This is a genomic window from Candidatus Goldiibacteriota bacterium HGW-Goldbacteria-1 (assembly GCA_002839855.1).
Taxonomy (GTDB): Bacteria; Oederibacteriota; PGYV01; order PGYV01; family PGYV01; genus PGYV01.
The window spans coordinates 1-57,671 of sequence record PGYV01000002.1 but is presented as its reverse complement, the minus strand read 5'-3'; the positions used below and the strand labels follow the sequence as shown (position 1 = coordinate 57,671).

The following is a 57,671-nucleotide window of genomic DNA, read 5'->3' as shown; positions in this document are numbered from 1 at the left end:
AATTAAAACGCGCACCTTTGCGCTTGTACCCGCGGACCCTTCAAGCACCCTTACCTTAAAATCCACAAGGTGCATGTCTTTTATCTTAGGGTAAAACTTTATAAGCGCTTTCCGCAAGGCGCTGTCAAGCGCGCCCACCGGGCCTATCGCGTCCGCAACCGTGTGTTCAATCTGGCCTTTAACCTTTAACTTTACCGTCGCTTCGGATACCATTACCCCGCTTTTATCTTCAACTATCACTTTAAGCCCTTCAAGTTCAAAGAATTTATGATGCTTTAACATACTCTTCTTTAAAAACATTTCAAGCGACGCGTCCGCATCCTTGAATTCATACCCTTCTTCTTCCATCTTTTTTATCTGAACAATAAAGTCTTTTGTACGCGGGTCATCTTTAGGAAGGTCAATACCCCACTGTTTTGCTTTAAACATAAGCGAGCTTGCGCCTGCCTGGTCCGATATCAGTATCTGCCTTGTGTTTCCCACAAGTTCCGGATTCATGTGTTCATACGCGCTTGCCTCTTTTAAAACCGCGTTCGCGTGAACGCCGGCTTTATGCGCAAAAGCGTTCTTGCCTGTAAAAGGCTGCCTGTCATCCGGCGGAATATTTGCCACTTCAAAAAGAAAGTGAGAAGTCTCCGTAAGTTTTTTTAAGTTTCTGGCGGGAATTGTTTCATATCCCATTTTAAGCGACAGAATGGGGATTATGGACATAAGGTTGGCGTTGCCCGCCCTTTCCCCAAATCCGTTCATTGTCCCCTGCACCTGCACCGCGCCGCTTTTTACCGCCATTATGGAATTTGCCGCAGCAAGTTCGCAGTCATTATGCGTGTGAATGCCCACTTTTATTTTTACTGAATCAACAACCGCCTTTGTTATTAATTCTATTTCGTGCGGCAGGGCTCCGCCGTTAGTTTCACACAGGCACAGGCAGTCTGCCCCCGCGTTCTGCGCGGCTAAAAGGCATTTAATCGCGTATTCCGGGTTGTCCTTATACCCGTCAAAAAAGTGTTCCGCGTCAAATATAACTTCTTTCTTTTTTTCCTTAAGGTACGCCACGGATTCATAGATGACTTTAAGGTTTTCTTCAAGCGATATTCCAAGTATTTTTTCCGCATGAAGCGACCATGTTTTTCCAAAAATAGTTATTACCTTTGTGCCGGCTTCAAGAAGCGAATTTAACGTGGCATCATCCTGAACTTTATTTTTAGCGCGCCTTGTGGATCCAAAAGCCGTAAGTTTAGCGTGCTTTAATTCAAGCTTTTTTGCCTTCTTGAAAAACTCAAAATCCTTGTTATTTACGCCCTTCATGGGCCAGCCGCCTTCTATATAATCCACGCCAAGTTCATCAAGTTTTTTTGCAATGGTCAGCTTGTCCTCAAGCGAATAGTTTATCCTTGCGCTCTGAGACCCGTCCCTTAAAGTTGTATCATAAACAGATATCTTTTTTGCCGCCATTGTATTCTCCTGAAAAAATTTAAATGTAAAATCAGTTTTATGTCCGGTGTACTGCGGTCAGTAAATACCGTTATTTCAGTACAATTTTTAAAATAATGTAAAAAACTGCCAGCAGGACATATATTACCGCAAGCACTTTTAAGTGCCAGGCTACAGAAAATTCAGCTTCTTTTTTCTCTTTTTTCGGTTCTACAGGCGCCTGTTTTGGCTCTGCAGGCGCCGGAACTTCCTGCTTTATATTATCTTCCATAATACACCCCTTATTTTTTTGACCCGCTTTTTTTGCCAAGGCCAAAAGCAGCGTGAAGCGCCTTTACCGCTTTTTCCGTATCTTCTTCAGCCACAACACAGGATATCTTTATTTCCGAAGTGGAAATCATGTTTATGTTCACTTTGGCGTCAGCAAGCGCGCCGAACATCTTGGAGGCAATTCCGGTATGTGTCCTCATTCCCACGCCCACCGCGGAAACCTTGCCCACTTTTTCATCAACTGAATATCCGGCCGCGTTGGTTTTTTTGACAATACCTTCCACAACTTTTATTGTTTTTTTGATGTCTTTGCGTATTGTGGTAAAAGAAACGTCGGTTGTCCCTTTATCACTTACGTTCTGAATTATAATATCAACATTTACGCCAGCATCCGCAAGCGTTGAAAATATCTTTGACGCCACACCCGGCCTGTCAGGAACACCCTTTAAAGTCACCTTTGCTTCATTCTTGCTGTATGTTATTCCGCTTACAACTATTTTTTCCATTTTGGATTCCTCCTTTTTAATTATTGTCCCGTTTGTTTCGGTGAATGTCCCCCTTACATGAAGCACCACGTTGTAATTCTTTGCAAATTCAACGGAGCGGTTATAAAGCACCTGGGCGCCGCTGCTTGCAAGTTCAAGCATCTCATCGTATGAAAGAAAATCTATTTTAGAAGCATCCGGGCATACTGCCGGATTTGTGGTTAAAACTCCGGGTACGTCCTTTAAAAATTCCGCCACGTCCGCCTTTAAAGCGTGCGCCAAAGCTACAGCAGTTAAGTCCGATCCGCCGCGGCCAAGAGTGGTGATATTTTCTTCTTCTGTAATTCCCTGAAAACCCGCCACAACCACAACTTTGCCTTCTTTTAAAGCTTTCTTTATTTTATTAATACCCTCAATCGCTTTAATCCTTGCCTGTGTGTGAGACCTGTCAGTTATTATTCCCACCTGCTGTCCTGTAAAAGAAATCGCGGGGCACCCTTTATGATTAAGCGCCATACTCATTAAAGCAATTGACTGCTGTTCGCCCGTGGATAAAAGCATATCCATTTCGCGTTCCGGCGGATTGTCTGATAATTTTTCCGCGAACGTCACAAGGTCATCTGTTGTGTCGCCGGGGGCCGAAACCACAACAACCATGTCGTTGCCCTTTTTTTTCATTTTTATAATCCTGTCGGCAACGTGAAGCATTTTTTCCGGCGTGGCAAGCGATGCGCCGCCGTATTTCTGAACCACTAAAGGCATATGCTCCTCCTGTATATTAAATATAAAACCTTATATTTTTTCCTTTATAAAATCTTCAAACAGTTCCCACGCCTTTTCATAATGGCATCCGCTTTTTTCATTTATCTGCTTTTCGGAATATGCCGGCACCGTATTATTAAAATCGTTTCTTGTGTCATAAATTACAAACGGAACCGCTTCTGCCGTATGTGTGCGTTCCGAAATGGGGGTTGCGTGGTCCGACGTTATCATAAGCCTGCAGTCCCCGATTTCATTTATGCCGTCCATAACCGTCTTTACCACTTCAGAATCAAACTTTTCTATCGCAAGCACTTTGCCTTTATAATCGCCAATATGGCCCATCTCATCGGTTGCTTCCACGTGCACATAAACAAAATCACATTCTTTAAGCGCCATAAGCGCGTACTGCGCTTTGCCTTTGAAATTTGTGTCTATAAAGCCTGTAACGCCGGGCACGTTTATTACTTTAAGCCCCATTGCCATGCCGATGCCGTTTACAAGGTCCACAGCCGAAATTACCGCGCCTGAAATTCCGTATTTTTCCTTAAGCCCCGGAATTTCCATACGCCTGCCCTGCCCCCACAGCCATATCATATCAGCTGTGTTTTTTCCCGCGGCACGCCTTGCGGCGTTTACGGGATGATTTTTTAGTATTTCACGGGAACGTTCCATCAGGGAAATAAGTTCTTTTGCCAATGACCCCTTTGGCATGTTATCGTTTATCTTTTTACCGGTTATATCATGCGGCGGAACACCAATAATATCTTCGCCGCCTTTTGTCACCATTATGTGCCTGTAACTTTTTCCGGTATAAAATTTAAAAGCGCCGCCGCCAAGCTGCGCTTCAACGGATTTAATAAGTTCATCGGCTTCCGCGGTGGTGATATGCCCGGAAGAATAATCTTTCATTAAGCCGTTATCTACGCTTACCAGGTTGCACCTGAAAGCCACATCGTCGGGTTCAAGATTAAGGCCCATGCTTGAAGCTTCCATAGGGGCGCGCCCCGTATAATGCAAAACGGGATTATTTCCAAGAACAGACATATTTCCAATATCAGAACCCAGCGGATAACCATCCACCAGTGTTTTTACCATACCGCATTTTGACCGCCTGAAAACGGAATCCATACTGGGTTTAAAAGCAGCTTCAAGCGGGGTCTTGCCGTTAAGTTCCTTAACCGGCCTGTCTGCCATTCCGTCGGCAAGGAGAATTATATATTTCATATATTTACCATCCATTTAGTAGAGAATCAAAAATTATCCCATAAACTATTAACCAATATCCCATAAATAAAACCTTAAATAAACTTCAACTGCCGCACCCTAAAGGGTGCGCCTACCAAACCGAGCTGCCTAGCTGCCTAGCTGCCTAGCTGCCTAGCTGCCGCCTTACTCTTCCTCTTCCTCATCTTCTTCTGATTTTACTTTTTCCTCTTCAAGCCTTAAATCTTCCACGTCTTCTTCTTCAACAGCTTTTTTCTTTACTGTTTCGCCTTCTTCATCTTCTTCACCTTCAGTTGTTTCTTCCTCTTCTTCTTCGCCCTCTTCGCCTTCAACAGCCTTTTTCTTAAACTCTATATGGCTTATGAAACTTTTTCTTATCTCCCTGACGTCGGCCTTTGCCTGAACCGCCGGTTCGTATTCCTTATTTATCGCAATGGCTTTCTTGTAAGAATCTTCAGCTTCCTTAAACAGGTTGATTTTTTCCTGAGCCTTGCCCATGCCGTAGTAAGCTTCATAAAAATCCGGTTTTAATTCAACAGCCCTCTTAAAATGCGCGATTGCTTTTTTGTAATAACCTTTTATAACAAGGGCGCCCGCGTAATTGTAATGGGCTCCGGCGAAATTCTTATTTATTTTTATCGCCGCTTCAAACTGGTTCAGGGCTTTATCAAGCATTCCCTTTCTAAGATATGCAACGCCAAGGTTGGTGGCGGCTTCCACGTAATGCTGGTCAAATTCAAGCGCTTTTTTAAAAAATTTAACCGCATAGTTGTAAGCTTCATCGTCTTCAACTACATCGCGGCTGTCAAGATAAATAAGGCCCGTGGCGTTATGCAGTTCCGCAAAGTTCGGCTCGTAAATCATGGCCTTTCTTAATAACTGCAGCGCTTCATCGAACTTTTTATCTTCGCGAAGCATTTCCGCAAGGTTCAAGGAAGCCCTTACAAAAATGTGATTGTCATTATCAAGTTCTATTGCTTTGCGGTAAAAACTTTCAGCAGCAGCCCTGTCTTTTTTTATTTCAAACGCGATACCCATGTTGTGATAAGCTTCGGAATAATCTTCATCCGCTTTAATTGCCCTTTTATACATGTGAATAGCGTGATTATTCTGCTTCATTGCCGCGTAAGCAAGCCCGGCAAAATTATAGGATTTGGCGTATTCCGGTTTTAGCTTAATCGCCTTTTTAAAATCCTTAAGCGCGTCCTTATAGTTATGCGCAAGGTACTTTGTATATCCGGCGTTGTAAGCCTTAAACGCCGCGGCTGATTTTTTTTCGCCGCCCTGAAGCTGCGGGCTTTTTCCGCCTGCGGCTTCTGTTCCGCCGCCCTCCGGTGCCTGCGCCGCAAAAACAGAAACACAAAAGGTTAATATAATCCCCGCGATAAACAATACTTTTTTCATCATAATCCTCCTATAAGTGTGCAGTATTTCTTATTTTATTATCTTCATTATCTGCTTTAATTCCGCTTTTACAACTATCGGTTTGAATTCCACATTTTTAATGGCGCAGTCCGGGTCTTTGATTCCGTTGCCCGTAAGCGTGCAGACTATTTTTAATTTTTTCTTTTTAGGAAGGTTTTTCTTTCCAAATTTTAACAACCCCGCAAAAGACGCCGCGGATGCCGGTTCCACAAACACGCCTTCTTTCTGTGCAAGCAGTTTATACGCGTTTATTATTTCGGCATCGGTTACCATGTCTATCATTCCGCCCGACTCGTCGCGCGCCGCAAGCGCCTGTTTCCAGCTTGCGGGATTTCCTATTCTTATTGCGGTTGCAATAGTGTCCGGTTTTTCCACCGGTTTTCCAAGTACAATAGGCGCGGAACCCGCCGCCTGAAAGCCCCACATCTGCGGCAGCTTTTTTGATTTTTTATCGGCTTTATACTCTTTGTAACCCATCCAGTAAGCGGTTATGTTTCCCGCGTTGCCCACAGGTATGCAGTGGTAATCCGGCGCGTCGCCAAGAAAATCCACAACTTCAAACGCGGCCGTCTTCTGCCCCTGTATCCTGAAAGGGTTAAGCGAATTTACAAGTTCTATCGGAAGCTCTTCGCAGACTTCGCAGACAATCCTAAGCGCGTCATCAAAATTGCCTTCAACGGCAATAACTTTTGCGCCATGTATAAGCGCCTGTGAAAGTTTGCCCAGCGCGATGTATCCGTTTGGAATTACAACATAACTTGTAATGCCCGCGCGCGTTGAATAAGCCGCGGCTGAAGCCGAAGTGTTGCCCGTGGACGCGCAGATAGTGGCGCGCGCCCCTTTTTCAACAGCTTTGGAAATGGCCATTGTCATACCGCGGTCTTTAAAAGAACCGGTGGGGTTTAAGCCTTCGTATTTGCCGTATAATTCTATATTTTCGCCAATCATTTTTTCAAGCCTGTAAAAGCGTATAAGCGGCGTGTTGCCTTCGTTTAATGTGATAACCGGTGTCTTCCTTGAAACCGGCAGATATTTTCCGTATTTATTGATAAGTCCCGTGTAGCGCTCCATTTTATTCAGCTCTCCATTTTCGCAGTGTTTTTTTATTACTCTATAACTCTGTACATTACAGTCTTTTCTTTTACTATCGCAAGTTTATCAATTGCTTTTAATGCCTTAATTACATCCGCTTCTTTTGCCGCGTAAGTCATAAACACCACAGGCACTTTAGAGTGCTGGTTCTGTTCTTTCTGAATTACGGAAGCAATGCTTATGTTATGTTTTCCAAGAACGCCTGTGATTTCGCCCATTACTCCGGCTTTGTCCACAACATTAAATCTTATGTAATATCTGTTAACGGTTTCGCCTATGGGCAGAACTTTTATTTTTTCAGTTTTTGCTTTTGAAGCGTATCTTACATGCTTTGCGCCTGACGCCATATTCCTTGCGATATAAATAACGTCTGACAATACCGCGGATGCGGTGGGCAGTTCGCCCGCGCCCTTGCCGTAAAATAAAGTGTCGCCTACCGCGTCGCCGCGGACAAAGATGGCGTTGTATTCGTAATTAACCGAAGCCAAAAGGTTCATCTGCGGCACAAACACCGGATGCACGCGCACGTTAATACCTTCTTTACAGCGCTGCGCGATGGCAAGAAGCTTCATCACATAGCCCATTTCCTGGCCGTATTTGATGTCGGTGTAATCTATGCCTTTAATACCTTCAACGTGAATGTCTTCATGTTTTATGCCTTTTCCAAAACTCATCCTGGAAAGAACTGTAATCTTGTGCATGGTATCAAACCCTTCAATATCAAGGGTGGGGTCAGCTTCCGCAAACCCTTTCTGCTGCGCTTCTTTTAACGCCGCGTCAAATGACATTTTATCAACTGTCATCTTGGTAAGGATATAGTTGCAGGTGCCGTTTAAGATAGCCATTATTTTTTCAATTTTATTTGCCGCAAGGCCTTTATCAAGGCCGCGCAGTATGGGAATGCCGCCGCCTACCGATGCTTCAGCCATAATTTCAGCGTCGCCTTCTTTGGAAGCCGCGCTTATTTCTTCCCAGTATTTGGAGATTAAAGCTTTATTAGCGGTTACAACGCGCTTGCCGTTTTTTAACGCGCGGGTTACAAAATCAAGCGCCGGTTTATATCCGCCCATAAGTTCTATCACAATGTCAATTTCGGGGTTTTCTATTATGTCATTTACGTTTGTGGTAAGCATTCCGGGAGCAAGTTTAACGCCCCTGTCGCGCTTTATGTCAAGGTCGCATACCTTAACAAGTTCAACTTTAATACCTGATTTCGTGTTAATAAGCTCTGCTGAATTCTTAAACAATTTCACAACCCCGGTGCCAATGGTACCAAAACCAATAAGCCCGGCTTTAACCGTGTCTTTTGCCATGTGAACCTCTCCTGTAAATATAAACGCGTAAAACACAGAATTATAACGTTTATAAAAACGCATAATTCCGTTTTTCGCCTTTAAAATATACTTTTTTTAATAGTTAAAATAAGTTATTTGATTATATAACTGCCTATTACAATTGTCAATAAAGAATACTTGGTGCGTTTAGATACAATTATATTGATAAATACGGCTGTTTATAGTAAATTTAACTGTCTTAGCCGTTACGTCACAATATTAAAGGGGCTTTTCGGGATGTTTGAAACAACGTTTTATAGCATACATGCGGATTACAACCTTTGAAAAAACAGGTTAAAATTCTGTTTATCGCCACAGGATATGGCGACAGCCCCGTTATTAGCGGCGGCGAAGTGCGGCTTTTTAATATTGTTAAACACCTTTTTGGAAAAATAACACCCGATTTTCTTACAACCTTAGGCGGCGTTAACGCGGCAGCCGCATATAGAATGAGCGGATATTTTCAGGATATCATAACAGCAAAGAACAGATTTATGGGCATCCGGGAGTCCTTCGGCTTTCAGCGCCTTATGGGTTATTTTATTTCCGCGTTTGACGCTGATAAAAAACTTGAAACTGAAAAATATGATGCCCTATATACAAGTTCCGACTGCTACAGCGACATATATCCCGCCTACAAGTACAAATTTCGTAATCCTGCATCAAAATGGTTCTGCATGCTGCATCACAAATATGACTCCCCTTTCAAAAGGGCGGGTTTTTTCCCGGTGAACGCGGTGTTATATCTTCTTCAGCTTCACAGTTTTAAGATGATTGCAAAACGCGCGGATTGTGTATTTGTACTTGATACAGATGCCGGAGAGCAGATAGCCAAAACACTTTTAAAATACGGATATAAAGGTCAGATTCACAGGGTAAAAAACGGAATAAATAAAATTTCAACTATTAAAATAAAAAAAGATAAATCAATGGCGGTTTTTTTAGGCGGATTAAGGCCGTCTAAAGGATTATATGATATAGTCCCTGTCTGGAAAAAAGTGTCGCAAAAAAATCCAAAACTTAAACTTACCGTTATTGGACGTGGTTCTGACAGGGATATGGCTTTTCTTAAAGATTCTATTGAAAAAAACGGGCTGGCAGGCGTTGTCACAATTGCGGGTTATGTTGACGCTAAAAAGTTAAATGCCCTGCTTGCAAAAGCCGCGGTATTTTTCCTTCCCTCGCGCGAGGAAGGCTGGGGAATTTCCATACTGGAAGCGCTGCAGCACGGATGCATGCCTGTGGTGTATGACCTTCCGGCTTTTAAAGTGTTTAAAAACCAGATAACCAAAATCCCCTGCTTTAACCACGACGTGTACGCGGAAGAATTGTTAAAAACATTCGAATCCGGACGCACACTGAAAACCAACACCAAATTCATTTCGCAGTTTTACTGGTCCGATATCGCACAGCACGAGTTTTTGATTATTAAGAAGATGCTGTCCGCTAAGTAATCTATTGCGCCTTATCCCAAAGAGCAGTTCCAAACAACGCGCCCTAAAGGGACGCGGCTACCGGATCAAAATCAAATACCAAAACCCGCGGGCTAAAGACCCGCGTCTACCAAATCACATAAATACAATACATAAAAATAAAAAAAGAGACGCAACATGTTGCGTCTCTACATTATAAAACCAAGCCTCTAATCTTCTAAGCATCAAAACATCTAAAACTAAACTTCCCTGTAAAACCTTACCGTGTGTGTGCTGGATATCGGGTCAACGATATCGTCCACATCAAGGACTCCAAGCACAATTATAGTACTCTCGGGAAGTTTAATACCTTCAAATTCCCTTTTTGCCATAAGGTTTAACACTTCTGTTTTAACCTTATCCGTAGCCATATGAAATTCACGCAGATAGATTAAAAATTTGCATTTATCACAGTTGTCAAAAACTTCCTTAAGCCAGACAGGAACCTTATTTTCTATTTTTACGCCGCCAAGATCGCTGTCGTCAATTGCAGAAATATCCTTATCAATAAATTTATGGTTATTTTTTTCTGCCGCGTCTTTAAGGACAGAATGAACAGTCCGTCTTTGATTATGGTAAAGTATTATTTCGCCGGGCTGGCAGGTATGAAGCGCACGTTCAAAATATTCCCTTGCTTCTTTTTCTGTTTTTAATGATAAAGCCATAATTTCTACCTCCACGAGTATTCTAACTAACAAGTTACAAGTTACAGCTTACAAGTTAGAACTTACCTGTTACCTGTTACCTGTTACCTGTTACCTGTTACTTGTTACCTGTTACCTGTTACCTGTTACCTGTTACCTGTTACCTGTTACCTGCTACCTGTTACCTGTTACCTGCTACCTGTTACCTGTTACCTGTTACCTGTTACCTGTTACCTGTTACCTGTTACTTGTTACCTGTTACTTGTTACCTGCTACCTGCTACCTGTTACCTGTTACCTGTTACCTGTTACCTGTTACCTGCTACCTGTTACCTGCATTATCTTGGGACTGCTGATATTTCCTTTGAATTAACGCTCTCTTTTCCGTCTTTACCTACAGCCCTTACTATAAAGTAACATCTTAGGCCGCTCTTTAACGGGCCTACCACCATATAATATTTCTGTATTGCTTCTTTGGTAAGTTTGTAATATTTTCCGCCCGGCTTGTAGCTCATATAAACGTTGTAACCTTTAATATCTTTAAGTGATTCAGTGCTCCATGTTACTGTTATCTTTTTTGACTGCGCGGTAAGTTTAACCACTTTTGGCGGTTTTACGGCAACCGGCGTGGGCGTTGGTGTGGGCTGCCCTATCTTTATTGTCATGCCTATCCTGTTTGACATACCAAGTTCGCCGTAAGGCACAAAAGCGTAATCAAGCGCCAGGTCAACACCGTCAAAGTTTCTGCTGTAACCAAAACCCGCTGTTAAACCCGCAAGCGCTCCAAGGTCGGAAATTAAATCCTGCCCGTTTAAGCGGTAGCCAAGCCTGCCTTTTAATATGTGGTGGTCAAGGTCGCCGCCGTATTCCACGCCAAAGTGAAGCCTGAAAGGCATATTTGCCGGCGATATCGGAAGAATGCCGTCAACCGCAACGGTTATAAAATCTTTGGGGTCATTTTCAGCGGAAAAAAGCCTGTTAAGTTTCTGGCTGACACCGAATTTTAAGTTTAAAGGCAATGGCGCGTCAGGCGCGCCATCAACCTGATTCATCTGCATAAAAGAGATATTCTGGAATACAAGGCCCACGTCAAATCCCGGAAAATTTGTATTTGCAATAATACCAATATCAATTGCCGGTATCCACCCTTCTTCAAGGGCTATTTTCTGATTAATAAGTTTTAAAGTTATGCCGGGCGAAAACATCTTTGCGGCCTGCCAGCTGTAAGCAACGCCGATTACCGTGCCGCCGGCGCCGTATGTACGGCCTTTTTCCGCAAACGCTTCATCATAAGTGCCGGTAAGCGTTTCTTTTGTCTGATCTATATCTTCAACCCTTACAAGCAGAGCCATAATACCTATAGAACCCCAGATATCTAAGCCCAGCTGTTCTGCCGGAAAACCCACACCAAGGTATTCATACGCGGTTCCGCCGAATGCCTGATTGTGCATAAATGAAAACTGCGGGTCTTCCACTTTTACAAGCGCGCCGGGGTTCCAGAACACGGCATCCACGTCCGCGACAACAGAGGTATAGGCCTCACCCATACCGCAGGCGCGCGCGCCCACACCAAGATTTAAATATGGCGAAGCTGTAACGCCGCCGTATTCCGCCGCGTAAACAGATGCCGAAACTAATAATGCAACCGCAAGTATTGTCAGTTTTTTCATAGTAGTCTCCCCGCTCATTTTATTCATTATCTATCGGGTCGCATTTATAACATACAATTATGCGCTTTACGTCTGTCTTGCCTTTTTTATCTTTTAGCACAAGGTAATAAAGCCCTGATACAACTAATGTACCGTTTTTATTTCTTCCGTCCCATGTAAACCCGGCTGTCCCTGAAGTAACACCCTCCATTACAAGCGAGCCATCCATGGAAAAAATCTGTATTTTGGTATCAACAGGAACGTTATCAACTTTAAATTTACCTGTTCCTGCGTTGGGGTTGAAAGGATTGGGATAAACGTGCGCTTCTTTAATATCCTCCCCAACCACAGCCGTTGGAGTCATATTGGGGTCAAACGTGGGTGTAACTGTCGGTGAAACCATAGGTGTTCGAGTGGCTGTCGGTGTCGGGAATTCAGGAACAAAAATACACTGAGAATTTGCGTCCGTCAGCAAAGCTTCATTATATGTTGCATTTATTGTATTATATTTTTCATCAGCAGGATTTAACACAGGACCGTTATCGCATGTAAGAATTTTATAACAGAACGTGGCATTACCATAAGGAACAGACGTGTCCACATAAGCGTTAGTTGTGGCTGACTGATATCCGGCTGATATATACGGGCCGGCAGCAGCTGTTGCCCTGTAAATGTGATACGCGGATACGGGGCTTTTTCCCACGCCCGCAGGCGAAATAGTCCATGAAAGGTTAACACCAATAGAACCCGGCAGGTTCGTTGTACTAATACCCGTTGTGACAGGAGGCGGGTTAGTGATATCTTTTGCACTTAGCGAAACATTATCATAATACATCACTATGGATTCAGAGTCCATAATGGAATAATCCGCAATAGGTGCATTTATCGAATAACTTCTAATATTAGAAATATCAAAATACCTTCCTGCGGAAACATCGTAATGATTTGCCAGATATTTTAATGAAACGGATATGTGTTCGACAATAACACCATCTATAGTTGGATGTTTGACCGGAGTTGATACTGCGTTTGATGTTACTGTTATTTGCCCGTCAAATAAAGACACTGTCTGAAAAGCACCTTCCGTTCCAATACCACCGTTTGGAAGGCCGTTTAAATAAAACATTAAATCAACGTAATCATAACAGGACCAGTCTTTTGCCTCGTAGGTCTGGTAAACAGGGCTTGTGCACCCTACATTTTCAAATTTTTCTGCAGGAAGCTCAATATACTGCCTGCTTCCCGTACTATTCCCCTTCCATTCTATTCGCATTATCCCAACACCGGGAGCGCAATCAGGAAATCCACCATCTCCGGGATAAGTCCCGCTTATTAGAAAATACACAGGAGTTGGAACACCTACGGGAGCTGTTCCTTTCCATTCAATGATATCATTTCTTGGTCCAAACGGTGGATAAGGTGGATTACCAGCTATAGAGCCGCCTTCAAATCCATTAACAAGACCGGGGCCGTAGTCAGCAAATCCCGCAGTATATGCATCTACAAAATTAACACCTAAATTTTTGCTTTTAAAATCAACGAAAAAAACTAAAAAGATTATCGCGATAATTGACAGAACGTACAATGATTTTTTTCCCATATTATGCCGCTCCTTTATTATTATTGTATAATTTATTATATATCGGAACGCAGTCTTGTGTCAAGAAACTAAAACATACAAATTTATATCTAAAATCAAAAAACTTACTGCAACTACGCAAGCCTAAAACCGCGGACAGCGCAGGAGCGCTATCCCTACGCAAACAAATACTTATTAATTATAGCTAATCCTTGAATAGTCCGGTTCAAGTTCACCAAAATTAAAACCGCGTTCTTCCCCGCCATTGACTGACAACCGCAGAGATAAGAATGACGCACCAAGCGTATAAACCTCTATTTTGTGCTTTCCGCTTTCAAGCCTGAACGTTGATACTTTTTTCATCCCGGGTTTATAAATGGCTTCTTTTATTATACTACCCGCCATATTGTCCCAATACTGCCTGCCATCTACCACTATTGCCAGAAAACCATTATTTGAAGGGATAAATTTATATTCAGCCCCGTCCGGCACATTTAAATACCCGCTTAATTTTACAGCGTCATTAGCCCTGGCAAAAAGCGCCGCAGGCGTAATAACTTCATTATTTACAGCGCCTTCCCACTTTTCGCCGGCGTAAAAAACAGCTCTTAATCCGTTATCCTTTATAGAGTAAAGGTACCTTTCATTCAGCGTATATATTTCCCTGCCGCCCCTTGAATTTCCAACTACCCTAAAAAGCGACATTACAGGGTATAACGTGTCACTTACAGACTTTCTTGAACCGGTTATTCTGATATTGTGAAAACCTTTCGCAAGCCTTATTTTCTGATTACTGTCATTAACCGATATTCCGTCAATGGTATAAGACACTTTTGCCGTTCCTGTATTGCCAAAATAACAGTCTGCATAATAAGGTATAAGCACCTTACCTTCAAGCGTTATGTTATATGGAACTTTGCCGTTATCTTCAGCGTTGAAAACAGGCAGCGCGTTATTAACACTATTACCTGCCACCCGGCCGCTAAGGCCGCGCATTGCCGCGATATCAGCATTCTGTATCATTAATACATCAAACATCTTTCCAAAACCGGGGTGGCTGAAAGTGTCAAAAGCGGCATTCGGGTACATCTGTTTCCAGATATCTTCGGTCTGCCATACATCGTAATGAAAAAATATCGCGTAATTTTCGCTGTCAACCTTGGCAAGGACAGAATCATTGTCAGCAGGTTCTATAGAAGCATCCACTTTGTAATCCCATCTTTGAATCCTGAACGGCGGGTGCCCCGGATAATAAAGGCCTGTGTATAGAAAAACCCTGTAATCTTTTCCAAGCTTCTGCGCATAGGTGCCGGTTGCGGTTGAAAGTTCGTCCATACCGCCCACCCAGCGTTTAAAATACTGATTATAGTTGGCAATTATAATAGGTACAAGAAAGCACGCAAGCAGAAGCGGAAATACTATTACGTCCCTGAATTTTCCTTTGAATACATTTGAAAAAGCGTACCACACTTTATCAAACACAACAGACGCAAAAAATATCATAGGTATCATTGTCCCTACCGCCCTCATTGCGCTGGGGGCTTCTATGGCAAAGATAGACCCTGCCGCCTGCGAGAAAAACAGCATGACCAGTATAAAGAAAGCGTTAAATTTACTGTAATAAATACAATAAAAGAAACCCAGCCCAAAAAGCATTGCCGTTACAAAATCCACTGCGGGTTCATAAGGATTTCCGCCGCTGTTACGCTGCCTGCTGTCGCCGTGGTGGTTAAACATTAAAAGCACACGCTGGGTATTTTCAATAATACCGATAGCGGGATTTTTAACCGGCGCATTGGGGTCCTGGCTGAATACGGAAACTTCGCTTATACGGCTGAAATAAGTGTTGGTGGAAATAAAATAGTTTTTTATGTGCTGTGATGCAAACAGCCAGAAACCAAGCATAAAAACAAGCAGGCCCACCATATTCCTTTTAAAATAATTCTTTTTGCTGAAACTTTCAAAGACAAAATATAACAAAGGCGCAAGTACAACAAACCACCCTGTTAAGATACCATACCAGCAAAGGCCGCTCATTGCCCCCGCCATAAAATAAGTAAATTTATCCCTTTTCTGAATCGCTTTAAATATAAAGAAAACAGCAAGAGTAATTGCCACTATTGCCATCACAGTCCCGTGGCCGGACCTGCCATAATGCAGATTCCAGCGCAGAAACGCGAACAAAACCGAGGCAAACATCGCGGTCCTAACATTAAATATACTTCTTACCGCAAAATACATTATAGGTATTGATAATGTACCAAGCAGAACGCCATACATCCTTAACCCCACTCTGGTAAGCCCAAAAACGTTATAACATAATTCCCAGATGTACGCGTATATAGGGTGCTGACCCACCCAGAAATTTTTCACCACAGATATCATGCCGCCGGATTCATCATTTTCCAGCCCAAACGGCCTTTTATCAAGTTCATAAACCCTTAAAAACAACGCAAGCAATGTAACGCCAATAACAAAAATATATTCCGTTTTCAGTGAAAAAGGCTGTTTATCGCCTGTTTTAAGTGATACCGGAAAAAATGTTATTAAAACAGCGGCAGCAATAATATAATAAATAACAGCGTCGTTTACTTTTTCCGCAAGAAATTGTTTTTGCCCCAGGTAAGCTAAAAATACTGCCGCAATTACAGCAACAACTTTAAGGTAATTCATAAACTTATTGTCATTTATTACTTCTTTATACGGTATTAAAGGCATCGCAAAAAAGAAAGAAGCTATAGCAGCTGCGTAAAAGACCATTGAATAAAGGCCAAGCGATGTATGAAAAGCAATTTTGTTTCCCACAATAAGCGCCAGAACCATTATTCCAAGCAGCGCCAGTTTTACCCAGATATTGTCAAGAAACCTGTTGCCGGTAAAAAGAATTTCCTGCCCGCCTTCCCTGTCTTCATACGCCATTTTGTTTTCAGGCAGCCCCCAGAACAAAAGGAATATGCCGACCGTAGTGACGCCAACGCCGATGTTCTGAATCATATTGCCCCTGTTTATAAGCAATACCCAGCCGGCAACAAGCAGAATAAACCCTGACAGGGCAAACAGTATTTTTGTTGTATTCTCAAATTCAAGATCAAGCCCTATCACACTGTTTTTATTTATTACAAAATATAATAATATAACAAGGGCTGCCCCAAGAAGCGCGGCAGCGGGAACATACTTCTGCATCATAAGAAAAACCTGAGCCCCCGCAAAACACAATCCCGCAGCGGCCAGCAGCCAGTTTCTGGAAAAAGCTATTTTAAAAACCTGTTTCTGCTGATTATCCTTTGGAACAGGATTCCCCGCCTTAGCAATAATCTCTTTCTTCTGCGGGGTAATATTTACAGAACTTTTCTTCACAGCATTATCACGCGGTAAAACACCGGGATTTAACTGCTGCTGTTTTATGCTTTCACGCAGTTTAACAAACAAACCTACAGAAGATACTTTTAATTTTTCATACACTCCGGAAAAATAGAGTATCGCGACAAGAATAGCAAGGCCCATAAATATCCCGCCCGTAACAAAAGCCGAATTAACTATAAACATTACCTGTCCCACAGCAAACAGAACCGCGGCTATTACTATAAATAAGTACATTTCGGCTTTCTTAGACACGCAATTTCTCCCTGATATTTTTTTTAGTATTAATAAAGTATGGGTTCAAAAACAGCCACGTTAAAGCTGCCCACATACAGATAATTATCCTGCCCGCCGGAAAACGAACCCGGAACACCTATTTTATATGTCATTCCCGCGTCATTTACAAACTTACCAAGCGGTTTTCCGTTATTAGTGAATACCTTAATGGCAGCTTCGCGCATATCATTAATATAAACATTACCATCATCAGTTATAGCAAGTGATTCCAGCCCGGTAAGCGCTGTCAAAGGCAGTTTCCATTCCTTTACAAATTTTCCTTCCGGTGAAAAAACTTTTACCATTATAGGGTTGGCCATAGCTATGGCATAAACATTGCCTTTGCTGTCAACAGATACTTTACCAAGCCTTATAAACTGCCCCTTGCCTGTTCCACGGCCGCCAAATTCCATAAGCTTAGTTCCGACAATGTCATATTTATATATCTTTCCTGCGCCACCATCACTGATATAAATGTTATCCTGATTATCAATTACAATATTAGTAGGATCATTAAACCCTTCTTTTATAAACTCTACAGGTTTGCCTTTTTTCATAAGATATACCACAGGGTCGCCTTTTAACGTTACATACACATTACCTTTGGAATCTTCGGCAGCCCATTCAGGCGACACTTCAAACTGAAGCACTTCAATTACCTTGCCGTCCATTTTTCCGTATCTTTTTATCTGGTTGAAATTGTTATCAATTACAAAGAGGCTTTTGCCGGAAACAGGCATGCCTATCTGCCCGCCATATTTAACATCCCACGTGGTGACAAGAACCGGTTTTTTGTTTGACTGTGCCTGTTTTTTAACGACAAAAGTCATTTCTACCGCCAGAAACAGAATAACTGCAGCGGCAATTATTATTACCAGATTCTTCTTTGGCGCGGTTTTGGGCGCAACCTGCGGCGCCGCAGCCGGCTGAACAGCCGCTGTCTTTAAACTTTTTTTTGCTTTTGCCTTTACCCCTGTCTTCTTTTTAGCCATAAATCCTCCTTATTTTATCTTTATTGTTTTTTTGTTCAAACCGCCAATTGATATAAAATATCAGAATTACACTTAATAATCAATGATAAAACGGAGAGAGCTCATTATAATAGACTGTCCTCTCCGCCTTATCTTCCGGCCCCTTTACCTGAAGCCTGTAAACCATATTCATGAAAGCTATCACCTGCGAATAAGATATTATATTCAGTTTGTGCCACCCTTTTTTAAGGTACACAGCTGTCTGTTCTTTCTCCCCGCTGTATGCATATATTTCATGCTCATTGACAGAAATAGAGTTACAGTAATTGGCAGGCGTTTTAATCCCGAAAGTATACAACCCTTCCACAGCGGCATAAAAGTATCCGTCCCACCTGACATTAAAATAACTGTCCCCTCCGGTTTCAAATTTTGGCATGTACTCAAGATACCTGTTTTCCACTATAGGTTCCAACTCTACAAATTTCTTATCAAGAAAATTAAACGTATAAGAAGCCTGAATGCCAAAGATTTTCTCCGTGTTTATAAGGTTTTTAACAGAAACAACAGTTTTATTACCTTTAATTTCCCAAGACATATCAACGGCACCTAAATTACCGGTATTTATTTCCGCCGTGAAATAATGAAGCCCTTTGTAAATTTTCCTGCCATCATAGGGTGCATTGTCTATTCTGATAATCGCACTGACTCCGCGATTAAAAGAAAGTTTTAGACGGTCATAATCAGGCATATCCAACAGCCCTTTTATAACAACCCTGTCAGCCTTTTCAGGTAATAAAAATGACCCATGCACAATTTTTTCTGTAATTAATCTGCCTTCAGTATAAAATTCCGCCTTTAATCCGTAAAGTTTTTTTATGTCCTCATTAGGTATTTTAACAACAATGTATTTAAATTCAGGCCTCATGGGATCGACCCATAGCTCCAAACCTTCCTTATTTTCAACTTTATTAATAACGATATCCGGAAAGTATTCTTTAAGGTAATCAAAGTAGTAAGCATAAATATTTTCCGCAATAATAACAACATCTTTATCATCTTCCGTATAAAAGTCCGAGATTGTTAAAGAGGAAACGTCTTTTTTTATAATATGACCCATGTCGCCACAGTAAACACAAAACAAAGACCTTATATTCTGAATATATCCCGAATAGTAGACTATATTGCCTTTGTTTTCCATTACAATCTTCTCTATTTCACTTGCCACATAGTCAAACTGATCCATTACTTTTGAGTGTTTTGGATATTTAATAAAGTAATCAATGTAGGATGATCCGACAGAAGAAACAAATACGACAAAAAATATTAAGATATAAATTATTTTCTGTTTACCCTGCCAGATTACAGATGCATACCTATAAATTACATTACATCCCAGGGCAGCAATAACAGCAAACACCGGGAACGCCAGTATCATTCTAAAGTAATAAGGATTTGCATGGTGCGTAAAAAATATCTCCGGTAATACAGCTGCAAACATCCATATAATAAGAAGCATATTTTCTTTCTTTTTCATCCCAAATAAAAGGTAAGCACTTCCAAGAACAAATAAAAACTGCTGAATTCCTGTAAAAACAGGCCTGAAAGGCAGGTTTAGATATCCGTAATTTGACCCTTTTACGGTTAAGGCAAATAATATATCCGTAATGTTTCCAAAGAAGTATTTAAAAATACCCGTGTCAACTTTCGGCATAAAGTTATTTGCACTTGCCATAAAAGTACCGTACTGCGTCACAATAAAGTACAGCAGCGGAAGGAAAACAACAAGAGCGGCAAAACATATAACAAACAGATTGGCAGTATTTTTCCAGGAATCTTTTATTCGTTTAAAATCAACACCGTAAATAAAAAAGCCAATAAATAATATTATTATTTGCATTTTGCCGGAATGATATGTGTACATGTTTAAGCCCGCCATTACGCCTGCAAGTACTAAAAAAAATATATTTCCCCTTTTTATCCCGGCAAGCAGAAAATAAAGGCCTGCGGCAAGTATAAGCACAGGGAAATATAATAAGTTATCAAGCCTTGAAAAAAGGATGCAATTAAACATCAGCGAATAAAACAAAACCGCAAATACAGCAGTTTTACGGTTATATATCTCTTTTATAAGCAGATAAAAGAACGGTATGGCCGCCATTGATGAAATGACACTTAGAACCCTAATGTTAAAGATATCAAAACCAAATACATTCAAATAATAATATAACAGGTAAACTGTCATAGACGCCGCATTAATATCACCCTGCGGAAGAAAGACGCCAAAATGCTCTCCCCTTTTCATTGAAAGCAGGATATCATAAGCCCTTCTGACGTCGTATGTAAAACCGGGGGGAACCTGGTCAAGGCGGTAAAACCTGAAAAATAACGCAGCAAGTAATATAATTCCCAAAAGAATATAATCCAAAGTTTTATCTCTGTCCTGCCCCGCAAATTCACGGTTGTTAAAAAAATCCCCTGTAATTACAGCCATAACAAAAAGAGTTACAAAAGAAAAAAATAACATTCCCTTTGATAAAAATATAAGGACAACAACAGCAAGAACAAAATTCAACACCATTTTTTTTATAAGATATTTATCATCTTTCATTGGTAATAACTCAGAAAAATACGTTATAATTCTCATTCCTTTCATTCTTGCCGCAAGCATAACCTGAAGCAGAGAAAAGAAAAAAAGCATATAAGGAATAAGAGGAACTTTTTTTATATCAAGATATAACCCTGCAGCCGCAAGCGCAAATGCGTTTAATACCTTTAATACGCCTCGCCATATAGGCTGCGGTTTAAATTCATATATATAACTATTTATCACTTCATTTTTAGCGTAAAGAAAAAAATATACAAATACACAAACAAGCCCCAAGAATATCATTACCGGTACAAATAACCCTTTAAACCCGGTAAAATTCAGATATGCAATAGCAAGCATCACAAATCCGGCAAGCGCGAATATTGCGCGTGCCTGCCAGCCGCCGCTTAATTCAAACCCTTCAAAGAACTTTTTCATTTAGCCCCCGCCATTTTCCGTCTTTTTATAACTTAAACTGCATTCTTTACAGCTTTAACTATTAGAGTCCTGCCTATGCCCGGCCACAGCCCGGCAAGAACTGATGACTTAACCGACCCGCTGCCGTTAAAATTCACAATATCTGACGTAAATTTTTCTATTTTAAAACCATTGTATTTCAACAGGTCAAAAAGCGTGTCACGGACAAAGTATTTAACGTGGCCTGCTGAATCTGCCCTGTAATAATATTCAATATGCGGATTTTTACCAAAAAGAAGAAGCAGGCGCCTGCCCAAAGTGGCAAGGTTTGGCGTTGTAATAATTACATATCCGCCGCTTTTAAGTTTTTTCTTTAAATCCTGAAGAAAAGCATCCGTATCTATTATATGTTCTATAATCTCGCCAAGTATTATCCCATCAAATTTAATCCCCTGGAAAACGGCTTTTTTTGTTATATCACCTGCAACAGCTATAATACCTTTTTGTTTTGCCTTTTTTACCGCTTCTAAAGAATAATCAACACCATATACTTTACAACCTTTTTTTATCAGCTGTTCCCCTATAAAACCCGTCCCACAGCCAATGTCCAGAATTTTTCCGCCCGGTTCTGTCATTTTTACAATTGCCTTAACACGCTCTAAATCGCCCGGAATCCAATCCCCATATCTTTGTTCTATAATTTTCTGGCTCAAATTCAACCGCCTTTTATTTTTATTTTTTACTGAATAATTCCTGAATGTACAACTTTACAAATTTAATTCCCGTGGGGATAGATTTGGCCTTGCTTTCGCCGCCTATCCTGTCGCCTTCGGCAGTTGGTATTTCTTTTATGGTAAGGCCTTTTTTAAATGCCTTTATGGAGCTTTGAAACTCTATTGCAAAACCCTCTGCAGTTAAGCCCAAATCCAGCAGCACCTGCCTTTTAAAACCCCTGAATCCGTTTATTGTGTCTGTCACATAATAACCCGACCTGTTAAAGGACACATTTACCATCCATGTAAATACCTGATTAGCCCATTTACGCAACGGAAACAACTGCCCGTCTTCTTCGTTTCTTGAACCCTTTGCAAACCGCGACGCTATAGCTATATCCGAACCCTGTTCCAGAAGGGCAAAAACTTTATCTATATCATTATAGTCTTCGTTGCCATCGGGGCTATAAAATAATATAAGATCAGATTTGCTTATATTGGCCGCCATCATAAAAGCAACACCCCTGCCCTTTTTTTCCTGAATATGCACGGGCATTCCTTTTTCTTTAAAAAACTCAAGTGTGCCGTCTTTAGAGCCGGGGTCAATTACAAATACTTCATCATAATTTTTAGGTATTTTATCATACAGAGCTTTTACAGCTTCAATTTCGTTCCATGTAAGCAGTACAAGGCATTTTGTCACGATTCACAACCCCTTACTTAGTATGGTTTTAACAAATTATACGGAACAACCGCATATTCATTTGCATCAGATAGATATAATAATCTTAATACTGATTCCCTTCCATAAACAATTGAATTACAGTCAAAATTATACTTAATCTCTATTTTATGCCAGCCTTTGCTTAAAACAGATGACTTTTCATATTTTGCAGAACCTATCTGCGAATACATTTTTACACCATCAATATATACAGATGAATCTTTTGTGGAATCAAGCTTAAAACTATATTTACCGTTTTTTTCAGCATTAAAATACCCTGTCCATTTTACGTCATACCCCATCCGTTTTGAATTTAATGGAATTCTTGGGCTATAAAAATAGTATCTATGCGTTGGTGATATTTCAAGTTGCGTATAAGTTTCCGGCCCAACAGTTGTATATTCCGCTAACAAGCCATTAATTATTGTTTTGTTCAATAAATATTCCTGCGAAATTATACTGTAGTCCGAAGACTGCGGGTTTTTCCACATAAGTTCCTGCATGCTTCCCGGATCAGAAATCCGAAGTTTTATACTGTGCAGTCCCTTATACAAATTTAACTTCCCGCGTACAAGCTGATTATCAATAATAAGAGTATAATTATTACTGTTATTCATTTTGAATTCATATAGGCCATACTGAGGCGCATATATTAATCCATTTATTTCTATACTTTTTGCTTCGGGAACTAATGGAATTGCGGTATTTGATAACTTTATTCTGTATTGTTCACCATTAGTATCATACTTCGCGCTAAGGCCATAGGTAGTATTCATAGAATCGGCCGGAATTTCGATTCCTGTGTGATAAAGCCGCGGGCCAAATATATCGCTATTTCTGCCTGCATTCCGGGAATACAATTCATAATCTCTTATAACACGCGTATTATCAAATAAACCGGCGTAATAACCTGCCTGCTTATCATATAAACTTTCCATTATTATTACAGAATTTTTCTTTATGTTGAAAAGTTTGTCGTATTCAGGAATTCCGGGATCTATGTAAAATATCTCTTTTTTTGTTGAAAAACATGTCTGCAGAGTAAAAAAATGCGACACAAAAACTTTATTGCCTTTGTCATTCATCCTGTCGGCATATCTTACCGTTTTGGCTGCGTAACTGAAAAAATCACTCTTTACGCTGTCATTTGCCGGATATTGTACAAAATACATATCATAATAGGTATACGCCGTAAAAGAAATAAACACCGCAAATATAACAGGCAAAATAATTATCATTATACGTTTATTTAAATTCACAGCAAATTCCCATAACTTTGTCACACCAATAGAAATAAAAATTATAAGAGGTACAATACTTAAAATAGCCCTTTGACTGTTTGGATCCCAGGGGCTTACCGCAAATATTGCGGCCGCAAGAGAGCATATAAAAAGAATCAGAAGAAACGCATAATGCCGTTTTTTAAAGTTAAATAATGATATTCCCATCCCTGCCAAAAAGAAAAACGCGCTTATCCTGTCAAGTAAAGGAACCAGCGGCAGGTTAAAATAACCGCCCACACCGGACTTTGTAAGAAAAAGCTGAAAATTATTCACGCTATTTTCAGCCAGAAATTTCAGAAACTGAACAGAAAAGATATTTGTCCCTGTTTTGGCAGCCGCTTCGCCTTTTATCCGCATAAAATATTCAAAAGAATGTTCGGTTATATACCCTATCATCGGGCCAAAGACCGCCAACGCAGCGGCAATAAGAATAAACATAGACCATATATTTAATTTAAGCCATTCTCTGTAACTTTTAAAAAGTAAAAGATACAGCCAATATAAAACCAGAATAATAGGAACCATTTTAGAAGCGTTATAGAAGTATAACCCCAATCCAACAAATAAACCGGATAAGGCATAATATACTATTTTACCCGTATTTTCTGCTTTAAAATAGAACCAAAAAGAAAAAGTTGCAAGAAGGGGGACAAACACCCACAGCCATGACAACCGGCTATAAATAACATGATAATAAAAGAACGTCATCACAACAGCAGAAACAAGCGCTGTTCTTCTGCCAAACATTTCCCTTACAAGAAAATATATCATTACAACGTTAAGCGTCCCCGCAAAAACAGAAAACATCCTCATATTTTCAAAGGTAAGCCCGCCCGTCATTTTACCCCATACAGCAAGCCAAAAATAATACATAGTACCTACAAGATACGGAATATCCGATAGAAATAACGGAACATTTTTCCCGGCAAGAATAGTTTCTGCAACAGGACGCGCAAGCCATTCGTCATAACTTACCCCGGGCGGAATATCCATAATCATGTGACTTCTTATAAGGTAAGATAATACCGCAAGAACCGCGAGTATCAGGTAATCAACACGTACATTCCACTTAATACCTGCAAAAGAACGGTTATTCAAAACTATACCGCTATAAAAAGAACCAAACACAAAAAAGAAAAACGCCAAAGCATAATTGTATTTATTAAAATATCTTAGCGAAAGATAAAAAGAAACAGTAATTATGAGTAGATTAAGTATATTGACAATTACGCCTTCCTTATTCGCTTCATTCAATTCGCCTGCACCGGCAGCTTTAACCGCATTCACTCTAAACAACAGCATCGCCTGAATAACAGAAAAAGTTATAGCAGTTATTCCCTCTGCCGTCTTCCCCAAACGTATAAAATAGACACCCAGCAAAGCAAGCAATATCATTATTAATACTTTACCCGTGAAAATCAATTTATTACCAATAATGAAATCTGTCTGCTGATAAAATTCTGACGTTTCAGTCTTTATTCCCGCCATAAAAAGATACGCGCATACAGAAACAAAGAAAAATATCAGCGCCGAACCTGCTGAAGTTTTAAAAGAAGTTACAGAAATCAAAGCTACCGCTGCTAAAATTAAAGAAATTATCAGATTACCTGCATATTTAAATATAGGTTTTCCAACTGGTAATAGCCTTTTTTCTGCCGCCATTTCACTTTTAATATCAAGCTTACTTTTTCGCATCATCAATACCTCTCATATTATCTGTTTAATCCGCATTATATTATCATAAAATCAATTCCTTTATTTATTTATCAGAAATTGGTCATAATTCATGTATTCAAAATTTAATTTCCCGGATTCTTTTTTCATAAATATAGCCGTCCTGCCGGTAGGGCCGCCTGCTGCAAGGTTATAACATTTAAAGCCATATATGCCGTCTTTATTGTTAAATGATAATATATTATCCATTTTTTCGGCAGAGTTCAGGCTGCTGTAAATTACCCTTCCATTTACGGTAATTTTTGATTCTGACGGCTTCAGAGTGGAAATTGAAATACTTGCTTTATCCTGTACATTCAAAAATGCAGAATACACCACAAAAAACGGCACCCCCATCGGGGCTGCGTAACCGTCATATACCCTATAAGCCGGAAGAAGAATATTTTTTGAAAACACCGGCCTGCCAAGCTTGTCCGGATCTTCTGACTTATAGAAGTCCATTCTAAGCCCATATTTTTCTTTAATACCAAAAATTCTATTACTTGCCATAACCCCATCTGCCATAACACTTACAAGTTCATCCTGATTCATGCTTTTATCCACATTACCTTTAATCTTAAAATAATGCACCCCGGGGTAAGGAATTTCTGCCGATTCCTTAAAACCCGCGCTGCTCAAAGAAACCTGCCACCCTTTTTTTCCGGATTTAATAACCGCATTTTTTTCGCGTTCCGTAATAATAACAGCGCCCAAAAGGGTCACGCTTTTACCTGCATATTTGGCAATAAATTCTTCTGATGCAACATCAACTTTTTCTCCTGTTGACGAATCCACAAACTGCTGAAACCTTTTAACATCTTCCGCAGGTATTCTTACAGTAAAATTGCTTGTATCAGGCGCGTGAATGTCATATATCAAAGTTCCGCCGCAGGCATATTCGGGAGTATCGGGTTTAAAATCAAGCTGCTTTATTGAGGCGTTTGGGAAATTATCACTGAAAAATTTTGATGTTCCTTTATATATAGGGTCAATTATAAGCAGGTTTTCCCTGTCAGGGTCAAGAATAAGCATTTCATCCGGCCATAACACCCTTCTGAAAACCCTGTCTGAATTTACAAATCCCCAGTAACGCAGATGTGCTGATATAATCACATTTGCATTTTTTGTTTTATCCACTTCTTTACCCACTATATAATCAGAATGAGCAGTTCCTATTTTATAATCCCTTTTTGACTGCATTTCAAAGTAATCAGCAAAACCGTTATATGACGCAAAAACCGCGGCCATTAAAGATACCGCTATAAATACAGCTGAAACAAACTTTTTCCCAGGGACTACAAAAACATTTTTAAGCCTTTCATACGCGAACGCTATCATCAGGTAAACAGCCGGAAATACCCCCATGATTCTTGTCATTGCGGGGTGCCCTGAATTTCCCTGCCCAAGCATTGCAGGCAATAACGTAAAGATAAAAAAAACAACGAAGAAAATACCATACGGTTTAAATATCATTAAAACAGAGAGGAATAAACCTAACGGGAATAATACCTGTGCCACGGGGTCTAATAAAGGTTTGCACGCAACAGCAAGCGAAGGATTTGCGCCGCCCCTGATATGAAAAGCGCCGGCATAATCTTTTATATTGTTAAAAAATGTCTGAATATAAGCTGATGCTCCGGTATGCGCGTTAGGGTTGACACTGCGCAGATATCCCCAATAAAGTTCCGGTTCTTTCCATGCAAAAAACGCGATAGGCCCGGCGCTTACAAGAACACCGGCAAACATTATCATTAAATGTTTAAATTTAAGGCCGTGTTTTCTGTCAAAGAGCCATACATAAATACACAGCATCGCAAGTATTGCAGGCAATATCCTTCCGGGCAGATATCCGTGTATGGATAAACCGGTAAAAAGGCCGGAAAGTGCAAACATATACCATTTTTTATTTCTTAGCGCTTCAATAAAAAGCCATGTGGCAACTATAATACATGTGTACATGATGTGAATGGGATTAATATATCTTGATATCATTATCTGGCTTTCGCTGAACGAAAAAATAACCGCTGCAAATGCCGCAGTTAACGGCGAAAACATCCTTCTTATAAGAAAATATAAAGTAATTACCATTGCTATTCCCCAGAACGCCCCTTCAAGCCTAAGGTTTCCAAGATTCCATCCAAATATCTTACCAAAGATAATACTCTGATAAGTTGTCATTGAAGGCCATTCAGCGCCGGAACCAAGGTGCCAGAAATACCTTGCCTTATCATTGGCAAGGCGCATGGCATCGCCCATCCATACTATTTCCCCGCCTTCAACACCCGCGGGAATATCGCCAAGCGCTATTACACGGCTTAAAAACGTAAGGGTTAATAGAACCATAAAAAATACCGGTTCCCATTTTTCCATTTTAGCAGGCTCTGTCTTTATTTCCGCTTCTTCAAAAATTCTATGCCCCGCCGGCCTGGAAAAAAGCAGGAATAAAGCAGCCGCTATATAAACATATAATGACATTACAGACGCTGTCCTTACCAGCATCGTGGCAGTTATTGCAAGCAAAACAGAGATAATTGCCGCTATGCTTCTGAAATCAAATTTGTCTCTTATTTCCCTGTTTGACTTTAGGAACATAAACAGCACTATCATTACATCCAATGAAAGCAGTAAAACAGCAACAGGCATTTTTTCCGCTAATATCATTGCCTGGGAAAGTACAAGTAATACGCCCGCTATTACCCAAATTAATATATCTTTCATTTATTCCTCCATTAATATCTTACTTATGGTTTTAGATTTCCTGAAAGCACATGCCTATAAACTGATTCTTCATTTCGTTTCCACAATAAACGGTTTACCGAATTACTATGACCAATATAGGTCTTAATTTCTATATCATGCCATCCGTAGTCCAGCACAACCTCACTTGTTTTTATTCTTCCGTCTCTATCAAGTCCGGAAATTTTCACCCCATCAACATACACATCACCACCGGAAGTATTCTCAAAAATAATAGAATACTTATCCTGTTTTGTTACAAGTAAGCGCCCTTTATAAACAACCCCGGCGTTCCCTTTTGCCAAATTAACACCCATGCGCGGAGAATAAAAATAGTTGCTGTACTGCATCAAAGGTTCAAGCTGCTGATAAACCTTCCTGCTATCCGCGTAATACGAAGCCATAAGCCCGCTTATATTTGTTGAATCAATAAAGTATTTGACAGGTATTTCTTCCCACCGCACACCATTTTTTCTCCATTTAATTACAGCACCCAGATTTTGAATACCTGATATCTCTAATTTTAAAATATGTAATCCTTTGTAAAGCATTTCCGCGGAAGAAGCGGATTTTCCATCAATAACGGCTGTATAAGACTTACATCCTTCAACATAAAAATCATATTTGGCGTAATCCGGAATTTCAATAAGCGTTGAAATAACCGCTGACGTCATTGCCGCTTCAGGCGCAAGCATATTTGCGCTTAATTTTTTATTTATCTTTTCCCCTTTATTGCCTTTAAAATCAACATTAAACCCGTGCAGCGCAAGAATATCAGAATTAGGAATATAAACAACTACGGCCTTAACCTGCGGGACAGAGTGGTCAAAAGCGTTATTCACAAAGTACCTTTCTTTAATAAATGATGTAACAACCCCCGGATTTTTCCACCCATAAGCATCAGTCAAGAAGCGGATGCCGGAAAATAAATAATCTATATTATCATAAATGTAATACACTTTAGCATTGGGATAATAGCGCAGAAAATAGTCCCTTGAAAAAGTGTACACACCTTCTGTCACTATAAGTACATCTTTACCTTCGGCATTATAGTATGCGGAAAGGTCCGCATCCGAAACATCAATAAACGAATATTTCATTTTAAGGTAATCAAGGTGCATTGACAGCTGTGACTCTATGCGGTTTGTATCATAAAAGTACCGCGAACAGAAGACATTGCTGTTTTTATGTTTCTCTGCCAGTTTCCTTATTTCCACTGCAGAGGCGCCGTACATGAACCTTACAGAAGCGTCCTGCGGATAAATTACAAAAAACCTGTTCATATTAAGCACCGCAATAAATGCCAGCAATATTATTATCACAGGTAATGCGGCAGAATACTTTTTAATTTTAATACCCTGAAGAACCGAAGTAAGTTTATCCAATCCCACTGCGGCAATCAGAGCGACCGCGGGTATTGCAAGAATTATCCTTGCCGGATATAAATCCGCCCCAAAAGATATTATTGCTATCCCCATCCCGACAGTAAACCATAACAAGACGAATAAATTATTTCTTGATTTCCAGTAATAAATCATATACCCCAAGCCGCCAAGAAAAAAGAAACCTGTCAGATAATCAAACGCAGCCCTTCCCGGGAAATTATGCACCCCATTAGCACAGCCTTCAGAAAAAAACAGCCTGAATAGAATACCAAACTGATGCACCCACAAAACCACCGCACTTCCCATGTCCTTTGAAAATAATAAAGGCAGAATATTAAAAGAGGAAGCACGTTTAAAGTATGTACCTGTATTTTTCATAACATAATCCAGCATAGGCGCAAAAACAATAAGAGCAGCGAAAACCATTATCACGCTAAAAATCAGAAAATCCTTTTTACCTTTCACTTTTAAATTTAAGATAAACAGAATTATCCAATATAGAACCAAAATGACCGGTGCTACCCTTCCGGGTGTATAAAGATATATCCCAAATCCAAGGAAAATTCCGGAAACCACCATAAAAAATTTATTGGCATTTCTTAAAGCTGCGAAATAAAAGAAAAAAGAAACTGTTACTGCAAGCATTGTTAAATTCATTGACTCTAATTTGCTGCTAAATATGAGATGCTGGGAAATTAATGCCAGAATCAAACCGGCTATTACCCCTGTTCTCCTTCCAAACAATTCTCTTCCAAGAAGAAATATAAAAACTACATTAAAAGAACTTGCGGCAGCATGAAAAAATCTTACGGTAAACATATCAAGACCAAACAAAGTTCCAAGTTTTCCTATAAATACCGCACCTAAAGTGGCAGCGCCTAATGACTCTATGTACATAGGTAACGGTACATTTTTTTTCGCCTGCTCAAAAAGACTAAATGCATTTAATTCATCCTTACTGAAACCCGGGGGAACATCAAGTATATTATATAACCTTAATATTAAAGCCAAAAAGAATAGCACGGCGGCTATTAACCAATCAACTTTTGTAATTCCACCCAAAACGGGTATTTTCACATCATCTTTTTTAACATAAAGAAAAGACATAAAAAATACAGTCAGAATAAAATAAATCAAAGTCAAACCGGCATTATCTGAAATAGCTGAAAAAAGTGAACCTAAAAGCGAAAAAAGTACACCACCCCAAAGCAAGTATTCTTTAATTCCATATGCAAATTCCCGTTTCGTTTCAGAAAACCTTTCAGCTACCGCATTGTCATTATTATAATTACTAATTTCAAATATAAATCCCAACTGTACAAGCGCCCCCGCATAGGATAATAAAGAAAATGAAATATTGCCTTTAAATAAAAAATATTGTCCTAACAGGGTTAAGCAAAGCGCTATTGCCATTTTAAGTATCAGAAAAAGACGGGAACCGACAGTAACGGTGAAATTCAGCAGCTTTTCTTGTTTATCCGCATTTGCGAGATTCTTCGGTGTAAAAAAGATAAGTAGAATTAAAACAGGAATAATAAAAAGCCAAAAAGCATAATTGTATAATCTGTTAGAAAAAGAAAACATAGCGGCAATCAATAAAAAAACCGAAAACAAGATACCAATACCTTTTAACATATCAGCAGGTAAGACCTGCGGGATATGAATACCTTTAAGTAATCCTGGCAAAAGAAAAGAATAATTCCTGCCGGAGCCATTCTTAAAAACTATCTTTTCTTCGGAAAAATTATTTTTTTCTTTTTTATTTTTTGACAACGTTTCACCCCTGATCTATTTTAAAAATTAATTCTTTTTTCCTCCACCACAAGAGGGCGTTTCATGACACGGGTATTTATATTTAAAATGTATTCCCCTAAAAATCCGATAAAAAATAACTGGACAGAGCCAAGAAAAAATATGGATATTATTATAGGCGCGGTACCCATTGGGAACCTGTCCCAGAATACAAGTTTCATAATAAGATATGTCAGCGCTATCAAAAAAGACAGCCCGGCAATTGCAAATCCGGCAAGCGTGGCAAGGCGCATTACAACCTTTGAATAAGAAGTGATTCCAAGCATTGCTATATCATATAATGTAAAAAAATTGTTTTTAGTCTTTCCAAAACGCCTTTTCTGCTGTTCGTATTCAATTTCTTTTCTTTCAAATCCAAGTTCCGCCACAATTCCCCTTAAATAAGGCATAGGGTCGTCCAGTTTACGCAGGACTTTAATGAATTCTTTATCATAAAGCCCAAAACCGGTAAAATGCTCTATCTGATCCACATCGGCAATTTTACGTATTAACTTATAATAAGCGGTCCTGAACATATACATAACAGGATTTTCTTTGCTTTTTCTTTTGATGCCAATTACTATTTTATAGCCCTTTTCCCATTCCTTTACAAACTGTTCTATCATTTCCGGCGGATCCTGAAAATCCGCGCACATGGATATAACACAATCACCGGAGGCCTGCAATAAACCATAATAAGAAGAACGTATAGCGCCGAAATTTTTGGCATTAAAAATCGCTTTAATATTTTTATCCGTTTGACATATATCTTCCACAATTTTTTTTGTATTATCGCCGGAAAAATTGTCTATTATAAGAATTTTGTATTCATAACCTGTCATTTTCTGCGTAAAAACTTTCTTTATTTCTTCACATAAAGGTTTAATATTATCCTGTTCATTATACGCAGGTATCATTACACTTATTTTTTTCACTTTATACTCCCTTCACCCATTTTATTGTCTCTTTTATTCCATCTTCAAAATTTAATTGCGGCATAAAACCCGTATCACGCTTCAACTTTGAAATATCCGCACATAAATTCATTAAGCCCTCTGGCGGCGTTTTAACTTCGCCTAACCCAAGCTGCGCTTTAGGATTTATAACATCCCTTAATATTTTGACATATTCTATCAATTTACGGCATTCGCCGCCACCAATATTATAGACTTCCCCATTAATACCTTTTTCCGCAAGAAGAAACAGCGCCCTGGCACAGTCTGCCGAATATAGATAATCCCAGGTCTGCGTGCAGGCAGACAGCGCGGGTTTTTCATCCTTTAAAAGCGTCTTTATAAGGTACATAATCAGAGTACTTTCCGCGTCATGCGGCCCATAAACGCTGAATATCCTTGTCCAGACATGCCTGATGCCGGTTTTTAAGCAAAGTTCCCTGCTTTTCACGCATGCTTCGGCTTTTGCCCGTCCATATTCAGTTTCCGGTTTAAGTGCAAAATCTTCGCATATCGGTACGTTGTATCTTCCATACTCTGCCTGTGAGCCCGCGCCTACAAAAACAGTGCATCCCACTGATGATGCCGCCTCAACCGCGGCAAGAGTATAATCTATATTCTTTCTTTGTTTTTCAGCAGAATTACGCCCTTCTTTATCGGTATCTGCCCATCCAAGATGAAAAAAAACATCACATTTCCCAACGGAATCTTTTATTGTTTTTATATTTTCCAGCCCGCATTCAATCACTTTTATGTTTTTATCTGAAAGTATGCCGCTGTTTCTTGACGAACCTTTTCTGACAACAACATTAATATCCATACCCGCATTTTTTAGAAATTCAATGAGGGCATTACCAATAGCGCCTGTTGCACCTGTAACAATTACACTTTTCAAATTTAAGCTCCGTTTTATAAAAGCGCTAAATTAACACTGTCTTATTGCTTAATTTCATATTTTTAATTTCTTCGGATATTTCAGCTTTATAAATAGCTGAACATATTGCAATTATCGCCCCTTCATCCATCTGGCGGATTTCGTCAGGCGACACGATAGGTTTGCCATTCATTATCAATCCTTGTTTTTTAGGATCATTATCCACATACGCTATGATGTTACAATTTTCTAATGCACTATTCTTTAAAAGCCTCATAGTATAGCTGCCGGCTCCCCAGATTATGATTTTCTTTTTTTCTTTCATTAATTCCTCGATAACAACATAAACTTTTTTTTCTTCTTCTGACAACTTTATGTATTTATTTACACAAATTCTAGCATGATTATTCCAAGTACTATTAATGCCTGTTTTTTTATACAACACATAGATCGCGGGATATTTTACCTGAACACTTAGTTCGATTAACTTTTTTCCAAGACTTATCACACCAAATCCTTTATTAAAGCCAAGGTTTATCAGTGATGTTTCTTCAAAGTGATTAATATGTTCCATATCAAAATAATGATAAGGAACAAAATAATTATTATAATACGAGGCAGCATCAGGAGTTTCTATATACAGCATCCCATCATCATTGAGTAATAATGATAATTTATCTATCGCATCATTAACATCTTTTATGTGTTCCAAAACATGACTTAGAATAATTAAATCGTATTTTTCTTTGATTTCATGCTTAAATATTGTGCCTAAAAAACCATTCATGCCATTTTTCTTTATAATATTAATACATTTTTCAGAAGGATCCAACGCATTCAGATTTGTATTCCCCAGACTTTTTAACGCCATTAGCAACCCTCCATTGCCGGCCCCCACATCAATTACTTTAATTTTATCATCTTGAATTAATGACTTTATTAACTTAGCCGTAGACATAAACCTGTCTAATTCAACATTACTATAATTCATTTCGTATTTAGACATTTCAGCGTAATACTTATCATACAATTCCTGCGGTGCTCCAGTATCTGCAAAAACAAAACCGCATTCCATACAGGATACAATATCGTATTCTTTTACTTCAGATAAAATATGTCCCTGTGGGAATGTAAAAGATTGCGTATGCAAAACTTCACCCTCATTTATGTTATTGCATACCGGACACGAACGTAAAAGATGCTTTTTCATTCTTTCTCTCCTAACGTTTCCATTATTATTTTTACTTTAATATAAAGTATACTCGTCCTGTTAATTTAAAATTTCTTATATAATTGCTTTTAAACCAGATATTGAGGTTATGCTTATTACATCATCCCTTCCATCATTCCCAGTTATAAAAACTGCTTCTGCGCCGGCTTTTTTTGCCATCGCTATATCACTGTCATATGTATCGCCTACAACAAGCACCTGTTTGGGTTCCATTTTCCAGTCCCGGCAAAGAAGTTCAAGCATATAAGTTTCCGGTTTGCCTATAATTACATCCGGGGTTCTGCCTGAAGCGTTTTCCAATGCGGCAACTATCGGACCGCATCCCGGCATTAAAACGCCACCCTCAACCGGGTATGTCCTGTCTTTATTGCAAACGATAAATTTGCAATCATCACCTCTTAATAAATTCAAACCATTTGTCATTTTTTGATAATCAAACGTGTTATCAAGGCCCACAACCACAGCTTGAATTTTTTTAGAACCGTCGTTTACACATTCCGTACCATTAGCTTCTATTTCATTACGCAGGCCTTTTGAACCACAGCAGTATACAGCACTGTACCCTTTTTCTTTAAGGTATAACCCTGCCGCGTAAGCTGAACTATAAACTACGTTGATTTCAACGGACAAACCAAGTTTCTGTAACTTTTCAAATATCTGATTTCTTGTCTTTGTAGAATTATTTGTAAAATAAAAAACATCAATACCTTTGTTTTTCAAATAACCCGTCAATTCCGATGCTCCCGGAACAAGGCTGTCACCTACGTATATTGTCCCATCCAAATCAAATGCAACTGCCTTAATATTTTCAAACATCTTTTAGCCCTTCGCATTCTGTTTTTGCAATAGCCAGTCTTTTTTCAAATTTTTGTATTCTATCCTTGTCTTCTCTGGCCATTCGTTCATAAAATGATTCTTTATTTTTTAGATAATAGTATTCAAATTGTATTGCAGTAAGAACTGCTTCCTTTAACTTGTTTTTTACATTCTTGAGATTAAATATCACCTTCCTGGTTTCTATCCTTTCTATATAGTCTTCAAGTTTCAGTATAAAAGGAACTGCTTCTATATTTGATATATCGCCACCGACCGCGCAAATAAAACCGTACTTGCGGGAGACTTCAAGTATATCTTTGGTAGCTTTAAACATCTCATCATTGTTTATTTGGTCTCTTGGTATTCCCATAGAACCGGAAAGGTCAACCCTGCCGATTACAACAGTATTAATAAAACCTTTTCCTTCATCATATATCTCATTTATATTCTGATGCATTGTTTTTGTCTCTGCATTTATTATAAATTCAATATCTTTCCTTTCTTCTGCAGTATAAACTTTGCATGCAGCAGCTTTAAACTTTGACATGGCAAAAGGAGTCTCTATCATAGGCGCCATTATTCCTTTTGCACCCAAAAGCATGCACTGGTCAATATCCCTTACAGCTTCGCAGCCGCCAATCTTGATAAACATATCCAGATTAGCCCTGAATACAATTTCATTAAGTTTAACAAGTTCATCCGTTCTTGAACCTTCAGCTTCAAACTCCGCTTTAATTGCTTCCACTCCAAATTCATCTCTTAACTTTTTCAACGTTTCAAACATTAGCTTTTCACTGTGCAGCATTTTCAAGCCTCCTTTTATTCTATAATATCAACTATCATATTTCGTTTGAATTCTTCCCTGTCAAGAAAGGGATACATATCTTCTAAAGGTTTGGAAAGCATTGTTCCGTCTGCACGCATGACAGATGTCACTTTCGGAAGAAATTCCTGCCATGGATCCATAATAACCTCAAGAATAACCTGTCCTTTATACTTCATGAATTTCTTTATAATTTTATCCATATCTTTTCTATTCTCTAACCGCAAATATGGCAATTCATAAGCGCGGCATATCTTCTTCAAATCAGGAGCCGTTACTCCACACGATGGGTCGCACGCTGTATAGTTATCCGGGAAGAAAGTTTTTTGTGTAAGTTTAATTGAAAGATACCCGTCATTGTTGAAAACAACCATTTTCACGGGTAATTCATAGTGTTTAATCGTCTGAAGCTCCTGAATGTTCATCTGAAGAGAACCGTCATTTTCAAAACAATACACAGTTTTTTTCCCGTTAGCCACACAGGCACCTATCGCCGCCGGCAATCCGAATCCCATTGGAGCTGAAGCTTTATTGTATATAAGCCTTTGTCCCTTTTTAACCCTGTATCCCTGAAGCGCGGCAATATAGGCAGTTCCGTTTGAAGTAACAACAACATCGTCTTCCTGCGACATTTGCGAGAATTTTTCAGCAAAAAAGTGTGAATTTATGAATTTTTTCTGCTCGCGGAATTCTTTTTCAACTACATTATATTCGATGTGCCACGAAGAACACTTACCACGCCAGTCAGAAATATCATTATTTAATCCTTTCTTTTCTTCAATCTGCTTCAGCATTTCTTTAATAAAATCACCGGCATCATATTCAAGCGGCATATCAGCCGCCACAGAAGTTTTCTTAGCCTCATTACCGTCTATATCAACTACAATCTTGTACGCATTACGCGCAAACAAATTATAATTAAAACCAATCTGACGCAGCATAAGCCTTGAACCTATCGACAAAATAACATCGCAGTTTGCGCACGCAAAATTAGCACCACGCTGTCCTGCTATCCCCGGTAAACCCGTGCATAATTCGTCTTCGTAAGGCAAAATATCTTTTCCCAGTATGGATGTGACAACAGGAATATTTAGTATTTTATTAAGTTTTTCAAATTCTGCTATTGCCCCGGCAAGTCTTATTCCCTGCCCTGCGATAATAAGCGGCCTTTTTGAAGCAGCTATTTTTTCAATAACCTTCCCTACAACTATTTTCAAGTCCCCTTTTTTCACAGACTGCGGAGGTACAAAGGATTCATATAAATCCGGATTATATTCAGCTGCCTGTATATCAAGCGGCACATCTATCCATACCGGCCCCGGACGGCCTTCCCTGGCGAAATAAATAGCTTTCTGCAGTTCATATTTTACCTTTGAAATTTCTGTTATCATAACCGCATATTTGCTTACAGGTTTTGCCATATCAACAATATTAATTTCCTGATCCCCAAATTGGCGCAAACCCGGATTTTTATATATTGTATTTTCAAGTTTAACCTGACCCGATATGAAAACCACCGGAACAGAATCAAGCCAACAATTGATTAAAGGGGTAAGAGCATTTGTCCCGCCCGGACCGGTTGTAACAATACATGCCGCAAGATTATTTCTTATCCTTGCATAACCTTCGGCTGCATAACCGCATGCTTGTTCATGTAAGTTTGCAATAAAATTAACCTTTTCTGACCTGCCTACAGCGTCTATCAAGTGCATGACGCCCCCACCGGATAACAGAAACACATCCGAAATCCCTTTACTATAAAGTGTTTCTACAATAAAATCAGAAACCCTATATTTCGCTTTTTCTGCCATCAGTCACAACTCTCCTGAAACTTATTTTTTTATGGCCAAAATAGCTTATTAATGTTGTTATAAAAATCCCTATTGCGCCCGCTATATACGCGCTGATTCCGTAAATATCTATCATGACGTAAAGCAATGCCATATTCAAAACATAGCTGACAGCATACACAAAGATAAACCGCATTACTTCAGCCCATGATTTGTCCGGGCTTTTAAATGTAAAATATTTGTTCCACAGGTAACTGTGCGCTATTGCCAGTATGCTTCCAAAAAACTGCGCCAGCAGATAATGCATGCCCAGATGAATAAATAATGCATACACAAGATATCCAAAAATTGTATTTAAAACTCCCACAAACAAAAACCTTATTTTCCTGTCTGAAAATATTTTATCACAGAACTGTTTCATTTTCCGCACGCGGTTTTAAGTTCTTTTATCATCACATTAAGCATTTTATCCGTCATTCCGGGATATACGCCTATCCAGAATGTGTCATTCATTATCCTGTCCGTGTTTTCAAGCCTGCCCGCCGTTTTGTACCCTTTTTTCGCCTTACGCATTTCATCAAAACACGGGTGCTTTATTAAATTTCCCGCGAAAAGCATCCTTGTCTGAATCTTTTTAAATTCAAGATGGCGCACAATTGCATCCCTGCTTATACCCGCGTTTTCTTTTATTGTAATTAAAAAACCAAACCATGAAGGTTTGGAATTTATTGCAGGTTCCGGAAGAATCAGCATATCATTCAGGCATTCCAGATTTTTTCTTAAATATTCCCAGTTATGCGCGCGTTTTTTAATAAAATCGGGCATTTTTTCAAGCTGGGCGCACCCTATTGCCGCCTGCATATCCGTGGCTTTCAGGTTATAACCAAAATGTGAATAAACATACTTGTGGTCATACCCTTTGGGTAATTGACCAAACTGTTTATCAAAACGGTGCCCGCACAGGTTGTCCTGGCCGGACGCGCATACGCAGTCGCGGCCCCAGTCGCGCATTGACGCGGCTATTTTTTTTAACAGCGGATTATCCGTATAAACCGCGCCGCCTTCACCCATTGTCATATGGTGCGGCGGGTAGAAACTTGATGTGCCGATATCGCCTATTGTTCCGGTATATTTTTCTTTGCTGTCTATTGTATATTTGGAGCCCAGTGAATCGCAGTTATCTTCTATAAGCCACAGGTTATTGTCCCTGCAGAATTTCTTGACAGCTTTTAAGTCAAACGGGTTGCCCAGGGTATGCGCGGCCATAACCGCTTTTGTCTTTTTAGTTAATGCGTTTTTTAACATCTTAACGTCTATATTATACTGCGGAATAGTAACATCGACAAAAACAGGAACAGCTCCATATTGAATTATAGGCGCGACAGTTGTGGGAAAACCCGCCGCAACTGTTATAATCTCATCGCCCCTTTTTATGGCCCTGTCTTTTAACAACGGCGATGTAAGCGCCATAAACGCCAGAAGGTTCGCCGAAGAGCCGGAGTTTACAAGAAGACTGTACTTAATACCCAGAAACGCGGCAAACTGTTTTTCAAACTGCGCGGTATATCTGCCTGCGGTAAGCCAGAATTCCAACGATGAGTCCACAAGATTGGTCATCTCTTTTTCATTATAAACGCGCGACGCATAAGGAATGCGTTCCCCTTCAATAAAAGGTTTCTTTACATGAAAGGATTTATAGTAACCTTCAACCTGTTTAAGTATCCGCGCGCGGCCCTGTTTTTCTGTGTTTTTAGACATAAACAACTCCAATCATATAATAATAGCACCTTAGCGGTTTAAGCATTTAAGCTATAGCGAAACCGTTAAACATAGCACTTTAGCAGTTTAAGCATTTAAGCTATAGCGAAACCTATCTTAAATCTTTCGCTTATGTTTAATTGCTTATAGCTTAATACGTTATTTTTCTCGCTTTTGCTTAATTGCCTATAGCTTAAATCGCTATGTTTTAATCTTCCGCTTCTGCTTAATTGCCTATAGCTTAATCCGCTATTTCAAAATAATCCTTTATCTGCTGATCCATAATTTTAACAACATCTTCTTTATTCAAATACGCCTTATACCACTGCGCGGTCATTTCAACAGCAGTTTTCACATTTAACTTTGGTTTCCACCCTAATTCCTGTTTTGCTTTTGTTATATCAAGCTTTAAAAAGTGCGCTTCATGCGGGCCGTTATCAGGCCTGTTTTCATACTTTAAATTATTACCCCACGCGTCACAGAACATTTTTACCAGTTCTTCATTATTTACAAAGTCGCCTTCTGCAGGTCCAAAATTATAACTTCCGCATAATTTTTTATTATACTGTTTTTCGGCAAGCAAAAGATAACCCGACAGGCAGTCAAGCACATGCTGGTAAGGCCTTGTGGACTGCGGATTGCGTATTACCGCGTTTTGGCCCGCTTTTGCACCCCTAAAACAATCCGGAATAAGCCTGTCCTGCGAAAAATCCCCTCCGCCTATTACATTTCCGGAACGCGCGGAAGAAAGCGCCGGATTATCTATTTCGTTATAAAACGCCTTTTTGTAGCTGCTTGTAACAAGTTCTGAACACGATTTTGAATTGGAATACGGGTCATGCCCGTTTAAAACGTCGTCTTCATTATATCCCCTGTCCCATTCCTTATTCTCGTACACTTTATCCGTGGTAACATTAACTATCGACCTTACAGAAGGCGCTTTTCTGCACGCTTCCAGGATATTAACCGTGCCCATCACGTTGGTTTCATAAGTTGTTACAGGGTCTTTATAGGATTCCCGTACAAGCGGCTGTGCCGCCATATGGATAACAATCTCCGGTTTTTCTTTTATTATAGTTTTTGAAAGTTTTTCAATATCACGTATATCCCCGGTTATTGATTTCATTTGTTTATTAAGTTTTATCAATTTAAAAAGACTGGGTTCTGTGGGCGGTTCCAGAGCATATCCTGTAACCACGGCTCCCGTATTGATTAGAATCCGCGACAACCACGTCCCTTTAAAACCGGTACAGCCGGTAATTAAAACTTTTCTATTTTCATAAAATTTTAACATACCTTATTTTTTCCGCCTTGGCTTTATTCCAGCCGAGCTGCCCAGCCGCCCAGCTGCCCAGCTGCTGTCATCCCACACCATCCACGGGGCTTTCCCCGAATTATACATTTCATCAAGAAGCTTTTTATCCCTTACATTATCCATACACTGCCAGAAACCGCTGTGTTCAAAAGCCGAAAGGCCGCCTTTTACCGAAAGCTTTTCAAGTATGTCTTTTTCAAAAACAGTACTGTCATTTTTTATCATCTTAAATACTGCCGGTTCCACAACCATAAATCCGCCGTTTATCCACCCTTCATCTATCTTGTTCTTCTCATGGAAACCTTTTACAGTTTTATTTTTGGATATTTCCACTGTCCCAAACCTGCCGGTGGGCCTTACGGCGGTTATTGTTATGCTTTTTTTATATTTTTTATGGTGTTTTACCAGCGAATTTAAGTTTACATCGCTTACCCCGTCGCCATATGTAAGCAGAAACGGTTCATCCCCAGTGTATTTTTCTATACGCTTTATCCTGCCGCCTGTCATTGTGTCCTTACCCGTATCAACAAGCGTCACTTTCCACGGCTCCGCCACATTGCTGTGCACAATCATTTTATTGTTTTCGGAGAAATCAAAAGTAATATCCGAGCGGTGAAGGTAATAATTCGCAAAATACTCTTTTATCATATAACCCTTATATCCGCAGCAGATGATAAATTCATTGAAACCATAGTGAGAGTAATGTTTCATAATATGCCAAAGCATGGGCCTGTCGCCTATTTCCACCATTGGTTTGGGTTTTAAATGGCTTTCTTCGCTAATCCTGGTTCCATACCCGCCCGCAAGAATAACTACTTTCATTATTAATCCCTCCGATTTTCCTTTTAAAAATGCATATTTTTTTAATATTATAAACGAAAATTACAAACTAAACAATCATAAAAACCCTATCCCCCGGCACTAAACAGGCATGCCCTGAAATTTTTAATTTGCATATTTTCCTGTTTTCTATATAATATATCGCATATTTCCAAAAAACATTTTACGAGGTGGATATATCATGATGAATACATTACGTTACAAGGCAAAGGCCATTTTAGTCTGGGTGGTGCCTGCCATCATTATCTCCTTTATGATCGCTATTTTCGCGGTCTGGGGGGCAAAGTCGTCTTTTGACAGCGGCAACGGCAATCCGGATGTGCTGGCTCTTATAGGAAAGCAGCCTGTCACCTATACGGAACTGTCACAGGCGTGGTCCAATAAAAGGGATGAAATATACGCAAGCGGGCGCACGGTTTCTGAAGCCGAAGAAAAAACCATGAAGAAAGAACTGCTGGAACAGCTTATAGAAAGCAAGGTCCTGCTTAATTACGCAAAGAAAATGCGCATTATGGCAAGCGATGCGGAAGTGGGCGAATCTATCATGCAGATACGCGCTTTTGCCGGCCAGGACGGGCGCTTTGACAGAAACCGCTATTATCAGATACTTACAAGCCAGCGCATAAGCATTCAGGATTTTGAAGAAAGCCAGCGCAAACAGATTATAATGCAGAAACTTCGCAACCTTATGTGGATGGATGTTAAAGCCACAGATGACGAACTTAGAATGTATGCCGCAAAAAGAAACAGGACATTAACCGCGGACTATGCTTACTTTGGGTATAAAAACTACCTTAAAGAGCTGGCCATAACAGAAGAAAAAATGAAGGACTATTATGCCGTTAACAAAAAGAATTACGCGAAACCCGAGCGCGTGAAAGCATCACACATACTTATAATGGCGGATTCTTCCCCCACTTCCCCTACCGGGCGCACCGATGAAGCCGCAAAAAAGCTTGCGGATGAACTTGTTGTAAAAGCCCGCGGCGGCGCTTCTTTTTCTGACCTTGCAAAACAGTATTCACAGGACCCCGGTTCCGGCGCAAAAGGCGGCGACCTGGGATATTTTGAACGCGGCCAGATGGTGGCGGAATTTGAAAAAGCCGCTTTTGCTTTAAAAACAGGCGAAATAAGCGGTGTTGTAAAATCACAGTTTGGCTACCATATAATAAAGGTAACAGGCAGAGAAACCGGATACGAACCCACATTTGATAAAGAACGTAATAAAATTAAAGCAGAACTTGAAAAACAGGAAGGCATGAAAGCCGCACAGGCACACTGCAGCAGTTTCCTTTTGGATATAAAAACAGGCGCTGATTTTAAGACAGCGGCAGCAAAAAACAGCGCGGTAATAAAACAGGCATCCGGCTTTAACAAAGACAGCAAACTTTCCGGCATTGACACCGAAAGTTTTAAAGACGAAGCGCTTAACATGACAGTCGGCGATACGTCCGGCATGATTACCGGCGAGGCCGCATATTATGTAATTAAACTGGTATCGGAAAAACAGTCCGCGCTTGACGAAACAAAATTCAGGAAAGAGTATAACGAACTTGATACAAAATATAAAGAAATTAAGTTTGAACAATTATACAAAGACACAGTTGAAGCGTTAAAAACGGAAGCGAAGGTGAAGTACTTCGAGGGAAATCTTTAAGGACCGCAGCTGAGCAGCTAGGCAGCTGGGCGGCTGGGCAAACTTTAAAAAACGCAGCTGGGAGGCTGGGCGGCTAGGCAGCTAGGCAGCTAAGCAGCTGAGCAGCTGAGCAGCTGAGCAGCTGGGCGGCTGGGCAGCTGGGCAGCTGGGCAACCCTAAAACCGCAGCCGGACAACACTTTAAGAACGCGGTTTGGCGATAAATCATCAGGAGTCATAATGCAGACTTTAATTCTTGCTTCAACATCCCCAAGGCGTAAAGATATTTTAAAACAATTTGGAATTAAGTTTAAGGTTATTGCGCCGGATTCAGATGAAGAAGCCGTAAAAAAGTCTTTAAAAACAAATAACCCTTATGAAATTGCCAATATTATAGCTTATGAAAAGGCAAAATCTGTTCTGCCTAAAGTTAAAAAAGGAATTATACTTGGTTCTGATACAATTGTAGTGCTTAAAGGCGAGATTCTGGGCAAGCCAAAGAATAAAAAAGATGCAATCAGTATACTGTCAAAACTCAGTTCAAATACCCATTCTGTTATTACATCAATCGCTTTAATTGACGCGCAGACAGGCAAATCTATTGTAACTTACGATGAGTCACGGATTTATTTTAAAAAGATGAGCCCGGCCGCGGTTAAGAAATACATAGATGAAAACCACGTGCTGGATAAGGCAGGGGCGTACGCCATACAGGAAAACTCCGACCCTTTTGTTAGAAAAACAACGGGCAGCTACTATAACATTGTGGGGCTTCCGATAGAAAAGCTGATTACCACGCTTAAGTTATGGGACAGAATTTAGCCCCCGGAACAGAAAAGACTACTTAATTTTATTTCTTAACGAGTCTATTTTTCTGCCAAGAATCGCTATATCATCCGGAAGTTTACCATCAAACTTAATATAACCTAATTCCCCGCTTATAATAAGAACAGCTTCAACTTCTGACAAAGAAGCGTTTGCCATTGACAGAAAATTAGCAAAATCTTTGCCTGTTTTTCTGCTTTTACCTTCTGCAATATTCAACGAGACAGAGACAACAGCACGTTTAAGCTGTTGTTTTAAATTGAATTCTTCTGATTTAGGAAAATTTTCTGCAATTGCATAAACATTCTTAATAAGCGCAACACTATCACGCCATATGGTTAAATCCCTATAAGTACTCATTTCCCCCCCTATGTTTTTAATACTGATTTGTCCATTTTAAAAGGTTGCCCAGCCGCTTAGCCGCCCAGCCGCCCAGCTGCGGTTTTAAAAGGTTGCCCAGCCGCTTAGCTGCCCAGCTGCCCAGCTGCGCCTTAAAAAGGTTGCCCAGCCGCTTAGCTGCCCAGCCGCCCAGCCGCGTCTTTAAAAGGTTGCCCAGCCGCTTAGCTGCCCAGCCGCCCAGCTGCGCCTTAAAACACGCCCTTAAGCTTCGTTCCGCATTTTCCGCAATTGCCTTCCGGTGTCAGTTTTAATACTTTTACTTCATACAAATCACGTTCAATAAGTTTCTCGCCGCAGTTGGCGCAGAACGTGTCGCAGCCGCCCGCGTCTTTTGGGACATTGCCGATATAAACATGTTTTAATTTCTGTTTTGCCCTTTGATAGACTTCCTGAAGCGATTCTATTGATGTTGGGTCTATGTCCATTTTATACTGCGGATAATAGCGCGAAAAATGAATCGGAATTTCCGGCGATATAGACTCTACCCATTCCACAATCTGGTCAATATCATCCCTGTCATTTAACGCGGGAATAACAAGCGTGGTAAGTTCAACATGCACACCGGCTTCATATGCCATTTTTATTGTTCTCATTACAGGTTCTATCTGCCCGTTGCAGACTTCCCTGTAAAACATCTCTGACCCGGCTTTTAGGTCTATATTCATCGCATCAATATGGGGAAGCAGCTCTTTAAGCGGCTCTTCACTGATAAATCCGTTTGTTACAAGTACATTCCTTAACCCTTTTTCCCGGGCATGAACGGCAGTGTCATACACAAATTCATACCATATGGAAGGTTCGTTATAAGTATACGCTATGCCTGAAGAATTATGGCTGACCGCGATGTTGACAATGTCTTCTTTTTCAAAGTGCTCTGTGTCCACATCCATGCGCTGCGAAATTGACCAGTTCTGACAGAAGGTGCATTTAAAATTACACCCCCACGAGCCAATGGAAAATATATTTTTGCCCGGCATAAAATGATAAAGCGGTTTTTTCTCTATAGGATCGTCCGAATAAGATGTAACTTCCCCGTATATTTTGGAGTACAGCACCCCGTCTATGTTTGACCTTACCCCGCAGATACCCGTCTTTCCCTTGGAAATAAGGCATCTGTGCGGGCAAAGCACGCACCTTGTCTTTAATACCGGTACTTTCTGGTAATACCTTGCTTCGTGAAGCAAAATAACCCCCGCTGCTAAAAATAATAACTATCCCGTTGAATATAAGTTTTATTATAGCAGAAAAACAGCGGCAAAGGAATCACTTTGAATAAAAAGTGTTAAAACCCGGGATAAAAAATTACTGTCACCGAATGATTGGCGCCAAGGCCGCCGTGCGTGGTAAACGCATAATCAAACCTGAAACTTTCCATCCTTACGCCCAGCCCGCCGTTAAGGCCGCTTATTGTGCCTTCTGAAGACATATAACCCGGCACAAACACATAGCCTGCGCGCAGAAAGATGTAATCTGAAATGGAGTATTCCGCCCCGCCGCATATTTCCTGCCTGCCATCCAGCCAGGCGTGCAGATCAACAGCAGCTTTTACCTTGTTCAGGCTGTCATTAAACAGCATTCTTGAAATTCCCAGGTTTAATGAAGGCGTAACATCCTGATTCGTGGCAATTTTTAAATTTTTAACAGCTATCCCCGCGTCCGCAATTCCGGTAAATACAAATATAGCTCCGGCATCCGCAACAAGCGCGGTGCTGTTTTCATAACCGTCATTATTACTGATAAACTTAAAAGACAAACCGGTAAACAATTTAAAAGTGGCAATGCTTACGTTGTAATCATCATAATAAGCAAGGGTCTGATTGGCATATCCCGCTGAAAATGCTATTGTATAAGGCCTTATGGTCTGACCTGTAAGAAAACCGTCGGGGTCAATGTAATCAAATTCGCCCATATCAACATGAACAAAACCCAGCCCAAGGCTGCCGGATCCCAGTTTTAAGGCGGTTTCAGCGGTTTTTACTGACGAATCAAGAAACCATTTATTGTAGGAAAAACTTATCTGGTTTTCACTTATTCTTCCCAGCCCTGCGGGATTCCAGTAAATGCCGGAACTGTCATCCGAAATAGATGTGTTGGCCATTCCCATTGCAGAAGCCCTTGCCCCTTTTCCTATGTCAAGTTCACTGAACAATGAACCGGTGCTGTCGGCAAGAACCATAACCGGAATGACAGATAAATATACAGCTAATATTAGTTCTTTCATTTTTTAATCATAAACTTCTTTGATTTAAAATCAATTTTATTACCTTCCATATCCTTTCCCTGAATAACATAATAATAGACTCCGGATACGTATTTGCTGGTATCAATCTTAAGCTGATACAGTTTTTCGTTGGGGGTGTCTCCCACGGTTATATCATAATCATCAACCAATTTTCCGGAGAAATCGTAAATGTATACCCTGCACTGCGCTTTCTTGTTTACATTAAATACAATTTTTACGCTGTCCTTACCCACATTAGGGCAAGGGACGCTGTCGCCTTCTTCCACAGTAGGCCTTGGCACCGGATCATAAGGCGTCTGCGTAGCGGTAAATTCAGGCGCTATGGTCGCGGTATGGATTACAGTAGAAGTGTACGTGGGAGTAAATGTGGCATTTAATACAGGAGTGTACGTGCGCGTAACAGTATTGGTCGCCGTAGGAGTATTTGTAACAGTTACTTCAGGAATGCAGCATATACCGTTTATATAAACACCACCCTGAGATGATGCCTGCATAGCCATTGCAATATTCCTTGCTTCATTAAAATGCATTTTTATAACACCATTTGTAAGCCCTGAATTTGCCGCAACCCAGGATGAACCGGAATCCGTGCTGATATGAACCAGCCCGGCAGGGCTCCATTCATATATCAACTGGCTTCCGGAACAAAGTACCGTTGATATGCCGTTTCTTCCGCTTACGCCTGCCGCCTGAGTATTAGTCTTTCTGGTAAATAACCCGCTGCTGTATTCATAAAACTTTCCGTCTCTGCAGGCAACATAAATTTTTTCCGCCGTGGAAAGCCTGTCAAAAGCAATTTCGGAAGTATCCTCGGATTCCAGCCCTAAAAGTTCAAGTGTATCTGTGCTCCATGTATATCTATAAATACCGCCTTTAGGGTCAGATGAATCAAATTTCGTGGCCACAATATAATAAACATCGGAATTCCATGGGCTCTGCTTAACCTGCCAGCAGGATTCCAGATTTAATGAATTTCCTGAATCTACCAGCTCCCAATTAATTCCATAATCCGGACTTCTGTAAATACCGGTATAATTTGCAGAAATCATTTTCCCGCTGCCTTCCCTGTCAGTTTCAAGAGAAACAATAATATATCCGCTTGTAAACTGCTTTAATACCGTCACAGTAGGCACTGACATTACATTTTCAAACCTGTAAATTTTTCCATTCCAATTACCCGCAAACATTACGTTATTATCACCGGGCTTGGACACAAAATCAGTAAAATCCCTTAAATCATAGACTTTTGTCATAACCTTTGAACTGTTATCATATTCAATCCTGTAAACACCATAATCGCTTCCCCAGCTTGATGTATATATGACACTTTTTCCGTTATTTTCACCAAGATATGCAGCCGCATTTATCGCCACCCCTGCCTGCATATATGGCTGCCAGGTTGAACAGGAATAAGGCTGCTGCGTCATAATAGGGGTGCTGGTTTTTGTGGCGGTGGGTGTGTCAGTTTTCGTTGCTGTGGCGGTTGGCGTAAAAGTACTTGTTGCTGTATAAAAGCTCTGACACGTTTCATCAATATATACACCGGTTCCGCTATAATTACCCGCTGACATCGCGATTGAAAAATCATCAGAGAAAACAAGTTTATTTACGCCTCCCGGGAGCCCTGTGGAATACTGCTGCCAGGTATTGCCCAAGTCCGAACTGCGGTAAACTTTTGTTGCCGCTGTATCGCCGCAAACATAAAGCATTTTAGACAGGCATGGAGCATTTACTATGTCAATTTTTCTTAACCCTGTTGTTCCCGGAACCGTTGTTTTTTGAACAAAAGAAGCGCCGTCATAAACAAACACTTTGCCCTGACGGGTAAGGACATATACAAGCGTGGTATTGCTGTCATAATCACACGCTAAATCTACAGTATCATCACCTACCAGCCCAAGTTGAACAAGTGTATCCTGGACAAAATTATAAACATAAAGCCCGCTTGTAACGTCAGCCTCTTCCTGCCTTATAGCGGCAATAAAATACTCGTCTTCATTCCACGGGCTTTGTTCTATCTCTACAACCGCTTCTGTCCTGTACGGGCTTGAAGCGTCAACCAATGACCACGTTGCGCCATAATCAACTGACCTGTATGTCCCGTTAATCGCCGCGATTAAGACTTTACCATTAGCCCGCGGGTCAAAAATAATATTATAAACCGGCGCTCCAAAAGCTTTTACTGCCGTCACTGTAGGCACTGCCGCAAAATTTTCAAATTTATAAAGCTGCCCGTTCCAGTTACCCGCAAGCGCTATGGTTGGATTTGCCGGATCGATTTTAAAATCCAGAAAATCCCTCAGATTATATACTTTTACCATTGATGTTTGCGCACCAAGTTTTTCTATTCTCCACACCCCATATTCGTTGCCCCATCCTGCGGCATAAAAAGTATATGCAGATGAAGTGTTTTTGCCCATATAATCAACAGCATTGAATTCATAACCTGATCCGGTCACATAATTCCATGCAAACACAGAATGACAAAGTGATAATAACATTATAAAAAACAAAAGATTTTTTTTCATACGCCCTCCCGCTAAATTTATATTTACACTATATTTATATACCCTTCAATAATTTATGTCAAGTATTTTTGCAGTTTTAAAAACATAAGAATTTATATCAGCATTTATATATGAAATGCTGAATTAAGCTTTAAATTTAACACCTATTATTTCTTTTAGTTTTAGCACAAATCCCTTTATACCTTTGTTCCAGTCGTAATATCCATATATATAAGTTTTGCCCCCGGCCCCAAGTTTATTCATTTTTTTCAGACATTTGGAAATCATCTGCGAATATGCCTTCGCCGAAACCCCGCTTAAATGCACATACCCCTTAAAATCTTTAATCTCGCCCACGCTGTTAGCCGCCACTTCCGCACCAAGCGCAAGGTATTCCCTTAATTTCATGGATGCCCTGTGCAGGTTTACCGGTTCATTTTTATAGTACACCAGGCACAAATCAGCTGCCATTATATACGGTACAATTTCCTGCTGGGTCAGCTGCCCGGTAAAAACCACTTTATCGGATAACCCCATTTTTGCCGCTCTCTTTTTATAGTAATTAAGCATAGGCCCGCCGCCGCCGACTATCAATACAAAATCTTCTTTTAAACCCTTTACAGCATCAAAAATATCATCAAGATAAGATGCAATATTAAGGTGCGCCGTGTAAAACAGAATTTTTTTGCCGTTATAAACACTTTTTATTCTGCGCGAAAGCACTGCCGCAGCAGAAGTTTTTTTATACAAAGATAAATCCACACACTGTTTAAGCATGTACACATTTCCTTTAAACCGCGGGTGCTCTTTTTCAATAAGCTTGATAAGCGTTTCGTTATGGCTGGTCAGATAATCCGCTTTTTCAGTTAATACATGCTGAATATTTTTTATTAACCCCGATAAAAATCCGCCGCGGTAGCCGTAATCCATGTCATCTATATCTATTATAAGCTTTGCGCCGCCTGCCTTTAAAATAAGCGCCGGCAGGACAGTATTGGGATATGGTTTGACTATTATTACCGCGTTATATTTTCTGTTAAGCGTCATAAAGAAATAATAAAAAAGGGTGAAAAGAAAATCCAGCATAAAGGGCATACTTTTGAACGGGGGCGCAATGTAATCCGCGTCAGCGTGTTTTTTAAGGTATTTATAGATGTAAAAAGCCCTTAACGTGGAACCCGTGTTTGACGCCTGAGAGGATAAGACAAGAACCTTCAATTACGCTTTCCTTATTGTTTTAAGTTTTACTTCACTGACTATCTCCGGCTTATTGCCTGTTATAGCCCTTGCAAGCCCGAATATAGTCCCCGCGCCATAACACAGATGCAGTGTGAAAAAACATAAAAATATAAAAGGTATAAACGGAATGTCATTTAGCTGTACAGCGGCTTCATAGGAGAAAGCTAATGTAAGCGCCAGATATACAAAGAATGGAATGGATATAAAAATACCGCCGCCGGTAACCGCCGCAAAAAGCAGATACAGCACAAATAAAGCCGGGACAAAGTTCATCATCGCGGAGTTATCAAAAGAGATAACGGCCTGCTCGCCCCTGCCCCTTCCGTAATTAAAACACTGCTTTACAAACGCCGTATAGTCATGCCTTGCGCTGCGCTGCACCGCGGCTTTGGGTTCATATACTATCTTTGCCCCGGAAGAACTTACACGCGTCAGGAATTCATTTTCTTCATTGGGATACAGGTCTTCCCTGAAGCCGTTCATATTATTAAAAACATCTTTCTTGACCGCCATGTTGCAAAGAATCATTTCATGCTCGCCTGTATATCTTTTATTACCCGCTTTTTTATACCTTGCGCTGCTTTTAGCGGAAGCCCAGGAACTTGATAATACGGCGCCGAATGATTTTTGAATCCTGCTGTCAGTATCCGGTGTCAGCGCGGGCCCCCCGCATACAGCGGCAGAAGCATCGCTTTGAAAGGCTTCCAGGACAGATTCAACACCGCCCGGCTGTAACACAGAATCGTCATCAAAAAAATATATTATATCCCCCTGCGCCTCTTTAACCGCCATGTTTCTCTGAAGCGACGGATTCTGTCCCTGCGCAAGGATTATCTCTTCAAAAGGGTACGCTTGTAAATTAGTAATTACTTTTTCTTCCTCTTCCAGCGAACGTACCGCCACAACCGCCGTTATCACTTTAACCCTCCATATTGCCTGATGACATTGGGAATTTCGCGCAGCGACTTTATAACCGCTACTCCATCAGGTGCTTTTCCTGCCTTAAAAGTAAACTGCGCGTCCTTGGTTTCACGCAGCAGCCATACAGGCTTTATACCCGCGGCAACAGAGCCCATAATATCCGCCAGATAATTATCGCCTATATATATCACATTTTCTCTGTCAAAACCGCATTTTTTTAAGGCAAGTTCATATATTTTTTTATCGGGTTTTTCAACACCGGCATCTTCTGACACCACTATCCAGTCAAACTGCTTTGTAAGCCCCAGCCGGTCAAAAACTTTTTTTAAATCACGCGGGGCGTTTGAAATTATGCCCGCCTTTATTCCCGCTTTTTTTAACCCTTTTATTACTCCCCAAACTTCATCATACACCCTGAAACTTGTACCGCGTTTAAGCCTTGCTATTACTTCATTTTTTAAATTATTATCTTTTATCCCAAGTTTTTTCAGGACAGAGTCCATATAAACGTGCCATTTTTCGGTGTCATTTAATTCCGCCTTTTGAACTATCTCTTTCATATCGTGAGCGGACTGTAAAAGCACGGCATTAAGCTTAGCGCGGTTTACTTTTTTTCCGGCTTTTAAAAGATACCTGTGGGTAATAGTCGCCAGGGAGGGATTTCTGTGTATAAGCGTCTCTCCCGCGTCAAAAAAAACCGCTTTTACTTTCATTTTTCCAGTTTCCGGGTTATGTGTTTTACCGCGTCTTCAGGCGTGTCCACCACTTTAAAAAGGTTCATATCTCCCGGCGATATGGCGCCGTGTTCCATAAGCGAATCTTTCAGCCAGTCTATAAGCCCGCTCCAGTATTTTCTGCCGTAAAGCGCCACGGGAAACGGTTTAACTTTATGCGTCTGAATAAGCGTGACAGCTTCAAAAAGTTCATCCAGCGTGCCGAACCCCCCCGGGAATACCACAAACCCTGTTGCATATTTCAGAAACATAACTTTTCGGGCAAAAAAGTACCGAAACCCAACCTGGGTCTGCGCGTATTTGTTCGGCTTCTGTTCAAAAGGAAGCTCTATATTCAGCCCTACGCTTCTTTTGCCGGCGTCAAAAGCTCCCCGGTTTGCTGCTTCCATGATTCCGCCGCCGCCGCCTGTAATTACGGTATAATTTTTTTTCGCAAGGATGTTTGCAGTCTTTCTGGCCGCTTCATAATACTTGCTTCCCGCCGCTTCCCTTGCAGAACCAAAGATTGTCACGCCTTTTGTAATATCTCCCAGGTCTTCAAACCCGTCCACAAATTCTGAAATTATACGGAACATTCTCCAGCTGTCGTCGGCTATATCTTCAAGTACATAACGCTCTCTTGTGCTCATTTAATCTCTCCTTAAAATATTTTTTATCTGATTTCCGGATATATTCCAATTACGTCCTTATCCGCTTTGTCAGATCCAATTCCTGTTATAGCCCAGATAAGCCCGTGTATCTGCCGTATGGGCGCTATCGCAATTCCTATCGCCACCCTGCCGGCAAGCGCTTCGGCAAACTTTGACTTATAAATTTTAAAAAACTCATCCGGTTGTGCTTCCGGCGTGTTAAAAGTGAAATTAACGTCAAACACCCCGCTGGCGTCCTTTAAAAAATCCGTCATCTGCGAATAAGAGACACCAAACAGCGATTTAATATCAAGGTCTGTTTTCTCTTTTATTTTAACATTTTTAAAACGCATGATGTTATTAAAACTCACCTGCCGCAGTTCATTCTTAAACTGCACAATAAAATCTATTTTACCGCCTTGAATAACCGCATTGCTGCGGGCAAACAGCGGCGCCAGTTCTTCCGCGCTTATCCCCTTTCCAAATACAGATACCGAAAGCCTGTTGCGGTAATTAGGAAAGAAATCAAACCTTATATTTATTTTCTGCGATGTATCCCCCTGAAAATTGCCGTTACCCTGAAAAATAAGTTTCTGCCCGCTTTGTGCTCCGGTGTTTATAAACCTGCTTTTGCCCGAAATACCGGAAACCTTCACTTCCGTAAAAGAGGCCGTATCCAGATAAACAATTTCGGAGTTCTTAACTGAAAGGTAATTAAAATAAGGCATTATAAACGGAGCCGTTTTTGCCTTTTCTTTTTCATAGACATCATCAGCCGAATATATTACCGTAAGGCCGTTTAATATCGCCCCGTCCAGCGCCTTAAAAATGTCCTTCTTTATGATGTTACGGACACGCACATCCAGGGTAAGCCTTTTTATCCTTGCGTTATCTCTTATTTTCACGTCAAAAAACGTTATTCTGTCAGGTATGACACTTACGCAGAAAGCATATCCCGAAGACCTGTCAATTACCTTAAGCGCGTCCTTAATATATACATTCAGGATAAGGTTGTATCCTGTAAAAATAACCGCCATAAGCATTAAAATCCCGCGCACATTACGTTTCATAATAGCTCCTCCACGAGTCAGGTTACAGGTTACAGGTTACAGGTTACAGGTTACAGGTTACAGGTTACAAGTTACAGGTTACAGGTTACAGGTTACACGTTTCAGGTTACAAGTTTCAGGTTACAAGTTTCAGCTGACAAGTTGTCACCTGTCACCTGTCACCTGTTACTTGTCACCTGTCACCTGTTACTTGTCACCTGTCACCTGTCACCTGTTACTTGTCACCTGTCACCTGTCACCTGTCACCTGTCACCTGTCACTTGTTACTTGTTACTTGTTACTTGTCACCTGTTACTTGTCACCTGTAAGCTGTAACTTGAAACTTGTTACTTAAAAAAGATCCAACTGCGGTTTTTTCTTTTTCGTATTTGCGGTGTCCGGTCTTTTGAATATTGATATTTTACCGAATTCCCCGTCAAAACCCGGAACCAGATTTACTTTTTCCTGTCTTACAAGCATTATTGCTTCCGCGGTTTTTTCATCGCAGATATTTATTAACTGTTCCGGCGTCCTGTCCAGAAGTATTTCAAATTCGGTGCCGCCTTTTACAAGCATCTTTTCATATGCTTCCTGAACCTTCTTGCTTGACGGGGATACTTCCTTTACATCCGCAATTATCTCTTCCAGCGGTATTACATGCTTCTGCGGTATGGCGTCTTTTGATATATAATCCCACGGCCTGTCCGCAAGTTCTTCCACACGGTGCAGCACGCCAAGAACCAGCGTTTTATTACATACAGGGCATATGTTTTTGTTTTTTATTGACTCTTTGGGGTGGTAATTTATACCGCACAGCCGGTGTCCGTCGTTATGGTATTTTCCCTCTTCCGGGAAAAACTCTATTGTATAAAGGAATTTCTTTTTGTCTTTCTTATATATGGCATTTTTAATGGTTTTATATTCAAGGCTGCATTCAAAAACATTTGCTTCCCTGCCTATCTTGCGGGGCGAATGCGCGTCTGAATTGGATATAAGCGTGATATTATCAAGCGCGGATATTCTGTGGTTCATGGCAGCATCTGATGACAGCCCGGTTTCTATGGCGTGTATGTGTTTTGCCTGATCTTCAAAACACTCTTCTATACTGTCAAAGCCGGACTTGCTGCCAAAAACAGAGAACCACGGCGTCCATACATGCGCCGGTATAACCATGGCGTCAGGCGCGATATCAAGGGTAAGCTTTACAAGGTCTTTTGCGGGAAACCCAAGTATGGGCCTGCCGTCTGACCCGGTATTGCCAAGAGTGGCAAGCTTTTTAGAAAACTTCTCGGCAGATAACATATCCGGCATTATCACAAGCATGTGCACCTTGCGGACTTTATCACCCTGCTTATAAATGTGGGATATCTCTGTTGAAAGCACCATTCTTGACTTGAATTTGCTTTTTTTAACTTTGTACAAACCCGGTTCAGCTTCTTCAAGCTTGTTTTTTAGCTCACCAAGATAAGCCGGATGCTGAAAATCACCGGTACCTATAACAGAAATGCCTTTTTTATCCGCCCACCCGCATATTTCCACCGGGTTCATGGACGCGCTTGTAGCGCGGGAATATTTAGAGTGAACATGAAAATCCGCTATTATTCGCAAAGAAACACCTCATAAATTATTAAAAACCGATGGTCAGAAGATCAGAAGGTCAGATGGTCGGTTAAACCTTCTGACCTTCCAACCCTCTAACCTTCCGACCTTCTAATCTTTTTAACCGCCTTCCTGTGACTGGTAAATGCCAGAAGAGGCAGTTTATTGATGTTAAAAAACTTTGCTTCAAGTTCGTCTTTGCCGGGTTTTAATTTTCCGGTATAACCTTCAACTTTTATGACAGGTACTATTACAGTTCCGTACATAAAAGAGTTTTCTGTCAGCACGCTTACTATTTCAGCTTTTTTTGCTTTTAAACCCGTTTCTTCAAACAGCTCCCTTTTTGCGGCTGCCTGCACGGTTTCGCCCTGTTCCGCGAAACCGCCCGGAAGCGCCCACATTCCGCGGCCGGGATGAATATTTCTTTTAACAAGCAATAATTGACCGCCCTGTACTACAACGACCGCGGTGCCAACAAGCGGATTATCATAAAAAAAATCGCCGCACTTTGGGCAGTAATGCCGTTTAAACCCGTGTTCTTTTTTATCTTCAAACCTTGCGGAACAATACGGGCAGTATTTTAATTTTTTTCTCATTTACAGCTCCGGTTATTTAATATAAATGACACCGTAAACCGGTTTTGCTTTGCCGAACTTGAATTTAAGCTGCTTTGCGGTGAAATCACTTTTTAATATCATGGGTTTGTCATATTTTTTTTCATCAATTAACAGCCCGGGCAGCATCCCTTTGGCGTCCGCCCCTGACAGTTCAATTGACAGTAATTTCTTTGCTGTTTTTTTCATGAACGTCACGCAGGAAACTTCCGCTTCATTTTCAAAAACATCATTCCAATCCATTACATTATCTTCATACGGAATCTCTTTTTTGCTGAACATGCTGTCAAAAGCAAGCCTTGCTTTGGCTGCCGCCTCTTCATTGTGATACTTTCTTACAATTGCTTCGCCAAGTTTAACCTTAAAATCTCTCGGATTTTCGCCTTTTGCCATTGCTTCTTTCATCGCTTCAATAATTTCAAATGATTCATCCGTCAGCAGTTCAAAATACTGAATTATTAAACTGTCCGGAATTGACATCACCTTGCCGAACATGTCTTCGGGGGTAAAATTTAAACCTATATAGTTTCCCAGCGACTTACTCATTTTATTCTTTCCGTCAAGGCCAAGAAGTATGGGGTTAAACAGCCCTACCTGCGGCTCTTTGCCGCTTTCTTTCTGAAGGTATCTGCCGGCAATTACGTTAAAGCGCTGGTCTGTTCCGCCAAGTTCTATATCCGCTTCCACCATTACGGAATCATACCCCTGCATTATAGGGTAAAAAAGTTCGTGTATGGAAAGCGGCACGCCTTCTTTAAACCGCTTGTCAAAATAGTCGTGTTCCATCATCTGGGCAACGGTAAACTTGGACACCATTGTTATGACATCCATAAAATTCATTTTACCGAACCAGTCGCCGTTAAAAACAACTTTCACTTTATCTTTATCAAGAATCCTAAACGCCTGTTCCTTATATGTGGCCACATTTTTCATAATAGTCTCACGGTCAAGCTGCGGCCGTTCCGCCATTCTGCCGGAAGGGTCGCCAATCATTGCCGTGTAATCGCCGATAATAAGAATGGCTGTGTGACCCAAATCCTGAAACTGCCTTAATTTATTTAAGCCCACAGTATGGCCAACGTGAATATCGGTAGCCGTGGGGTCAATTCCATATTTAATATTTAACGGTTTGCCTGTCTTAACGGATTTCTGCAGTTTCTTTAAAAGGTCCTCTTCTGTCACGATATCAACTATACCGCGCTTTATTATCTTAAGCTGTTCTTCCGCACTTTTCACTTTTATCCTCCTGAATTGTATTATTATAGAAGCTGAGAAGTTACAGCTGACAAGTTACAGCTGACAAGTTACAGCTGACAAGTTACAAGTTACAAGTTACAGCTTACAGCTTACAACTCACCTGTCACCTGTCACCTGTCACTTGCTACCTGTCACCTGTCACTTGCTACCTGTCACCTGTCACTTGCTACCTGTCACCTGTCACCTGTCACTTGTTACCTGTCACTTGCTACCTGTCACCTGTCACTTGTTACCTGTCACTTGCTACCTGTCACTTGCTACCTGTCACTTGCTACCTGTCACTTGCTACCTGTCAC

The 57,671-nt window shown here is 40.5% G+C and carries 44 protein-coding genes (1 of these 44 running past the window's edge); 4 read left to right on the top strand and 40 right to left on the bottom strand.

The window, feature by feature from the left end:
* From CVV21_01725 to CVV21_01695, 7 genes are all read right to left on the bottom strand, one after another.
* Positions 1–1,455 carry the 5' portion of a citramalate synthase gene (locus tag CVV21_01725; GenBank protein ID PKL92500.1) on the bottom strand. 114 nt of this gene lie to the left of the window's left edge, so 1,455 of the gene's 1,569 nt are visible here — the first part of the coding sequence; its start codon is at positions 1,453–1,455; its stop codon lies off the left edge, out of view.
* 70 nt (positions 1,456–1,525) lie between these two features.
* A complete protein-coding gene (locus CVV21_01720) occupies positions 1,526–1,705 on the bottom strand; it encodes a hypothetical protein (protein ID PKL92499.1) in 180 nt (59 codons plus the stop codon).
* Positions 1,706–1,715: 10 nt separating this feature from the next.
* Positions 1,716–2,951 (bottom strand): aspartate kinase, encoded by a 1,236-nt coding sequence (locus tag CVV21_01715; protein ID PKL92498.1) that lies wholly within the window; start codon positions 2,949–2,951, stop codon positions 1,716–1,718.
* A gap of 30 nt (positions 2,952–2,981) precedes the next feature.
* Complete coding sequence (locus CVV21_01710) at positions 2,982–4,175, bottom strand: cofactor-independent phosphoglycerate mutase (GenBank protein ID PKL92497.1); 1,194 nt, start codon at positions 4,173–4,175, stop codon at positions 2,982–2,984.
* Between the two features lie 165 nt (positions 4,176–4,340).
* Positions 4,341–5,582 carry a hypothetical protein gene (locus tag CVV21_01705; GenBank protein PKL92496.1) on the bottom strand — a complete coding sequence of 414 codons (1,242 nt, stop codon included), beginning with the start codon at positions 5,580–5,582 and terminating at the stop codon, positions 4,341–4,343.
* A 27-nt stretch (positions 5,583–5,609) separates the two neighbouring features.
* The gene (locus CVV21_01700) at positions 5,610–6,671 is read right to left on the bottom strand and encodes a threonine synthase (protein ID PKL92495.1); all 1,062 of its coding nucleotides are present in this window, start codon (positions 6,669–6,671) and stop codon (positions 5,610–5,612) included.
* Between the two features lie 35 nt (positions 6,672–6,706).
* Positions 6,707–8,005 carry a homoserine dehydrogenase gene (locus tag CVV21_01695; GenBank protein PKL92743.1) on the bottom strand — a complete coding sequence of 433 codons (1,299 nt, stop codon included), beginning with the start codon at positions 8,003–8,005 and terminating at the stop codon, positions 6,707–6,709.
* 302 nt (positions 8,006–8,307) lie between these two features.
* On the opposite strand from CVV21_01695, the gene CVV21_01690 reads away from it, so the two are divergent.
* Positions 8,308–9,480, top strand: coding sequence for a hypothetical protein (locus CVV21_01690; protein ID PKL92494.1), 1,173 nt, complete (start codon positions 8,308–8,310; stop codon positions 9,478–9,480).
* A gap of 218 nt (positions 9,481–9,698) precedes the next feature.
* Here CVV21_01690 and CVV21_01685 read toward each other — a convergent pair whose 3' ends face one another.
* Complete coding sequence (locus tag CVV21_01685) at positions 9,699–10,163, bottom strand: hypothetical protein (protein PKL92493.1); 465 nt, start codon at positions 10,161–10,163, stop codon at positions 9,699–9,701.
* Between the two features lie 101 nt (positions 10,164–10,264).
* On the opposite strand from CVV21_01685, the gene CVV21_01680 reads away from it, so the two are divergent.
* The gene (locus CVV21_01680) at positions 10,265–10,558 is read left to right on the top strand and encodes a hypothetical protein (protein ID PKL92492.1); all 294 of its coding nucleotides are present in this window, start codon (positions 10,265–10,267) and stop codon (positions 10,556–10,558) included.
* On the opposite strand, the gene CVV21_01675 is transcribed toward CVV21_01680, so the two are convergent.
* The 20 genes from CVV21_01675 to rfbF form a co-directional block, all read right to left on the bottom strand.
* Positions 10,480–11,811 carry a hypothetical protein gene (locus CVV21_01675; GenBank protein ID PKL92491.1) on the bottom strand — a complete coding sequence of 444 codons (1,332 nt, stop codon included), beginning with the start codon at positions 11,809–11,811 and terminating at the stop codon, positions 10,480–10,482. The two genes, CVV21_01680 and CVV21_01675, sit on opposite strands and share 79 nt — an antisense overlap.
* Before the next feature lie 19 nt (positions 11,812–11,830).
* A complete protein-coding gene (locus CVV21_01670; protein PKL92490.1) occupies positions 11,831–13,390 on the bottom strand; it encodes a hypothetical protein in 1,560 nt (519 codons plus the stop codon).
* A 174-nt stretch (positions 13,391–13,564) separates the two neighbouring features.
* Positions 13,565–16,984 (bottom strand): hypothetical protein, encoded by a 3,420-nt coding sequence (locus CVV21_01665; GenBank protein PKL92489.1) that lies wholly within the window; start codon positions 16,982–16,984, stop codon positions 13,565–13,567.
* A 29-nt stretch (positions 16,985–17,013) separates the two neighbouring features.
* The gene (locus tag CVV21_01660; GenBank protein PKL92488.1) at positions 17,014–17,997 is read right to left on the bottom strand and encodes a hypothetical protein; all 984 of its coding nucleotides are present in this window, start codon (positions 17,995–17,997) and stop codon (positions 17,014–17,016) included.
* A 79-nt stretch (positions 17,998–18,076) separates the two neighbouring features.
* Positions 18,077–21,001 (bottom strand): hypothetical protein, encoded by a 2,925-nt coding sequence (locus tag CVV21_01655; protein PKL92487.1) that lies wholly within the window; start codon positions 20,999–21,001, stop codon positions 18,077–18,079.
* Between the two features lie 32 nt (positions 21,002–21,033).
* Positions 21,034–21,693: a hypothetical protein gene (locus CVV21_01650; GenBank protein ID PKL92486.1), complete on the bottom strand. Its 660-nt coding sequence runs from the start codon at positions 21,691–21,693 to the stop codon at positions 21,034–21,036.
* A gap of 19 nt (positions 21,694–21,712) precedes the next feature.
* Entirely contained in the window at positions 21,713–22,399 is a 687-nt protein-coding gene (locus CVV21_01645; protein ID PKL92485.1) for a hypothetical protein, read from the bottom strand.
* A gap of 14 nt (positions 22,400–22,413) precedes the next feature.
* Positions 22,414–25,398, bottom strand: coding sequence for a hypothetical protein (locus CVV21_01640; GenBank protein ID PKL92484.1), 2,985 nt, complete (start codon positions 25,396–25,398; stop codon positions 22,414–22,416).
* Positions 25,399–25,455: 57 nt separating this feature from the next.
* Positions 25,456–28,131: a hypothetical protein gene (locus CVV21_01635; protein ID PKL92483.1), complete on the bottom strand. Its 2,676-nt coding sequence runs from the start codon at positions 28,129–28,131 to the stop codon at positions 25,456–25,458.
* 23 nt (positions 28,132–28,154) lie between these two features.
* Positions 28,155–31,307 carry a hypothetical protein gene (locus CVV21_01630; GenBank protein ID PKL92482.1) on the bottom strand — a complete coding sequence of 1,051 codons (3,153 nt, stop codon included), beginning with the start codon at positions 31,305–31,307 and terminating at the stop codon, positions 28,155–28,157.
* A 20-nt stretch (positions 31,308–31,327) separates the two neighbouring features.
* Entirely contained in the window at positions 31,328–32,260 is a 933-nt protein-coding gene (locus CVV21_01625) for a glycosyltransferase (GenBank protein PKL92481.1), read from the bottom strand.
* A gap of 1 nt (position 32,261) precedes the next feature.
* Entirely contained in the window at positions 32,262–33,173 is a 912-nt protein-coding gene (locus tag CVV21_01620; protein PKL92480.1) for an NAD(P)-dependent oxidoreductase, read from the bottom strand.
* A 25-nt stretch (positions 33,174–33,198) separates the two neighbouring features.
* Positions 33,199–34,362 (bottom strand): hypothetical protein, encoded by a 1,164-nt coding sequence (locus tag CVV21_01615; protein ID PKL92479.1) that lies wholly within the window; start codon positions 34,360–34,362, stop codon positions 33,199–33,201.
* A gap of 75 nt (positions 34,363–34,437) precedes the next feature.
* Positions 34,438–35,199: an HAD family hydrolase gene (locus tag CVV21_01610; protein ID PKL92478.1), complete on the bottom strand. Its 762-nt coding sequence runs from the start codon at positions 35,197–35,199 to the stop codon at positions 34,438–34,440.
* On the bottom strand, positions 35,192–36,004 hold the full coding sequence (locus tag CVV21_01605; protein PKL92477.1) for a hypothetical protein: 813 nt from the start codon (positions 36,002–36,004) through the stop codon (positions 35,192–35,194). The genes CVV21_01610 and CVV21_01605 overlap by 8 nt, the downstream gene beginning before the upstream one ends.
* A gap of 14 nt (positions 36,005–36,018) precedes the next feature.
* The gene (locus tag CVV21_01600; GenBank protein PKL92476.1) at positions 36,019–37,833 is read right to left on the bottom strand and encodes an acetolactate synthase; all 1,815 of its coding nucleotides are present in this window, start codon (positions 37,831–37,833) and stop codon (positions 36,019–36,021) included.
* Positions 37,811–38,233 (bottom strand): hypothetical protein, encoded by a 423-nt coding sequence (locus tag CVV21_01595; GenBank protein PKL92475.1) that lies wholly within the window; start codon positions 38,231–38,233, stop codon positions 37,811–37,813. Before CVV21_01595 ends, CVV21_01600 begins: the two co-directional genes overlap by 23 nt.
* Positions 38,230–39,576 (bottom strand): lipopolysaccharide biosynthesis protein RfbH, encoded by a 1,347-nt coding sequence (locus tag CVV21_01590; GenBank protein PKL92474.1) that lies wholly within the window; start codon positions 39,574–39,576, stop codon positions 38,230–38,232. The genes CVV21_01595 and CVV21_01590 overlap by 4 nt, the downstream gene beginning before the upstream one ends.
* A 235-nt stretch (positions 39,577–39,811) precedes the next feature.
* Positions 39,812–40,864 carry a CDP-glucose 4,6-dehydratase gene (gene rfbG, locus CVV21_01585; protein ID PKL92473.1) on the bottom strand — a complete coding sequence of 351 codons (1,053 nt, stop codon included), beginning with the start codon at positions 40,862–40,864 and terminating at the stop codon, positions 39,812–39,814.
* A gap of 3 nt (positions 40,865–40,867) precedes the next feature.
* A complete protein-coding gene (rfbF, locus tag CVV21_01580; GenBank protein PKL92472.1) occupies positions 40,868–41,707 on the bottom strand; it encodes a glucose-1-phosphate cytidylyltransferase in 840 nt (279 codons plus the stop codon).
* A 199-nt stretch (positions 41,708–41,906) separates the two neighbouring features.
* Here rfbF and CVV21_01575 point away from each other — a divergent pair, with 199 nt between their 5' ends.
* Entirely contained in the window at positions 41,907–43,382 is a 1,476-nt protein-coding gene (locus tag CVV21_01575) for a hypothetical protein (GenBank protein ID PKL92471.1), read from the top strand.
* A gap of 218 nt (positions 43,383–43,600) precedes the next feature.
* Positions 43,601–44,182: a septum formation protein Maf gene (gene maf, locus CVV21_01570; protein PKL92470.1), complete on the top strand. Its 582-nt coding sequence runs from the start codon at positions 43,601–43,603 to the stop codon at positions 44,180–44,182.
* 18 nt (positions 44,183–44,200) lie between these two features.
* On the opposite strand, the gene CVV21_01565 is transcribed toward maf, so the two are convergent.
* The 12 genes from CVV21_01565 to CVV21_01510 form a co-directional block, all read right to left on the bottom strand.
* The gene (locus CVV21_01565) at positions 44,201–44,545 is read right to left on the bottom strand and encodes a hypothetical protein (protein ID PKL92469.1); all 345 of its coding nucleotides are present in this window, start codon (positions 44,543–44,545) and stop codon (positions 44,201–44,203) included.
* Between the two features lie 227 nt (positions 44,546–44,772).
* Positions 44,773–45,768, bottom strand: coding sequence for an AmmeMemoRadiSam system radical SAM enzyme (gene amrS, locus CVV21_01560; GenBank protein ID PKL92468.1), 996 nt, complete (start codon positions 45,766–45,768; stop codon positions 44,773–44,775).
* Positions 45,769–45,866: 98 nt separating this feature from the next.
* On the bottom strand, positions 45,867–46,805 hold the full coding sequence (locus CVV21_01555; protein ID PKL92467.1) for a hypothetical protein: 939 nt from the start codon (positions 46,803–46,805) through the stop codon (positions 45,867–45,869).
* Positions 46,802–49,354, bottom strand: a complete 2,553-nt coding sequence (locus tag CVV21_01550) for a hypothetical protein (GenBank protein ID PKL92466.1) — start codon at positions 49,352–49,354, stop codon at positions 46,802–46,804. Before CVV21_01550 ends, CVV21_01555 begins: the two co-directional genes overlap by 4 nt.
* A 123-nt stretch (positions 49,355–49,477) precedes the next feature.
* Entirely contained in the window at positions 49,478–50,551 is a 1,074-nt protein-coding gene (locus CVV21_01545) for a hypothetical protein (protein ID PKL92465.1), read from the bottom strand.
* On the bottom strand, positions 50,552–51,505 hold the full coding sequence (locus CVV21_01540) for a glycosyl transferase family 2 (GenBank protein PKL92464.1): 954 nt from the start codon (positions 51,503–51,505) through the stop codon (positions 50,552–50,554).
* Positions 51,487–52,206, bottom strand: a complete 720-nt coding sequence (locus tag CVV21_01535) for a hypothetical protein (protein PKL92463.1) — start codon at positions 52,204–52,206, stop codon at positions 51,487–51,489. The genes CVV21_01540 and CVV21_01535 overlap by 19 nt, the downstream gene beginning before the upstream one ends.
* The gene (locus CVV21_01530; protein PKL92462.1) at positions 52,203–52,856 is read right to left on the bottom strand and encodes a TIGR00730 family Rossman fold protein; all 654 of its coding nucleotides are present in this window, start codon (positions 52,854–52,856) and stop codon (positions 52,203–52,205) included. Before CVV21_01530 ends, CVV21_01535 begins: the two co-directional genes overlap by 4 nt.
* Positions 52,857–52,879: 23 nt before the next feature.
* Positions 52,880–53,926, bottom strand: a complete 1,047-nt coding sequence (locus CVV21_01525) for a hypothetical protein (GenBank protein ID PKL92461.1) — start codon at positions 53,924–53,926, stop codon at positions 52,880–52,882.
* 330 nt (positions 53,927–54,256) lie between these two features.
* Positions 54,257–55,513, bottom strand: a complete 1,257-nt coding sequence (locus CVV21_01520; protein ID PKL92460.1) for a DNA helicase UvrD — start codon at positions 55,511–55,513, stop codon at positions 54,257–54,259.
* An 86-nt stretch (positions 55,514–55,599) separates the two neighbouring features.
* A complete protein-coding gene (locus CVV21_01515; protein ID PKL92459.1) occupies positions 55,600–56,100 on the bottom strand; it encodes an NUDIX hydrolase in 501 nt (166 codons plus the stop codon).
* A 12-nt stretch (positions 56,101–56,112) separates the two neighbouring features.
* Positions 56,113–57,354 carry a tyrosine--tRNA ligase gene (locus tag CVV21_01510; GenBank protein PKL92458.1) on the bottom strand — a complete coding sequence of 414 codons (1,242 nt, stop codon included), beginning with the start codon at positions 57,352–57,354 and terminating at the stop codon, positions 56,113–56,115.
* Positions 57,355–57,671: the final 317 nt, after the last annotated feature.

What these genes read in the sequence shown, in the direction of transcription:
- CVV21_01720 (PKL92499.1), bottom strand. Translation starts at nt 1,705, where the DNA reads ATGGAAGATAATATAAAGCAGGAAGTTCCGGCGCCTGCAGAGCCAAAA.
- CVV21_01715 (PKL92498.1), bottom strand. Translation starts at nt 2,951, where the DNA reads ATGCCTTTAGTGGTTCAGAAATACGGCGGCGCATCGCTTGCCACGCCG.
- CVV21_01710 (PKL92497.1), bottom strand. Translation starts at nt 4,175, where the DNA reads ATGAAATATATAATTCTCCTTGCCGACGGAATGGCAGACAGGCCGGTT.
- CVV21_01705 (PKL92496.1), bottom strand. Translation starts at nt 5,582, where the DNA reads ATGATGAAAAAAGTATTGTTTATCGCGGGGATTATATTAACCTTTTGT.
- CVV21_01700 (PKL92495.1), bottom strand. Translation starts at nt 6,671, where the DNA reads ATGGAGCGCTACACGGGACTTATCAATAAATACGGAAAATATCTGCCG.
- CVV21_01695 (PKL92743.1), bottom strand. Translation starts at nt 8,005, where the DNA reads ATGGCAAAAGACACGGTTAAAGCCGGGCTTATTGGTTTTGGTACCATT.
- CVV21_01685 (PKL92493.1), bottom strand. Translation starts at nt 10,163, where the DNA reads ATGGCTTTATCATTAAAAACAGAAAAAGAAGCAAGGGAATATTTTGAA.
- CVV21_01675 (PKL92491.1), bottom strand. Translation starts at nt 11,811, where the DNA reads ATGAAAAAACTGACAATACTTGCGGTTGCATTATTAGTTTCGGCATCT.
- CVV21_01670 (PKL92490.1), bottom strand. Translation starts at nt 13,390, where the DNA reads ATGGGAAAAAAATCATTGTACGTTCTGTCAATTATCGCGATAATCTTT.
- CVV21_01660 (PKL92488.1), bottom strand. Translation starts at nt 17,997, where the DNA reads ATGGCTAAAAAGAAGACAGGGGTAAAGGCAAAAGCAAAAAAAAGTTTA.
- CVV21_01655 (PKL92487.1), bottom strand. Translation starts at nt 21,001, where the DNA reads ATGAAAAAGTTCTTTGAAGGGTTTGAATTAAGCGGCGGCTGGCAGGCA.
- CVV21_01640 (PKL92484.1), bottom strand. Translation starts at nt 25,398, where the DNA reads ATGATGCGAAAAAGTAAGCTTGATATTAAAAGTGAAATGGCGGCAGAA.
- CVV21_01635 (PKL92483.1), bottom strand. Translation starts at nt 28,131, where the DNA reads ATGAAAGATATATTAATTTGGGTAATAGCGGGCGTATTACTTGTACTT.
- CVV21_01615 (PKL92479.1), bottom strand. Translation starts at nt 34,362, where the DNA reads ATGAAAAAGCATCTTTTACGTTCGTGTCCGGTATGCAATAACATAAAT.
- CVV21_01610 (PKL92478.1), bottom strand. Translation starts at nt 35,199, where the DNA reads ATGTTTGAAAATATTAAGGCAGTTGCATTTGATTTGGATGGGACAATA.
- CVV21_01605 (PKL92477.1), bottom strand. Translation starts at nt 36,004, where the DNA reads ATGCTGCACAGTGAAAAGCTAATGTTTGAAACGTTGAAAAAGTTAAGA.
- CVV21_01600 (PKL92476.1), bottom strand. Translation starts at nt 37,833, where the DNA reads ATGGCAGAAAAAGCGAAATATAGGGTTTCTGATTTTATTGTAGAAACA.
- CVV21_01595 (PKL92475.1), bottom strand. Translation starts at nt 38,233, where the DNA reads ATGAAACAGTTCTGTGATAAAATATTTTCAGACAGGAAAATAAGGTTT.
- rfbG (PKL92473.1), bottom strand. Translation starts at nt 40,864, where the DNA reads ATGTTAAAATTTTATGAAAATAGAAAAGTTTTAATTACCGGCTGTACC.
- rfbF (PKL92472.1), bottom strand. Translation starts at nt 41,707, where the DNA reads ATGAAAGTAGTTATTCTTGCGGGCGGGTATGGAACCAGGATTAGCGAA.
- CVV21_01575 (PKL92471.1), top strand. Translation starts at nt 41,907, where the DNA reads ATGATGAATACATTACGTTACAAGGCAAAGGCCATTTTAGTCTGGGTG.
- maf (PKL92470.1), top strand. Translation starts at nt 43,601, where the DNA reads ATGCAGACTTTAATTCTTGCTTCAACATCCCCAAGGCGTAAAGATATT.
- CVV21_01565 (PKL92469.1), bottom strand. Translation starts at nt 44,545, where the DNA reads ATGAGTACTTATAGGGATTTAACCATATGGCGTGATAGTGTTGCGCTT.
- CVV21_01555 (PKL92467.1), bottom strand. Translation starts at nt 46,805, where the DNA reads ATGAAAGAACTAATATTAGCTGTATATTTATCTGTCATTCCGGTTATG.
- CVV21_01550 (PKL92466.1), bottom strand. Translation starts at nt 49,354, where the DNA reads ATGAAAAAAAATCTTTTGTTTTTTATAATGTTATTATCACTTTGTCAT.
- CVV21_01535 (PKL92463.1), bottom strand. Translation starts at nt 52,206, where the DNA reads ATGAAAGTAAAAGCGGTTTTTTTTGACGCGGGAGAGACGCTTATACAC.
- CVV21_01530 (PKL92462.1), bottom strand. Translation starts at nt 52,856, where the DNA reads ATGAGCACAAGAGAGCGTTATGTACTTGAAGATATAGCCGACGACAGC.
- CVV21_01525 (PKL92461.1), bottom strand. Translation starts at nt 53,926, where the DNA reads ATGAAACGTAATGTGCGCGGGATTTTAATGCTTATGGCGGTTATTTTT.
- CVV21_01515 (PKL92459.1), bottom strand. Translation starts at nt 56,100, where the DNA reads ATGAGAAAAAAATTAAAATACTGCCCGTATTGTTCCGCAAGGTTTGAA.